Here is a 41,512-nt window from a genome sequence, read left to right as displayed (position 1 = left end):
ATAATAAAAAATAAAAAAAAAAAAATAAAAAATAAAAAATAAAAAATAAAAAATAAAAAATAAAAAATAAAAAATAAAAAATAAAAAATAAAAAATAAAAAATAAAAAATAAAAAATAAAAAATATAAGTATAACTAAGTTTAGGTTATTTTTGAAATATCTATGGTTGATAATAAGATAAATAGCTGGAAGTAAAAAGTAAAATCCCCATTCATACATAAGAGTCCACTGCGCGCCTGCCAAGATTTTAGTAGATTCAAAATTAACTAAATCGGTACCTCTAAAAGTTAACCAATTTATCAGCCATACCAATATTTGAGATATATTTACAGAGGAATTGCTAATATTCCAGATAGTAATCATAAAAACAATAAAAGTTAAGAAATAATACAATGGCACTATTCGTTTAATTCTCGATTTATATAAAGAAATAAAATTTAAATTCTGAGATGAAATAATTTTATTAAAAAACAGATAACCAGTTATCATAAAAAATATTGAAACAGGAATTGCGCCAAGATTATTTAATAATTCACTTTCGGGTTTAACCCAAAGACCAGTATTTTTCCAGCTATAAGTAATATAAAAATGATGAGCTACTACTAAGCTCGCTAGAATTCCTCTTAAGGCATCTAAGTTTGAATTTCTACTAATAATTTCAGAAGGAAGGGTGCAATATTTGGTAGAAATGACTGAAATCAAATAAATACATATAATTATTAATGAAGTATAAGAAATGAGAAACATACATCAATCACAGAAAAAAATATGGCTAATCCTACAGACTTGATAAAAAAATTCTATGTTTTTTAGACAAATCTAATAGAATTTATATCATCTAATGATAGTAATAACTTTCCATGCCCGCTATCGTCCGTCACATCCTTGTCAAAACCCGCGAACAGGCCGAACAGCTAAAAGCGCAACTGGCCAATGGCGCAGACTTTGCCAAACTCGCCAAACAGCATTCCACCTGCAATTCGGCCAAAAAAGGCGGTGAACTGGGTGAAGTGAAAAAAGGCCAACTGGTGAAGCCAATAGATAGTGTGGTATTTAGCAAAGCCGAAAAAGTCGTGCATGGCCCGATTAAAAGCCAGTTTGGTTTTCATCTGGTGGAAATCAAGTTTCGCTTCTAAAACCAATGCCGCTTATTTTATTTTTAATGGATAAAAACAAAAAAGCATGAGAACAATCCCATGCTTAGTCATTTTGATTACAACGAACTATCGACGTGATTGCTGATAATTGTTGTGGTTGGTTTGACCACCCTCTGGGCCAAGACCGGAATTGCGGTTCTGGCGGGTACTCTGGTTGCGGTTGTCCTGACTGTTGCCGCCGCTATCCTGCACCAACTGGCCATCGACCTGTTTAACATTGTGTCCACCGGCAGGCTGGTTTTGTTTGTGAGACATCGTGTACCTCCATGCGCTGAGTTAATCATTTTACCCTAAAGCAAACTGCTGCTGCTGGGTGTTAAGAAATGCTGTGTTTTTAATGTTTATGTAATTGCAGGCTGCATGCTAACGAAAACCCGCTACACTTTGGACAATACTTTTTCAGCCTTACATTCAGGGCTGTTATCCATGGCTATCTTGAGGAGTGCTCATGTCGGTTTTGTCATCCTGCAACTATTCGATTCTGGATCTGGCGCCCGTTCGCGATGACAGCGATGTAGCCACTGCCCTTAAAAATTCACTGGCACTGGCGCAGCATGCTGAACAGCTGGGCTATACCCGCTTTTGGGTGGCGGAACATCACAACATGGATGGTATTGCCAGTTCGGCAACTGCTGTGTTAATTGGCTATCTGGCGGCAAACACCCAGTCCATTCGCGTGGGTTCCGGTGGGGTGATGCTACCCAATCATTCGCCGCTGGTGGTGGCCGAGCAATTTGGTACGCTGGCGACCCTATACCCTAACCGGATTGATCTGGGACTGGGGCGTGCGCCCGGTGCCGATCAGCATACCGCTCGTGCCTTGCGCCGCAATCATTTAGAGTCGGCCGAAGAGTTTCCGGAAGATGTGAGCATGATCCAAACCCTGCTGGGCGATATCCAGTCTGACCAGCGTATCAAGGCCGTGCCGGGGCAGGGCACGCATGTTCCCATCTGGTTGCTGGGTTCCAGTCTGTTTAGTGCGCAACTGGCCGCAGCACGGGGCTTACCGTATGCCTTTGCCTCACATTTTGCCCCGCGTTTTATGATGGATGCCATTCAGCTGTACCGGGAAAATTTCAAGCCGTCTGCTGTGCTGGACAAGCCGTATGTGATGCTGGGTGTACCGCTGATTGCAGCCGATACCGATGAACAAGCCGATTACTTGGCCACTAGTTTGTACCAGCGTATCTTAAACCTGATGCAGGGCAAGAGCATTAAAAGCCAGCCACCAACCCGGCAGATGCGTGAATTAAATCCGCATGAGCAAGCCAGCCTGAACAGCTTTTTGGGCATGGCTGCCATTGGCGGGCCAGAAAAAATTAAACAGCGCCTCACTGATATCGTGCAGCAAACCCAAGCGGATGAGCTGATCTTTACTGGCGATTTATATGAGTTTAAAGATCGGTTAAGAAGCTTTGAAATCGTGGCTGAATTGTTCAAGCCATAAAACTTGATGCCTATAAAAAAGCCACGCTTGGGTTAAAAGCGTGGCTTTTTTATTTCTATAATCCAGCAATTTTTAAGGCAAAGGTTAAATTACCTTTTTAAAGATTTTGGAATTACGCTGGTAGTTGTATAGCGCTTGCCGGGCATTCGGCAATGCTTCAACGGGTGCAGGTTCAAAGCCCTGTTCAATAAACCAGTGCGCGGTGCGGGTGGTTAGCACAAACAAATCATGAATGCCCTTGCTGCGTGCCTTGGCTTCCAGATAATCCAGTAACTCGGCACCGCGGTTGCCGCTACGGTAATTGGGATGCACGGCCACACAGGCAATTTCAGCCGCGTGAACTTCTGCACCTGTGGTCGGAATCGGGTACATCGCCGCACAGCCGACAATCATGCCATCGCGTTCAATCACTGCAAACTTGTCAATTTCGGTTTCCAGCCGTTCCCGTGAGCGATACACCAGAATGCCTTCTTCTTCTAGCGGGCGCAGCAGTTCAATCAGCCCAACCACGTCGTCAATATCAGCGGTACGGATTTCTTCATACGGATCATGGCTGATGAGCGTGCCAGAACCATCACGGGTAAATAGCTCTTGCAACAGTGCGCCATCCCGCGCGTAGGAAATGATATGCACGCGGCGCACGCCACCGCGGCAGGCATCGGCAGCGCCTTTCATGTGCAGTAGCAGTTCGCTGTCCAGCGGCTTGTTACGCAGGTATTGTTCCACTTCATTGGGGATGAGTTCGCGCAGCAGGCGGTCATCATCATCGCTAATGCCTTCTTTTTCACCTAGAAAAATCAGCTTGTCGGCTTTGAGTGCAATGGCGGTTTTAACAGCCACTTCTTCACCCAGCAGGTTAAACACTTCACCGGTAGTGGAATAACCGGTTGGCCCCAGTACAATGATATTGCGGTTGGCCAGACTTTTTTGCAGGGCATCCACATCCACCGAACGCACTTCACCAGTCAACTGGTAGTCCACGCCGTCACGCACGCCATAGGGACGCGCCGTGACAAAGTTACCGGATACGGCATCAATGCGTGCGCCATACATGGGCGAGTTGGCCAGACCCATCGACAGCAGCGCTTCAATTTCCAGACGAATGGAACCCACGGCATCCAGTACGCAGCGTAAGGCTTCACGGGTAGTAATGCGCAAGTCGTTGTGAAACGGGGTTTCCAGATTATATTCAATCAGGTTTTCATTGATTTGCGGGCGTGCACCATGTACTAGAATCAGGCGAATACCCAGTGAGTGCAGCAGGGCAATATCATGGATAATATTGCGGAAGTTCTCATGGTTGACCGCTTCACCGCCAAACATCAGCACAAAAGTTTTGTCGCGATGGGCATTGATATAAGGCGCAGAATTACGGAACCAGTGAACATATTGTTCGGTCATGGTGTCTGGACACAAAAATTCGTCTGTCATGGCAAGTGTGGTCTACCTGTTAAGTCCGGCAAATTCTCTCGCAAGATTTGCTATAAAAAGGGCTGCATCAGGGCAGCAGTCAAGCCGCATGTGTTTCATTTTTTCCAGTGACGGCACGCGGGTGAGAGAACATCACCCACATGGCAAGTTCACACAAAAAAGGGATAACACGTTATATAACGAACCTGGCAGATTTTAAAGCCGGGCATGTCCCTGAACGCAATAGTAATGAATCAACTGGTTTAATAATAACAGCATGGGTGAAATATTTTTAATCTCAAGGTATTCATCCGGTTGGTGCGCCTGTTCAATATTGCCCGGCCCCAGAATCACGGTGTCCATGTTTTGTGCCCGAAAATAGGGGGCTTCAGTGCCAAATGACACTGCACCTGCCGTTTCACCCAGCAGGCCTTCAATTTTTTGCACAAACGGCGAATCTGCCGGGGTTTCGGCAGCCCCGGAACCTGCCGTGGCCGGTTCATACAGCATGCTCACACCAAATTGCTGTTCAATACCGTTCAGCAACTGGCGGATATCGGCCCGGATACTTTCAATGTCCATACCCGGCAATGGCCGCACGTCAAACTGCAATTCACACAGGCCGCAAATGCGGTTGGGGTTGTCCCCGCCATGAATGCAACCCAGATTTAAAGTGGGGTAAGGCACTGGAAATAAGGGTTGCTGGATTTTTTTTAAGCTGGTGCGAAATTGCTGCAAGCGGCTAACCACTTCATGCATGGCATCAATGGCATTACGGCCCAGCTCAGGGTCACTGGAATGCCCTGATTTGCCGGTAATCACGACACGTTCCAGCATCACGCCCTTGTGCAGGCGTGCGGGTTTCAGGTTGGTTGGTTCACCAATCAGCACAAAACGCCCCTGTCCCTTGGACTGTTCCATTAGGGCACGGGCACCTGCCATTGAGGTTTCTTCATCGCAGGTGGCAATCACAATCAGCGGTGCACGAAATGGCGTTTTGGCATAATTGGCCACCGCATCCAGAATTAAGGCAAAAAAGCCTTTCATGTCGGCCATGCCAAGCCCGTACAGCTTGCCATCACGCTCAGTCATTTTAAACGGGTCGTTATGCCACAGGTTCTGATCAAACGGCACCGTGTCGGAATGGCCAGCCAGTACCAGTCCGCCGCGTGCTTGTGGGTCAGTCCCGGCACGCACAGCAATCAGGTTGGCCTTGCCGGGTGCAACTGGCATGATTTCACAGGCAAAACCGGCAGTTTCAAACCAGTTAGCCAGCGTGTCAATAACAGGCACATTGGACATGTCCTGTTCCGCCATGGTACAGGAAATACTGGGAAGGGCGGTTAGTTCGGCCAGTTGCTGGCGCAAACGCGGTTTGATCATACGGGCTGGATATCCTTGCAATTACGGGTCATGAACACTTTGGTCATTCACAGATTAACGCTTAAAAAAATAGCTGGTCATGGATTAGCCACTAATCAGTACTGATCAGTCTGCGTTAATCCATCACAAGGCTAAAGTTTTAACATGTTTTGCCTGCATTGTGAAAAAAACACCCTACAAAACCCTAAATGGGTGGCCATGGCTGCTGGCTTAAAATGCTATTCAGGGCTGCTGGGCATCCATTGATTCTCCGGTAATACCATGGCTATCCGGCCCCATCAGGTACAGGTAAGCCGGCATGATATTGTCCGGGGTGGCCAGTGTTTGCGGGTTTTCATTCGGATAAGCATCGGCCCGCATGCTGGTACGGGTAGCACCGGGATTAATACAGTTAAAGCGGATTGCCCCGCTATTGGCAAACTCTGCTGCAAAAATCTTGCTTAGGGCTTCTACACCAAATTTGGACACGCTATAGGCACCCCACTGGGCACGCGCAGTGCGGCCTACACCACTGGTGGTAAATATCACGCTGGCATCCTGAGACTGTTTAAGCAAAGGCAACAGAAACTGGGTCAGTAAAAACGGGGCACGCAGGTTAACATTCATCACCTCATCCCAGGTTTGTACGTCGTACTGTTCCAGTGCAACGCGATGCCCCAGAATCCCGGCATTGTGCAAAATGCCATCCAGACGGCCAAACTGGTTTTGTAAGGTCGTAAAAAGCTGCGAGTATTCCAGCTCTGAAGCACTGGACAAATGCAGTGGTAAAATGGCGGGCTTGGCACCGCCAGCCTGTTCAATCTGGTCGTACACTGCTTCCAGCTTGGAAATGGTACGGCCATGCAATACCACGGTAGCACCGTGGCGGGCGTAGGTGAGAGCAGCACTTTTGCCAATGCCATCCCCGGCTCCCGTAACCAGAATAACCCGGTTTTTCAGTAAATCGGTACGGGGCTGGTACTGTTTTAGATCAATCTGTTTTAAGTCAATCATAGCTTCCTCTTATTTATTCATTAATAATTATTGAAAGGGATCAACAGCCTATGCGCTGGCAATACAAGAGCAATGGTTTATTCGCCTTGTGGTTAAATTCTATAATGCAGGTTAGCCCTGCTCTGTGAGCAAATGGTGAGTGCTCTGATGAATTAATTCAATCAATTCATCAACATTGTAGACAATGTGATCGGCATGCCATGCGTCAAGATCATCCCTGTGATCAGGTGGTAAATAGCCATACGCTGCCAACACCGTGGGCATACCCGCTGCACGTCCGGCATCAATGTCACGCGGGTGGTCGCCCACATACACAATCTGCCCGGGGGGCAAGTCCAACTGGCTGGCTGCCAGTAGCATTGGCTCGGGATCAGGCTTGGTGCGGGTTACATCATCAGGGCATACCAGCACCTGACAGCGTTCAGTCAGGTTCAGGGCTGCCAGCAATAATTCACTCAGGCTACGGGGCTTGTTGGTAACAATTCCCCACGGCAGTCCCAGTTCTTCCAGCGTACTCAGCAATGCTTCCATCTGGGGAAACAGGCAGGTGTCCACAGCAATATTCTGGGCATAAATCTCTAAAAACTGCTGGCGCATTTGCAGCAGTTCCGGGCTGTTCATTTCAAGGTCGGGATAAATCAGGTTAACCATGGCCCGCGCGCCTTCAGAAACCTGTGCACGGATCAGGTCATCTGTCGGAACCTGAATTTGAGCCTGCTCACACATCAGGCCAATAATGCGGATAAAATCTGGTGCGGTATCAATTAAAGTGCCATCAAGGTCAAACAGCACGGCACGCAGTGGTTGTTGCAGTGTCATTTAAACAGGCCTCCGCGTATGTACCATATAGTTGACATCCACATTGGGGGCCAGCCAGTAGTACTTGGTTAGCGGGTTGTAGTGCAGGCCAATGATGTGGTCGTAGCTCAAGCCTGCCTGACGGATATAGGACGCCAGTTCGGACGGGCGAATAAACTTTTTAAAGTCATGCGTGCCACGTGGCAGCAGGCGCAGTACATATTCAGCGCCAATAATGGCAAACAGATAAGCCTTGGGATTGCGGTTAATGGTGGAAAAAAACACATGGCCACCCGGCTTGACCAGATCAAAACAGGCTTGCACCACCGCCGCTGGATCGGGCACATGCTCCAGCATTTCCATGCAGGTCACAATGTCGTATTGCCCGGCTTGCTCGGCGGCCAGTTGCTCTACCGGCACACGGCGATAATTGATATTGGTGACATTGTCCTGCTCGGCATGCAGCTTGGCTACGGCCAGCGGTGCTTCAGCCATGTCAATGCCCAGCACCTCGGCACCGCGGCGTGCCATGGATTCGGCCAGAATGCCGCCACCACAGCCGACATCGACAATCTTCTTGCCACTGATGCCACCACTGTGGTCGCTAATCCAGTTCAGGCGCAGCGGATTAATCTGGTGCAGTGGATAAAACTCGGAGTTGGGCGTGGTATCCCACCATTTGGCAGCCAGTGCATCAAATTTGGCAATTTCCTGAGTATCTACATTGGCAGATGGCCCGTGTGTAGAGGACCCGTGTGTAGAAGACATGGTCGCAACATCCCAAAAAGTTGATTTAAAGTGTTTTTGCAGGGCACCTGAGCATGAACCAGAAGTTTTTGGCACTCGATTGCCTGACCTGATTGTAAACCAGCATAATGTTTAACATTGAATAAAAACAGTGACTTTGTGCAAAACTTCACAGAATCCACATATACTATCCCACAAGATGTTTTACCATTGACTAAAATTTTTATACAGGCACAGGAAGTATTATCAAGATGAAACATTTGGTTTTAAGTGCAATGACCGCATCTGTAATGGCCATGTCTGGTTTGGCCATGGCGTCTGAACCGTTTGTGGCTGGCAAGGATTATACCGTGATTGCCAATCCGGGCAAGGTTGACAAACCGGGTATGATTGAAGTGCGTGAGTTCTTCTGGTACGGCTGCCCGCATTGCTACATTCTGGAACCTCATGTTGCATCCTGGCTTGCCAAAAAACCAGCCAATGTAAACTTTGTGCGCTCGCCGGCAGCCATGAACCCGGTGTGGGAACAAAATGCCCGTGGCTATTATGCGGTTGACCTGATGGGAATGACCAATAAAGTCCACAAGCCATTGTTTGATGCCATTCACCAGAAAAACCAGCGCCTGTTTGACCAGAAATCGCTGGCTAATTTCTATAAAGGCTATGGCGTCGACAGCAACAAGTTTAATGCCATGTTCAACTCATTTGCCGTGTCTGGCAAGGTAGCCCAGTCCAAGCAACTGGCACAGGCTTATCAGCTGGACGGTGTACCCGCCATGGTGGTTAACGGCAAGTATGTGGTAAAAGGCGAAAACCAGAAAGTCATTCAGGTGGTTAATTACCTGATTAACAAAGAGCGTGCGCTGGTGAAAAAACCGGCCCCTGCCAAAAAATAAAATGTGTTGTATAAAAAAAGCCTCAATTGTTTGAGGCTTTTTTTATGCACGGCTGTCTTGGCGCATAAGCTACAGGCCACATTCAGGATTGATCGCCTGCCTCACTATTCCAGTTGGAAATGCCGCGAAACATCAGTTGGGCCTGCTTGGTGGTATTTTGAATTAATTGCTCGCGCTGCTGTTCTAACGTGGCTGAATTATTTTTATCCGGCAGATTTAGCCAGGTCATTGCCCAGGAAAAAGACATGTTAATCAAGATCGATGACATGATTTGCAAGTCCTGCGTGGTACTCACATGTTCAAAAGCCGGCAGTTTTTTTAAATCTTCCGCCAGATCATCAATAAAAAAATGAATTTCACGGGCAATGGCATCGCGGATTACCGAGGAGCCGCCCCAGCGCTCACCAATTAAAAACAGCCAGTGGCGGGACGAGTGGTCAACCGCTGTAAAAAAGCGCTCTATGCTAAGCCGGGTTTTGGAACCTGCTTTAAGGCTGTAGCCTTCACGCAGGCTGCGTAGCAAATGATGCAGGCTAATGGACACCTGATCTACCAGATCATTGCCCAGCTCATCCATATCCTGAAAATGCCGGTAAAACGCAGTCGGCACCAGACCTGCTTCACGTGCCACTTCACGCAGGCTGATGGTGCTAAAGGAACGTCCAGAGGTGCTTAACGTCAGGGCCGCATCCAGCAGGGCTTGACGGCTTTGTTGCTTGCGTTCATCTCTGATCGACATTCATACAGACCAAAAAAACTGATAGGCAACAAGTTTAACAAAAAAATTAAACTTCTTTATAAAAATTCAGTGAACAGATGTTGACTGAAACGAAAAAAACGCTATATTAGTGTACATGTGTTCACAATACTAACAAGTGTTCACTGATTAGCAAACTGCCAAATATGTGAATACATCCAGAATACAAGCATGCAAGAGGGCCGCATCATGTTACAGACCAGCAATTATAAGCCACACTGGGTTCGCGAAGATTTCGTTGATTTTGTACTGGCCAAAGTAAATCCGATGTGGACCCTGCGTCGTACCATGGCCCGCATTGACAACATCGAGCCGATTGCCGATGGCATGATCAAGCTGACCTTAGCCACTAACAATAAATTTAGCCAGTACCAACCGGGCCAGTTTGTCATGGTAACTGTGCGTGTTGATGGCGTACAACACCAGCGTGCCTATAGTCTGGTGAGTTTTCCGGGCGATTCCAGCATTGTATTGGGCATTAAAAAACAGGGCCGTGTTTCTAACTATCTGGCCAACGATGCACGCGTGGGTGATGTCATTGAAATTACCCCGGCCATGGGCGAATTTACCTTAAAAAAACATGATCATCCGGTGTTACTGATTGCTGCCGGTAGCGGCATTACCCCCATGATTCCATTGGCCAAACAAGCCCTTGAACGCTCTAAGCTGCCGGTTACCCTGATTTATTATTCACGTAATCCGGCCTTCCGTGCCGAGCTGGAAGCACTGGCGGCCAAGCATGCGCATTTCAACCTGAACATTATTGTAGACAGTAATGAAAAACCGGCCTTTTTTGATGAAGAAACGCTGGATCAGTTGTGCGTTGATGCCAAGTACCGTGAAACGTATGTGTGTGCTGCACCCGGCTTGATGAAAGCCACCCGGCAGATCTGGCAAAAACGCGGCTGGAGTGCGCAACTCACGCAGGAAAGTTTTTTGCCAGTTACCGTGAGTGATGACGCTCAGGCCGTACCCGTAAATTTCCGCCGCAGCATGCAGGAATTTGAAGGCCGCGGTAACCTGCTGGCCAGCGCAGAAGCAGCGGGTTTAAAACCATCGTTTGGCTGCCGCATGGGCATTTGCAATACCTGCGTGTGTACCAAGGTGAGTGGTGCAGTGCGTAACCAGCTCACTGGCGAAATTAATGACCAGAACAATGTCCAGATTAAATTGTGTGTCAGCGAAGCGGTCAGTCCGGTTGAAATTGACCTGTAAGCCAGCCCTTCAATACATTAACAAATAGAGTAGAAGATTATGAATAGCATTAATTATGACGCTGTAAAAGCCGCAAAAAGCAAAAGCCGTGCATTGAGCTTTGACGAAATCCAGGAATTTGGCCGCAAGATTGAAGCCATCCGTCAGGACACCATGGCCAAGATTGGCAAAGAAGATTCTGACTATATTTACAAAGTACGTAATTTTGTGCGTTACACCGAAATTGCCTCACGCGGCATGCTGATGTTCGGTGGCTGGATTCCACCGGTGTGGTTGCTGGGTACTGCCATGCTGGGTGTATCCAAGATTGTTGAAAACATGGAACTGGGCCACAACGTGATGCATGGCCAGTTTGACTGGTTAAACGACCCCAGCTTAAATGGTGCCAACTACGACTGGGATACCATTTGTACCGGTGAAGACTGGAAATATACCCATAACTACATTCACCACACCTACACCAACGTGCTGGGCAAGGATCATGACATTGGTTACGGCGTGATGCGCATGACTCGTGGCCAGAAATGGGAACCGCGTTTCCTGTTTAATGTGCCAGTGGCTTTTGTCCTGTCCACAGGGTTTGAATGGTTGCTCAGCTTGCAGCGCATGGAATTTGAAAAAGTGCTGAGCGGTGAAAAAACCCTGAAGGACGTTTACCTGCAATCTGGCAACTGGCGTAAAAAAGCCCTGCGCCAGTTTGCCAAGGATTATGTGTTTTTCCCGGTGATTGCTGGCCCAATGTTCCTGCCAGTCATCGCGGGTAACTTCTTTGCCAATATTATTCGTAATTACTGGTCATCTGCGGTGATTTATTGCGGTCACTTCACCGAAGATGCCGAGATGATGGAAGACAACACAGCCAATGAAACCAAGGCCGAGTGGTACTTGCGCCAGATTCGTGGCTCAAGCAACTTTACGGGCGGCAAGATTATTCACTTCATGAGTGGTAACCTGAGCCACCAGATTGAACATCATTTGTTCCCGGATGTGCCAGCCAACCGCTATCAGGAAATGGCACCCAAAGTACGTGCAGTGTGCGAAGAATATGGCCAGAACTACAATTCAGCCAGCTTTGCCAAGCAGTTTGCCAGTGTGTGGGCGCGTTTGGCCGAGCACTCCCTGCCAGACCAGATGGTTGATAAGATCAAGGCCACCCGTAGCAAGCTGTCCTTAAAAAACCTGTTTGCCCGCGCTGCCTAAGCTACTGTAACAGTCGCGCTAATCCTGCAAAAAACCCTGCCGCCAGCTACTGGTTGCAGGTTTTTTTTATGACCGTGATGGTGTGCGTTAACGCTTACTAAGAGTGGCGCCGGTCATGTTCTGGCATAGGCTAAGGCTGCTATGAGATGCTGCTATGATCGGGGCATTGGGCTGTATCATTTTCTGTACAGGGTTATCTTCTTTTGATGTGCTGTTATAATGCGTCTCAAAATTCTCTGAGCAGCCAAGGAACTCCACATGCGCTTTGACCAACGCAGTAACGACCAATTAAGACCCGTGACGTTTACCCGTCAATACACCCGTTATGCTGAAGGCGCTGTACTGGTAGAGTTTGGCAATACCAAGGTGTTGTGTACTGCCAGCGTTGAAACCAGTGTGCCCCGCTTTTTAAAGGGTACCGGACAGGGCTGGATTACGGCTGAATACGGCATGCTGCCGCGTGCAACCCATACCCGTAATGACCGTGAAGCAGCACGTGGCAAGCAGTCTGGCCGCACCCAGGAAATCCAGCGCCTGATTGGCCGCAGCCTGCGTGCCATGGTTGACCTCAAAAAACTGGGTGAAAATACCATTACCATCGACTGTGATGTGTTGCAGGCCGATGGCGGTACCCGTACAGCGGCCATTACTGGCGGCGCTGTGGCACTGGTTGATGCGCTGGCGGCCCTGCAAGCGCAGAAAAAACTAAAGCACGATCCGCTCAAAGGACTGGTGGCGGCTATTTCTGTGGGCATGTATCAGGGTGAGGCCTTGCTGGACTTATGCTATGAAGAAGATTCCAAATGTGAAACTGACCTGAACGTGGTGATGACCCAGTCCGGTGAGTTTATTGAATTGCAGGGCACCGCAGAAACCAAGCCATTTAACCGTGCCCAGTGCAACCAGATGCTGGAACTGGCTGAAAAAGGCATTGCCGAGCTGATTCTGGCGCAGCAAAAAGCTTTAGGCTGGTAACTGCTGTCTTGATAAGTACTGTTTTTATCAGCGTTGTGTCAGGTTAAGTCTTAACCGGATATTAAAAAAGGCGAGAAATTTCTCGTCTTTTTTTATGCCGTAAAACTTTCAGGGCAGACCGTCACAAAATTCATGCACAGTGGTGGAAAAACTGTTTTATGGTCACTACATGAGATGTTGGTCTTAAATTTTTAATCTGAAGTAACCCTATAAAAACGGGTAGGCTGACCATATGGCGTTAAGCCACCTGACGGAGAAACCCATGCTCAATATGCTCAAGCAAATGACCTTAACCGGATTAATGGCTGGCCTGCTGACTGGTCTGACTGCCTGTAATAATTCTTCCAATAGTTCCGCTGCCCAACCTGCACCCGTAGCAGATGGTAAAACCACATTTAGCAGCCAGAAAGTGGCCCGGTTTAATGAACCATGGGCTATGACCTTTTTACCGGATGGTCGCTTGCTGATCACTGAAAAAAAAGGTCAGCTAAAGCTTTATGATATTAAAGCCGGAAAAAATGGCAGTATTGCTGGTGTACCAGAAGTGGCTTATGGCGGACAAGGTGGATTGGGCGATATTGTGCTACACCCGGATTTTGCCACTAACGGACTGGTGTATTTAAGCTATGCTGAAAGTGGCACAGGCGGTAAAGGGGCAGCGGTAGCACGCGCTAAGCTAGTGCTGGACAGCAATGGTGGCGGCCAGTTATCCAATGTACAGGTAATTTGGCGGCAAGTACCCAAAGTATCGGGAGATGGCCATTTTGGCCACCGCATTGCTTTTGATCAACAGGGCATGCTGTGGATTTCCTCTGGCGAGCGGCAAAAATTTGATCCGGCACAGGATATGAATAGCAATCTGGGCAAAATTATCCGGCTGAAGGATGATGGCAGTATCCCAGCCGATAATCCTTTTGCGAGCCAAGGCGGTGTGGCGGCGCAGGTATGGAGTCTGGGCCACCGTAATCCATTGGGGCTGGCCTTCAATGCCAAAGGTGAACTGTGGACAATTGAAATGGGGCCCAAGGGTGGGGATGAACTCAACCTCATTGAAAAAGCCCAGAACTATGGCTATCCACTGGTATCCAATGGCGATCATTATGATGGCAAGCCCATTCCTGACCATAATACCCGGCCAGAATTTAAGGCACCTGCCGTAAGCTGGTCACCGGTTATTTCACCCTCCGGCCTGATGTTTTATAGTGGCAGCCGGTTTCCGGCGTGGAAAAACAATGCCTTTACGGGTGGGTTATCCTCAGAAGCCTTAATCCGGATAGAGTTTAATGGCAACAGTGCCCGCGAGGCGGAACGCTTTGATATGGGTGCGCGTATCCGTGAAGTGGAGCAGGGGCCGGACGGTTCAATCTGGCTGCTGGAAGATGGGCCAAATGCCAATTTGCTACAGCTCATTCCCAAAAAATAGATAAATTGGCCACCTTGCCCAATAAGTATTCCTAAAACAGTATTGTTAAGCAGAATGGTTTAAAAGCACGTTGAAGCTGGCTTAAACAGCAGCTTCAATATGTTGCAAGAACTGCTGGGTTGGGGTTTGAAAATAAATATCAAAACTGGCACTAACCGTGGGGTCTGCCTGACTGAATTTATTGAAAATCATGGTAAGCGGCATTACATAATGATTAATCCACTTGCTCATAGAGCCACATTGCTGCGGACTGCATAAGTTTTGCTGCAACTGAATCAACTGCTGATAAATCGGATTGATATCTTCATTAAATACGAATAATTCTATGGTCATCGGGTCTACTGTATTAGCCGTAATACCTTCTGCAAACCTGCCTACCGTCTTTAAGCGGATACCCGAACTCGTAGTTTGAGAATAGAGCAGCCGGGTTTTTTTAAGTTGAGGATGCTCACCAATTTCCAGTTGCCTTAAATGACAGGCTTCACGCAATAATACAGGTAATTGCTCAGGATGATTAGTTTGTTGAAAAGACTTAAAAACTCGTTCAAGTACAAGGCTTTCGCCCGTCCCGGTCATTATGCTTTGCTGCCAGAAACGGATTTTTTGTAATGTATCAGCATGGCGTCTTTCATTAGCGTTGTTTTCAATGGTCATGCGATTGTCGGCAGCAATCACTACACTATCTTCAAGCTGGATTGCAACAATAAAAGTCATTTGGTAAAAATTCAAAGTTTGGTTAGAATGCGAATTAATTTGAATAATGCATCATAATTAAAGCAAAGGCCAATAAGATGAATCAGCAGTCAGCCTTGAGTAGTGTTGAGATTGCTACGCCGGTATTTAGTGCAGGCGGCTCACAAATCAGAATCAGTGCCCAAGGTATTGAAGTCATTACCAGTGGCAAATTTGAAGCCAAAGCTGGGCAACATCAGTTTTTGGGTGGTGAGAAGGCTGATATTAGCATACCTGTGCTACCGAAGTTTCAGAATAAAAACTGGATTGCTCTGGAGCATTTAGATGCGGATAATCAGTCTTTTGCCAATTTGAGTTATAAAATATTTTTTGAAAATAATCAGACCATAGAAGGCAAACTTGATCAGCAAGGCAAGGCTTATCATGAAAATGTGCCTGATGAAGCCATAAAAGTAGAATATGAGGAAAATACTACAATAAAAGATGAGCCTTGGGATACTTATGATTCTGTACTGGCTCAACTGAGTAATTTTGAAAAATAATACGAATAATGAAGTGATTACAAAATGACGGATTTTTTACCCTCAAAAAAAGACTTATTGAATGCATTGGCCTCTATTGCCGCACCTGTTAATAAAGCAATTCAAAAAGGTCAGGAAACCCTTGAAGATATTGCTGAATGGCTATGGGTAGTTATTCAGGGAGATTTTGCTGAGGAACAAAGCACTGCACAAATCGTCACAGGGACAGTTATTTCAATGATTCCCTTTGTGGATCAGATTTGTGATGTGCGGGATCTTTGTGCCAATTGCATGAAAATTAAGGAGGATGTGAACAATCCTTGGGTATGGGTTGGTTTAATCCTTACCTTAATTGGTTTATTTCCCGTTTTGGGTTCATTGTTTAAAGGCATTTTTAAAGTCATTTTGGCACCTGTGCGCCGTTTTATGCTGCGGCCTGCTACCAAAGCGCTTCAGTTTACAGGGGGCAATATTTATAAAATGGCTGAACCCGCCATTGAAAGCGGAATTACAGAGCTAAATAAATTTCTAGCCCGTCCAGCTGTTAAAAAAGCTATTAAAAGTAAAGGCATTACGAATATTTATAAATCCATTGCAACTAAAATTCGTGAAGTAAAAGCAGTTATTTCTACAAAAGAGTTGCTAAGTGTTTTTGACAAATTACTGGGTTATCTTAAGGAAACCGTTAATTTTATAGATAAATATGCCAGTCGCGGGGTGGGGATTAAAGCAAAAAACATGCTGAAAGACGTGGTTGAGATAAGAAATCTAGCCAATCAAAAGCTGGGTACATTTTTAAAACCAATACAAGATTTTTTGGAAAAGCTGGCAATCAGAATAGATAGGGAAAGTGATCAGGCTTTTAAAGCAACGACGAACGTGAGGAATTTGACGCAACTTAGAAGAGTTTCTGATGATGAAGAGTTAGAAGCTGTTCGTAAACAAAAGCCTGATTGGGTTCATAAGAAAGTTAAAAATCGCAAACTTCCTTTTGAGCAAGAAACAGTAGATCCCAAAACAGCTAATACACCATTACATCCTAGCTTAGGAAAGGTACAGTTCGCCTTGAGTAATGGACGTGCACATCCATTAACCGATGCATATAAAACTTTTGCTAAAGGAACTATTAAAGCTCAGGTATTTCATGAGAGGGAAGTCTTAGTCCGTGTTTTGGCACCAGGTAGTTTTGATAACAGTATTTGCTGGATGCGAAAGTCCGAGTTTTTAAAATTAAAAAGTCGTAAAGAATGGCGCGATAAATTTGCGGTTTGGTCAAGTTGGAATGCCAATGGGGAGTATCTGGAATATACAGTGCCTAGAGGAAAAAAGCTTTATGCATGGGAAGGACCGGCAGCCTCACAAGAGCGTGGAGAGTTTTATTTGGAAGGAGGTGGTACCCAAATTGTACTAGATCCTAATAATTTAATTTCATCCGGATTAAGCAAACGTAAGTTGACAGGTTGGGGACACGGTACAGATACAACGATTGGAGATTTTTCAGTGGTGGGTATTCCAGTTTTAAAAACTCAGTTGGGCAATTTTTCCTTAGCACCACGATTAGAGCATAAGTAAAGGTGAGAAAATGAATTATAGCATTAACCCAAAAGAAGCATATTTATTAGAACAATTTAGCTCCTTAACTTTTTTTGAAACCATGCGAAATAACCATCGCCTATTTTTAGATAGTTTAGAAGAGTTATTTGAAATTTACATGCATAACCTGCCCTATAACCTAAGAGATTTGCCCTTACCAGAACAGGCAGATATTCAATGGGGTGGAACTGTATTACCTAATTTTAGAAGAACAATGGACTATATAGATCAGTGTTATGCAAAAATAAAAGCAGGTGATTTTACTTATTTGGATTGCGTGGGTGATGTTAATTCTGATAGCAAAGGTTATAAAGAGTTTTCCCCTCATTGGATGGATAATCTACCTTATGACAAAGTAAAACAATGCTGGAAATATCATGAGTTAGCAGAAGATTATGCGTTTATTATTGGCAATACCTATCCTACATATTGGGATAAAGGCTTTTTGGATAAAGAATTTCCACATCTAGAACTATTTCATAATATTAATATTAAATTACCTGAGTCTTACCCAATTTATCGCGCTAATTCTGATATAAGGATTAAATCAGGAGAAAAAGTATTTAAAACTGGAATTTATGTCTGTAATGAAAATAATATAGGATTGGCTTTTATTGCTTCCAGTAGAGAGGTGGAAGATGCGGTAGCTCCTGAATATACTCGCCAGAATCCTGAGACGGGAGAAAATATGTATTTTGAAACTACTTGGATCCTTGTGGAAAGAATTGCCGATGAAGGTGGCTCTGCTGAAACATTTCAGATTGAAAATCTAAAAGGTTTTGGCGGAGAGATTTGTCCACACTCAGGCCATTGGTGGAGTCCTGCCAATCAATCCGAAAAACGTTATTTTGAGCAAGGCGAGGTTTTCCCTGAAATCTCCAATAATGCTTGGGGTAAAACTATTTGGTATCTCGAAGTGACCAATCAGATTAAAGATTAAGTAATTAGAAAATAATAAAAGGGCTAACTAGTTACCAATATCGCATTTTTTGATTTTGATGGCACTATCACGCAGAGCGATACATTTACACCGTTTATTTATACAGTGGTCGATCCCAAGCGACTCAGATGGGGCAAGCTAGTATTATTGCCTTATATCTTGGGATACAAACTGGGACTTTTATCAGGTTCAGTGATCAGGTCAAAAATCTTTAAAGTTGGATTTCAGGGAGCTGATGCTGCGCTGTTACGCAAAGCCGGCCTTGAGTAAAGGCATGGCATGCGTTGCATGGCATAGAATTAATTTGCAGCGAAACAGAAGAAAATAATGATGTGTTGACAGGGTTCTATAAGTTTAAAGACTATAGCGGCATCATCAAGAAATACAGAATACTTGGAAACAATGATCTCTCTGATTTTGAAGACGTCTATGTCTATGGTGATACCATTGAGGACAGGAAAATGCTGTCACTAGGCACCAAACAATTTTATCAATGGCGAGAAATAGGCAACAAATTTTTTGCCTAAAATACCCCGTAAACACAAGCTGGGCATTGCACCCAGCATGCTTATATTAAACTTACTTTACCAGACGCATGGATAAATCAATGGCTTTAACATCCTTGGTTAAAGCACCCATGGAAATATAATCCACACCAGTGGTCGCCACTTCACGCAGATTATGCTTGCCAATATTGCCTGAAGCTTCCAGTTTGCAGCGGCCAGCCACGTGTTTGACGGCATCCGTCATTTGCTGGTTGCTAAAGTTATCCAGCATTACAATATCAGCGCCAGCCATGAGTGCCTGATTCAATTCCTCAAAGGTTTCCACTTCCACTTCCACTGGCTTGCCGGGCGCAATCTGGTGCGCGGCTGCCACGGCCTGCACAATACCACCAGCGGCCATAATGTGGTTTTCCTTAATTAAAAACGCATCAAACAGGCCAATGCGATGATTTTGCCCGCCACCAACGGCTACGGCATATTTTTGTGCAATCCGCAGGCCAGGCAGGGTTTTGCGGGTATCCAGCAACTTGGTATGCAGGCCTTCAAGCAGCACCACATACTCAGCCACCTTGGTTGCCACAGCAGATAAAGTCTGGATAAAATTCAATGCCGGACGCTCGCCAGTCAGCAGGCTGCGCGCATTGCCTTCTAGCTCCAGAAAAGCATCATTGGCTTTAATATGGCTACCTTCGGCGTGCAGCCAGTTAAGCTTAACCGTTGGATCAAGTTGCTTAAATAAAGCGTTTACCCACGGCTGACCGGCCAGTACCATGTCTTCACGGGTAATGACGATAGCCCGCGCTTGTTCATGTTCGGGAATCAGGCAGGCGGTAATATCACCGGTGCCGATATCTTCATTTAAGGCCTGATTAATATTATGTGAAATCGCGCATGCAAGCAGCTCGGAAGAGATCATATCGCCAACCAGAATTTTGAGTAAACTAAGATAAAACAACAAATATTCATGTAAAATCGTGATCGATTATACATAATTCAACTGTTAAAAAACTCGCCAAGAATTGCCAAACAAGTATATAGTAAGCGTTCAAGGATCGATAACTGTATTAGTGTGTATGGCCATGAGTAGTCAAAATCAGATACCGAGCGGATCTGCAATATTGCTGCGCTTTAGTGACATATTGCGCCCTCAAGTGCTTGCATATTTTCAAACCAAATTTCAGTCTTTTCTTAATGAACTGCCTTCCTACCTGATGACAGCGTGTGAAGGAATCCCTGATGGCCAGCAGCAGGCCTATCTGGACATCATTGTATTATTGCGCCATCGCCGTGATGACATCAATGCCCGGGTTACAGGTTTGTTCAACGAAAAATGGCAGAATTTCCAGCAACTGGCGCATCCGCCCCAGGAGCAGGGCACGCCTGTGTCCGCGCTTTCAATGGATTCTATTGGGCTGGTTGGTTCTGACGAGCTGGAACTCAATGTGGTGATTGAAACCGTATCTACCCGTTTGCTGCATCAGGCGGATCAGGTCATTACCGATGCCTTTAATCGTTTAAGCGCGCTACTGCCAGCCCTCAAATACGCTGATCAATTGCCTTTTCATCCCAAGGTGTTATTGCATCTGGTGCCAGAGTGCTTTGGTGACAATAACCTGAGCACCCTGCAAAAAACGGTGTTGCTCAAGCAATTTTCAACCCTGCTGGACATGCGTGAAGTAGTAAGCATGGTGGGTCATGCACTGGAGCAGGCGGAAGTGCCCGTGCCAGTAGTGGCTGCCCGAGTGAGTGAAGACAGCAGCTTTGTTGAGGAAGAAGAACCTGATCTGGTGGATGTGCTGCGTGATATCCGCGACCTGAACCAGAAAAATGCCGGAGGTGGTTCGGCAGATGGCAAGGGGGGGAGTAATAGCAGCGGGCAAGTTACCGAATTAAATACCGATCCAAATTCCCCGCTATTGCAAACCACTACCACAGGCGGAATTGTGGTAGACCCGGCGCGTCTGGTGCAACAGGCTGCGCACTTTGCCCAGATTAGCCAGAGTGTGGCCAGTGTGCCGCTGATGCCGCAGAATATTTTTCCGCTAGCACAGGAACAACTGATTGCCACCACCGAGCTAATGACCCGCCTAAGCAAGTTGCAGGATATCCAGCCGCTTACGCCAGTAGCCGTAAATGCCGATATTCCATCAGTGGCTGAAGTCCGTGAACATATACGCGGCCAGTTGCAAAATGATGAAGATACGGTAGAAATGATTGGCCAGAAAGACACCGATATTATCAATCTGGTGTCGGCCATGTTTGACTATATTCTGGATGATCAGGACTTGCCCACCGCCATGAAGGCGCTGATTGGCCGCTTGCAGATTCCCATGCTGAAGGTGGCCTTGCTGGATGACCAGTTTTTCAAGACTGAAAAACATCCTGCTCGCCTGTTGCTGAACAGTCTGGCCAAGGCCGGGGTAGGCTGGGATGAAAAAGCGCAGGCTTCGGATATCCTGTACAAGAAAATTGAAGAAACCGTTTTTAAAATCCTTACCGATTTTAGCAGCGACATGGCCCTGTTTGTGCAGTTGCTGGCAGATTTTAACAAGTTTTATGAAGAACAGCAGGTACGTATTGCGCTGATAGACCAGCGTACCCGCGAGGCTGAGGAGCGCCGTGCCAAGGCAGAACTGGCGCGTAGTGAGGTGCAACTGGTACTCAACCAGAAGCTGACTGGACGCCGTTTGCCGATGGCAGTGATCCGCCTGTTACAGGAAGGCTGGCGTCATGTGCTGTATTTGTCTTTCCTGAAAGATGGCAAGGAAGCCGAATCATGGCGGCAGGCAGTGAAAGTGGTTGATGCGCTGATCTGGTCGATGATGCCGGTTAAGGAAGATGCCGCATGGCTGGAGCGTTTGAAAAGTGTGGCGCCCAAGCTCAGCAATAGTCTAAAAAAAGGACTGGTATCGGTTAATTTTGATCCGATCAAGTCTGAAAGCCTGCTGCGCGAAATTGAACGCGTGCATCAGGAAACTATTGATGGACTTGAAACTCCGGTGGTTGAAATCCTGACCGAAGATCAGGACGTTCGGGCTGACGGGGTAGACCGGATTTCAGTGGATCAGGCTGTTTCTGGTGCAGACAGCAATGTTAGAAGTGTGGTGTTGCCCAAGTCGGAACTGGTGGATTTGTATCAGGGCGAAACCCTGCCAGCCAGTGACAAATATGTGCAAATGGTCAAGCATCTCAAGGTTGGGGCATGGATTGAGTTTAGTGCCACCGACCAGCTGGAACGCCACAAGCTGGTGGCGCGCATCCGCAGTATGGAAAAACTGATTTTTGCCAACCGGCGTGGCATTAAAGTGGCTGAAATGTCACAAATGCATCTGGCTGTTGAGTTTAGTCAGGGTCGTGCCCGTCTGGTTGATGACCAGCCACAAATTATTGACCGTGCCCTGCAATCCGTGGTGGGCGGTCTTAACCAGCTAACCGCCTGATACCGGATGCAGTCCTTGATGCAGGGTGCTGCATGGTTCCAGTAATATTTGGCAATCATTTTATCGTTTCATTTTCACTGTTATTTTAATGATTGGGGTATTGCATCAATGGACACTAGCGCTGACCATGACGCATCTTTCTTTGCTACAGCAACCCCAATGATGATAAATACGGATGGTTGGCTACCACAGACCAGTCCTGACAGTAACCATGTCATTCCAGTGCGGCATATTGCCTCACCCAACGTTAACCCGCGACCAGAACAAACCCCGGTACGACTCATCGTGCTGCACAATATCAGCCTGCCGCCTGCCCAGTTTGGTGGGGGCTATATCGAGCAGTTTTTTCAGAATAAGCTGGATGCCAATGCTCACCCGTATTTCCAGACCATTCATGAACTGAAAGTTTCTGCGCATCTGCTGATTTTGCGTACCGGTGAAATGATCCAGTTTGTGTCGTTTAATGACCGTGCCTGGCATGCGGGCCGTTCCAGTTATCTGGGCGTGCCGGAATGCAATGATTATTCGGTAGGGATTGAACTGGAAGGCACTGATGACCAGCCATTTACCGAGGCGCAATATACGGCTGTCATAGCAGCCATCCTGAGCATTCAGCAGGCTTACCCGCACACCCGGCGGCATCTGGCTGGGCATTCGGATATTGCCCCGGGCCGCAAAACTGATCCGGGACCTTATCTGGACTGGCAACGGATTCGCCGTGCACTGGCTGATTACTATGCAGGTGCATAACGATGCAGGCCAATAACAGGTGCAGCCGCAGCTAAGCCTGAAAATTAAACCCTGAAAGTTTAAAACCAGAAATACAACAGGTTCAAAGAGTAAGCTACACCAAGGGCTTAAATTGGATTCAGGATTTAAAGTGGTGTTGTGCTTACGGGTGCCTAGAAGGAATCCATTATATGAACTATGCATGCCAGCGATTGCCAGTACCCGGTTTGGCTCCGGAAGATGTTGCCATATTGCCCAGTGGTGAACTGGTGACCGGTCTTGCCGATGGCCGCATTATCAGGGTGAATGCTCAAACAGGTGGCAGTGAATTGGTGACAACACTGCAAGGGCGTCCGCTGGGTATTGAGGTGCAGGATGAAAGCCATCTCATTGTATGTGACGGACAACTGGGCCAGTTATTACGGGTTAATATCCAGACTGGTGCAGTACGGGTACTGGTTGAGCACATTAATGGCAAGCGGGTGCGGCTGTGCAACAATGCTACGATTGCGCGTGATGGCCGGATTTTTTTTAGCACCTCATCGCAACATCATGCGGTAGACCAGTGGCAAATGGACCTGATCCAGCATTCCATGAGCGGGGCACTGCATTGCCTGCACCCGGATGGCCATGTGGAAACTTTGCTGTCTGAACTGGCCTTTGCCAATGGGGTGGCCCTGTCGCCAGATGAATCCATGGTTTTGGTGGCAGAAACCGGCAGTAATCAGGTCATGCAGGTCAACATTGTGTCAAAGCATGCCAGCCTGTTTAGTACCTTACCCGGCGTACCCGACAATATGTCCACTGGCCCATCTGGCATTCTGTGGGTTGCTATTCCCAGTGCTGCCGACTGGCGCCTGAACTGGCTTAAAAAACTGCCGTATGGTGTGCGTACCGGTCTTGCCCATAGCGTAGGCCGCCTTAAAATGCCGGTCAAACGGCATGCGCAGGTGCTGGGTTATAACTGTTATGGCAGGCTGTTGCATAACATTGAAATCAATCCCGCTGACTATCACATGATTACCGGGGTGCGTGAACATGGCGGCAAACTGTTTTTAGGTAGCCTGCATGAAGATGCCATTGGTGTGGTGCAGTTGCCATCCGGATAATGCAGTGACAAAGCCCATCTATTAAAACACGGCAAGCGCAGCGATATTACAACGGCTGCTGCCAAATTCATCTACAATAGCGCATTTTCATTCAGCACTTGCTTGGGGAGATGGCTTTGTGGCGCTCAACTTTTATTTTTAGTGCAATGACCATGTTGTCACGTATTCTGGGTCTGATCCGGGATATGGTATTGCTTAATGTATTTGGCGCGGGCGGAGTTTTTGACACCTTTGTGGTGGCCTTTCGCATTCCCAATTTTTTCCGCCGCCTGTTTGCTGAAGGGGCGTTTTCGCAAGCGTTTATTCCGGTGCTAACCGAATATAAAACCACGCGTGCGCATGCCGAAGTCCAACTGCTGATCAGTAGTGTGTCTGGCACGCTGCTAACCATTTTAACGCCACTTACGCTGATTGCGCTGTTTGCGGCACCGGCCATTATGTATGTGTATGCACCGGGTTTTCATGATAATCCGGAAAAATTTGCCATTGCAGTTGAACTGTTCCGGCTGACCTTTCCGTATTTGCTGTTTATGTCGTTAACCGCTTTTTCCAGCAGTATCCTCAACAGTTATGGCTCATTTGCCAGCACGGCCTTTGCACCGGTGCTATTAAATATTACCCAGATTGCGGCGGCCTGGTGGTTTGTTGATTTTTTTGAAGGCAAACAGCAAATCATGGTGCTGGGCTGGGCAGTGCTGGTGGCCGGTATGCTGCAACTGGCCCTGCAAATTCCGGAGTTATGGCGCAAAAAGCTGCTGGTGCCACCCAAAGTGGACTTTAAGCATGAAGGCGTAGAGCGCATTTTGCGTTTGATGCTACCGGCACTGTTTGGTGTGTCGGTGACGCAAATTAACCTGCTGCTTAATACCATCTGGGCGTCGTTCATGCAGGATGGTTCGGTGTCGTGGCTGTATACTGCCGAGCGTATGACTGAACTGCCGCTGGGCCTGATTGGTATTGCCATTGCCAGCGTAATTTTACCGTCGCTGTCAGCCCAGCATGCCGAAAAGAACCATGAAAAATTCCGTAATATGATTGACTGGGCAGCGCGGGTCATCATGCTGGTGGGCATTCCATCCAGCTTGGCCATGATTGTGCTGGCCGAACCAATGATTCAGGCCTTGTTTCAACATGGCGCATTTAGTGCGCGCGATGTGGAAATGACCGCATGGGCGTTGCGGGGTATGGCAGGCGGTATTCTGGCCTTTATGCTGATCAAGATTTTTGCACCCGGCTTTTATGCGCGGCAGGATACCAAGACACCAGTTAAAATCGGCCTGATTTCGGTGTTTGCCAATATGCTGCTTAACGTAGTACTGATTCTGACTTTTAAAATGATGCAATGGGACGCAGTCCATATTGCCTTGGCGATTTCCTCCACGGGTTCGGCGTTTGTCAATGCAGGCCTGCTGTACTGGTATTTGCACAAGCAACAGGTTTATCAGTTTGGTAGCCACTGGAAAAAGATCTTTTTGCAGTATGGCATTGCCAATGTGGTCATGGTGGCTGCCCTGTTATGGACGATACAATTTTACAATGGCGATGTGTCGCAATGGTTGCGCATTATCGAGCTGCTGGCCTTGTGTGCGCTGGGCGCGGTGGTGTATGGCATTGTTCTGCTACTGACTGGCTTTAGGCCACGTCACTTACGCCATGACTAGATTCACAACTCACTTTTGCCAAACTTTATTTTTAACAGGATGAGGTAGCCATGACCTTACAAACCGAACTTGAGCAACGCCTGCAGGCTTTATCTCCTACGGAACTGCTGATTGAAAATGAGTCGCACGGGCATGGTGGCTATTATCCCGGCAAGGAATCACACTTTAAGGTAGTGGTAGTCAGCAGCCAGTTTGATGGCCTGCGACTGGTACAACGGCACCAGAAAGTGTATGGCGCGGTGGGTGACCTGATTGCACCCAGTCGCATACATGCGCTGGCCATTCATGCCTATGCACCGGATGAATGGACGGGTGCTGCACCCGATAGCCCGGACTGCGCGCACCAGCCCAAGCCTTAATTTCTAAATAGTCACATCATTGATCACCATACAATCAATAAGAGGATACCGGGTGGATTCACATTTGATTTTAAAAATTATACACATGACGTTTGGCAGTCTGGCACTGATTGCCTTTTTGATTCGTGCCGTCATGCTGTTCTGGGACCCGCAAAACCAGCCGGGAAAAGTTACGCGGATTGTGCTGGTCGCCATGCAGCATTTGTCTTTTACGGTATTGATTATTACCGGCATTGTATTGCTCTATCAAAACCAGTTTGTGGTGCAGCCGTGGTTTTATGGCAAGATCATTTTATTTGTGGTGATTTTATCAGCCACCATCAAGGCGTTTGGCAAGCGGGACATGAGCCTGTCTCAGCGTAAGGCCGGTGTTTTTGTGGCGGGTATTGCTTTTGCCGGGTTGCTCACACTGGTGATCTGGAAACCGGATTTTTCAGCAAACCAGACCCAGCAGCAGGGCATTCAGCAGCCCAATACGAGCCAGCAAAACCAGCTCAGCAGTATGGCGGTTAGACCGTCGGCAACCACTCAGCCTGCCCAATAATCTAATCTCAAACAGGCCAGCTTTAATTTAAGGGGAAAACAAATGCGTCGTGTGGTATTTAATCAAAAAGGCGGTGTCGGTAAATCCAGTATTACCGTTAATCTGGCAGCCATCAGTGCAGCCCGTGGCAAGCGCACACTGGTGATTGATCTGGATTCTCAAAGTAACTCCAGCCAGTACCTGCTGGGTGAAAAAGCCACTTATAGCCAGAATAATCCAGTGCTGGAACCCAACATAGAAACCTTTTTTGATGAAGTGCTGAATGCCTCGCAAGGCAAGGGCCTGATTGGCTCGGCACTGGGTTCAATCCTGAAAAACAAGGAACGCGGTCTGGATGCGGTGATTCACAGCACCCCGTTTGACAACCTGTTTGTCATTCCTTCCAGCCCCAACTTGGGAGCGCTGGAACATCCGCTGCAAAGCAAGCACAAAATTTTTAAGCTGCGCGATGCCTTGAATGAGCTGGCTGGCCAGTATGATGAAATCTTTATTGATACGCCGCCTGCCTTTAACTTTTTTACCCTGTCAGCACTGATTGCTGCCGACAAGGTGATTATTCCATTTGACTGTGATGTGTTTTCACGTCGTGCCCTGCAAACCTTGCTGGAAAATGTGGTGGAAACCCGCAGTGACCATAATCCGGCGCTGGAAGTGGAAGGCATTGTGGTCAACCAGTTCCAGAGCCAGGCCAAGCTGCCGCAGCAGGTGGTAAAAGAGCTAAAGGATGAAGGCTTGCCAGTGTTTGACACCATGCTGCCGACATCGGTGGTGATGAAGGAATCACACCAGAAAAACCAGCCGCTGATTCATTTAAATGCCGACCATAAGCTGACGCAGGCTTATGTGAACCTGTTTGATGAAATTAGCAAGACCTAAGCTTTAGCAATTTAAGCTAAGCGGTTTGAAGTAAAATGACTTTTAATTAACCCAAGGAGTTGCCAGCATGCTTTCACTACATCAGGTGTTACAAGGCCGCATATCAGGTTTGACGGTGCTGGCGGGCAGTGTGCTGGTAATGGCCGGTTGTGCCTCGAGCGTGAAGCCGATGTATGTGTCACCCACCCAGTATCAGGCGCTGAACTGTGCGCAACTGCATGCCGAATATGGCCGCATTGCGCAATATATCCAGCGTGGGGTCAGCACTCCACGCACTACGGGTGTTGGAGTTGGGCTGGGCGTAGGTGGCATTTTTGGCCGGGGTGGTGGCTGGGGCATTGGCCCCAGTGTGTCAGTCAATGTCGGGCAGTCACAGCGCACCCAAAACTCTGAGCTGGCGCGCGTACTGGGCGAACAGGATGCCATTGCACAGGCCGCGCAGTTTAAGGGTTGCCCGATTATGGCGGCGAGTAAGAAGTCATAGGGTAATAAGTGATAGGTGTAAAAGCCGGCAAAATGTCCGGTTTTTTCAACCCTGTCCCAGACACAGCCTGTCGCGCTAAATTTTACCAGCCTGTAAACCCTGCTTTAAATCTTGCTAAGCTAAAAATTATTATCATTGCCTAGCCAGAACTCCCATCATGTCTGAACGCATCCGCGAAAAACTGCAAATTCTGGCCGATGCTGCCAAATATGATGTGTCCTGTTCATCCAGCGGCAGCAACCGTAAAAATACTAAAAAAGGCATTGGTGATACCGGCTCCGGCATTTGCCACACCTATACCGAAGATGGCCGCTGTGTGTCGCTGCTGAAAATCCTGTTTACCAACGTGTGCATTTTTGACTGCGCCTATTGCGTGTCACGCCGTAGCAATGACATTAAGCGCGCCTCATTTACGGTGGATGAAGTGGTGCAGCTCACCATGAATTTTTACCGCCGCAACTATATTGAAGGGCTGTTTTTAAGCTCGGGTATTTTTAAAAACGCCGATTACACTATGGAACGCATGCTACAAGTGGTCAAAAAACTGCGTTTGCAGGAAAATTATAACGGTTATATTCATTTAAAAACCATTCCCGGTGCCAGTGAGGCTCTAATTCAGGAAGCCGGACTGTATGCCGACCGCATGAGTATTAATCTGGAAATGCCTACCGAAGCTGGCCTTAAGCTGCTGGCTCCGGAAAAATCACATGCCGAGGTCAGGCATGATTTAGGAATCGTGCATCAATCCATTGTGAAGTTTAAGGATGAACGCAAAACCATCCGCAGTACGCCCAAATTTGTACCCGCAGGCCAAAGCACGCAAATGGTGGTGGGTGCAACCGCTGATACCGACAAAGATGTGCTGTATCTGGCCAACCAATACTACAAAAACTTTCAGCTTCGGCGCGTGTATTACTCGGGCTATATTCCCATCAGCCACGACCAGCGCATGCCGGCCATAGGTACACCACCGCCCTTAATCCGGGAAAACCGCCTGTATCAGACCGACTGGCTGCTGCGTTTTTATGGCTTTGGCGTTGAGGAGATTGTCAATGAGCAGCATCCAAACCTTGAACTGGAAATTGATCCCAAGCTGGCGTGGGCCTTACGCAATCCGGCACTGTTTCCACTGGACATTAACCGAGCCGATTACCAGATGATTCTGCGTGTACCGGGCATTGGCGTGAAGTCAGCGCGCAAAATTGTGCAGGCGCGGCGCTTTGGCAAACTGCACAGCGACCAGTTGCAGCGCATGGGCGTGGCGTATAACCGGGCACGGCATTTTATCCGTTGTGCTGATACGCCATTGAGCCTACGTAATCCCACACCTGAGCAAATTCGGCGCAGCATTCTGGCGGTGGCCAGTTCCAAATATGCCAGCACGTTGTCACCGCAATTGCAGCTTGGCTTTTAAGGTATGTGTTTAGCCTGAGCATGATTAGCTATATTTTTGATGGCAGCTTTGCCGGATTACTGTGCTGTGTGTTTCGCGCCTATGAGTTTAAGGACAAGCAGGTGCGGATCTATGCCGAACAGCACTTTCAGCCGGAACTGTTTGCACCAAGCTGGCTGGCCGAAGAAATTAATATTACCAGTGATGAAGCCAAAGCCCAGCGGGTATGGACAGCCTTGCGCCAGAAAATTGGTGGTGGTTTTAGCCGGCACTTTTATTTTAGCTACTTGTCCGAGCAGGCAACTGCCTTTCAGCAACTATTTGATTTTGCTTGTTATGTATTTGATCATGTTAACGCTGTGGCTAATAATTATGGTCATCCCGCGGTGTTGGCTATGGCACAAATTTCCAAAAGTGTCAGTCGGGAAAAACACCGTATGGAGGCGTTTGTACGTTTTAAAAAAACCACCGAGGGTATTTTTTTTGCGGTCATTAGTCCGGATTTTAATGTATTGCCACTCATTAGCCCGCATTTTAAAAACCGCTACGCTGACCAGCACTGGCTGATTTATGATGAAAAGCGCCACTATGGTTTGTTTTATGATTTAAATCAGTTGCATGAGGTGCAACTCTCCAGTGAAGGCAATAAATCCATGATTGAACAGGCCAGACTGACTGCCAGCAGCATTACGCTGGATGCACAGGAAGCCCTGTATGACCAGCTGTGGAAAGATTATTTTAAAAGTACCAATATTGTTGAGCGACGCAATATGAAGCTACATATTCAGCAAGTGCCGCGGCGCTACTGGAAATACCTGAGTGAGAAAAATCAGTAAATAGCTAAAAATATTTAAAAGGCTTACATCATCCCATTAATGGAACGAATCGTCGGTGTTTTTGCAGTAGGAAGGCAGGGCTTAGTTTTATACAGTGTGTGCACCAAGCATAAATTCCCTAAAACTGAACATTAAACCGATTACTGGAGCACCGCATGTTTAATCCCAATATCCTGCTGGGCAATATTATTCATCAACCTGCACTGGCAGCCATTATTCAACTACTGGCCCGGATTGCACTGGCGGCCATTTTTGTGAGCTCTGGCTGGAGCAAGCTTAGCGATTACGCCGGCACTGTGGCCTATATGCAGGCCATGCAGGTGGATGGCAGCCTGTTGCCGCTGGTGATTGTTGCTGAATTGGGCGGTGGCCTTGCCATTTTACTGGGTTTTCAGACACGCGTGGCCGCACTGGGTCTGGCGGTATTTAGTGTACTCACCGCCTTACTGTTTCATGTGGGAGGGAGTGATGCCACCCAGCAATACAATAACGGCATCCATTTTATGAAAAACATTGGACTGGCGGGTGGATTTTTGGCCCTGATGCTGCTGGGCGCAGGTCGCTTGAGTATTGATCATTGGCTGGAAAGAAAATAAATAGTGTGACAGCCAGTGCTGTTTGTTGCAGGATAAATTTAACCGTACAGGGAGTAAGTTTGGAACCTTGGCCCTAAGGTTTAGCCGGCGTGGATTTAACGCCCAGTAACCCAATCTGATAGCCGGCCAGCCGCAGCACACGTGCAGATTTTATAATTAAATAAAGCAAAATCAGCAAGTTGAATAGAGGGATAAACTGGGCAAGTACACTAACAAAGGTGGTGAGGCTGTTAAAACGCAAACCGCGTGCCATTAAAAAAATCGCAAAAATAGCCAGCACAAAGGCAAAGCAGTATAAATACAGCACTACATTCTGCGGTACAGGCAAGCCCGCTCTGGCTAGTAAAAGTACAAGCTGAAGCAGAATGCTATAAATCGCCAGTTTCTGGCCGCTGCCCACATACTGAAGCATAGCCAGCTGATGTTGAGCACGGGCATTTGCAGCACTGACCAATGCAGAATCTTCAAGGGACATGACCTACTTCTGCTCCTGTGTGGCCGGACAATGCTGCGGATTAAAGGCTTCGGACAGCACCACAAACTGATTGCGGTTTTGCAGGATCAGCCGGAATGAAATGTATTTTTGCACAAAAACCTGACGGATTTCCTGAGGATAGCTAGTGCAAACAATATCCTGAAAATGACGCGACACATAATTGGCCGTGTTATTGCCATTGTCATACTGGAAAGCTGCCAGCTGGCTGTCGGTATAGGTAAAGCTAATCTGGTTATAGCCATGCTTGGCAATGTCCGGCAGGTTCAGGTTTTTGGCATCAGTCATTTTGGCCAGTGCTTTGTGCTGGTTTAAATACGCCAGTATGTCTTCAAAAGAATTTGGCAAGGCAGATGCGGGCGGTGCGCCATTGGAATTGCTGGGGATGACCTTTGATGCAGTGGCGCTGTCCAGAGGCTCTACAGTGACAGGAGGCACAGCTTGTCTGTGAGATGGACCAGCCACTGGCCAGAACGCCTTGAGCAGTGCAAAGGGAATCAAGGCGACTATTGCTGCCACCAGCACATAGCGTCGAACATCCATGTTCTTAACGGTTTGCAGCATAAGCAGGCTGCCCTGTAGAAAGATGGCTTAACATGACAAAATTAAAGCACGCCGTCCAGTAGGCCGGCTTTAATTTTTTAATCTACTGATTACACGTTACTTTTTTAAACCTGTGCCACCCTGCCAGCGGCTGTCTTGCAAGCGCGCGGTTTCCTGCTCACGCGCATTTTGTGCCGGGCTATAAAAACGCTTGCCCTGCAATTCAGGCGGCAAATAGGTTTGCGGCACAAAATGGTTGGGAAAGTCATGCGCATATTTATAGCCAGCGCCATAACCCTGTTGCTTCATCATTTTGGTGGGGGCATTACGCAAATGTAGCGGTACAGGCAAATGCGCGGTTTTTTCAGCTGCTGCCAGCGCTGCATCAATGGCCAGATAAGTACTGTTACTTTTGGCACTGGTAGCCAGATACACCGCCGTTTGCCCCAGAATAATCCGGCATTCGGGATAGCCAATCGCCTGTACCGCTCCGAAGCATTCACCCGCCAGCAGCAAGGCATTGGGGTTGGCATTGCCAATATCTTCACTGGCCAGAATCAGCATGCGACGGGCAATAAATACCGGGTCTTCGCCACCCTTGATCATGCGTGCCATCCAGTACAGCGCTGCATCGGGGTCACTACCACGCATGGACTTGATAAAAGCCGACACGATGTCATAGTGCTGCTCGCCACTTTTGTCATAGCGGGCAATATTTTGCTGGGCGCTGTTAATCACCAGATCATTGTCAATGATAATTGGTTCAACCGCCTGCGTGCTGATCACCAGTTCCAGTAAATTCAGTAGCTTGCGTGCATCACCTGCGGCCAGTTGCAGCAAGGCATCGGTTTGTTTCAGCTCAATAATCTTTTCTTTTAAAAATACGTCCTGCGTGAGGGCACGCTGGATCACCTGCAATTGTTCTTCAACCGTCAGCGATTTCAGCACATACACCTGACAGCGCGACAGCAATGCACTGTTCACTTCAAACGACGGATTTTCAGTGGTGGCGCCAATTAAGGTAATTTTGCCTTTTTCCACTGCCGCCAGCAGCGCATCCTGCTGTGACTTGTTAAAGCGATGGATTTCATCAATAAACACGACTGGTGTGCTGAGTTCACCGCCCTGGCCGATCAGCTCACGCAACTCCTTCACGCCGGTACTAATGGCCGACAGGCTAATGAAGGGGCGGTCTACGGCTTCTGCCAGCAGCAGGGCCAGCGTGGTTTTGCCCACACCCGGTGGCCCCCAGAAAATCATGGATGGCAGGTTGCCCTGATCAATCATCTTGCGTAGCGGCGCCTGTTCACTCAGCAGGTGTTGCTGGCCAATTACTTCAGACAGCTGGCGGGGACGGATGCGTTCGGGTAGGGGAATGGCTGGATTCATTATTAATATTCATGGATAAATTTAATGAATCATAACCAATTTTAGCCATGGGTGAATTGATGCAGGCTTAAAATAATGTTGAGTTGGGTAGGGTTTAAGTAGCAGGGCTTAAACAATTCAAGCCAATTAAGCCGTGCTAGGGATGCTGAATCCGGTACAGCTTAAGCACAATCAAGGTCAGTGCCAGCCAGAAAACATAGGAAATGGCAAAATTGATGAAAACAAACTCATCTAGATGAATAAACAAGATATCAAAAGGATTAATGGAAAGCGTGCCTACGGGTGAAATAACACCATCTACTAAAAATGGCATTGGAAACCCGGCGGCAACCACTGGACAGCCTTGCTCACAGCCCATAATTTCAGGGCGGCTAACTTGTGTTTGTGCCGGAACCAGTAAGGACAGATAGGTCAGTAGCAGTGCAATCAGCATCCACTTGATGAATTTAAATTTTTTCATGCTAGGCTCTTGATAAGACGGCTAAAGCTGACCCTAACTATTAAAGCTTCAGCTCACGAGATCAAGCAGAGAAATATATTTAATCGTGAATCTAACGCACCCAGCGCACCACGTATTCCTCAATGTCATCGGGGTCAATGTCCTTTTCGGAAATACAGCGCCCGGCGGCGGACTTTTTGGCAGGAATGTCTGATTGTGGCTTGCCGGTAATTAACGGATGCCAGTCCGGCAAATCCAGCCCCAGTTCTACGCGCTTATAACCACAGCTTGCCGGCAACCAGTGTAACTGCGGAACCAGTTTGGGCGTGAGTTGCAGGCAATCTGGTACAAACTGTTTGCGGTTGGCATAGTCACTGCACTGCGCGGTTTGCGTATCCAGTAGCTGACAGGCCACTTTGGTATACACCACTTGGCCGCTGTCTTCATCTTCCAGCTTGACCAGACAACACAGCCCACAGCCGTCACACAGCGCTTCCCACTCCGCAGCATTTAACTGCTCAAGCGGGTAATGTTTCCAGAATTTTTCACGCAAACCGGAGTTGTGCAAGAGAACGGCGCTAGGCGCTGAGCGGTAGTCGGTCACAGGCATTTAAGTTGTAAAAAAAGAGCTGTCAGCATAACAAATTTTTCTCACCCGCGATTCAATTGTGCAAAAATATCCGGTCAGAAAGTTGCCTGTGTATTGAGCAAATTGTGGATTTTTAAATCATAAAATAATGGGGTAAAAGCTCAATTAGTTGTTTTTAGGTCAAAAAATGCATGACCTTGCCTTCATTTTATGCACATAATTCACTGCGCGAAAAATTTCTTTTCGTTGCAATGTAAAAATGCACTGTTATGGCGTGTTACGCCGCTTGATCAGTAACGCAGGATTTTAAAATTGACGGAGTCATACAATGAATCATATTTTTAAAAAAGTATGGAATGCATCACTAGGGCAAATGGTGGTGGCTTCTGAGCTGGCAAAAAGTGGCATGAGTAGCGGCTCTGGTCGTAAGACAAATGCGCAAGGCGTGGTTGCTGCGCCAGTGATGCGTCTTTTTAAATATTCTGCTTTGGTGGCCGCTTTAAGTGGTGTGATGGGTAGTGCCTGGGCAGGGACGGTGTGTGATGTTGATGGCAGTGGAGGGGATGGTGGCAGTACAGCAGTAGGGTTAAAAAACGCATTTGCATGTGGCAGCAATAATGCTGCCTCAGGTAGTGGTAGTACTGCTATAGGAAATAACAATACAGCAGAGAATGCTACAAGTATTGCAATAGGTGTTGGCAATCAAGCCACAAAAATAGATTCAATTGCATTTGGCCGTGCTAATAAATCACTGGCTACTGCTGCCAGTGCAGTAGGGTATATAAATACTGCATCGGGTGAGTGGAGTAATGCAGTTGGTGTTTCTAATACGGCATCAAATGAAGGGGCTAATGCAATAGGTGCTTATAATATTGCATCAGGCAAATACGGTAGTGCAATTGGTTATGGCAATGTTGTATCGGGTAACTCTAGTAGTGCTTTTGGTTTTGAGAGTAAAGCAACCCATAATAACGCAACTGCTATCGGATATCACGCCGAAACAGATCGAGCCAATAGTATTTCCGTAGGTAAAGCAGGTGCAGAAAACCAGATTACTTCTGTGGCAGCTGGAACTCAAGCAACCGATGCAGTCAATAAAGGTCAGTTAGACCTAGTTGATACCAAGGTAAACAAGGGTCTAAAAGTCAAAGCCAATAATGGGGCAGTTGATACTTTAGTACTGGGCGATACCTTAACTCTGGCTGATGGTACCAATACAACAGTAACGTATGATGCAGCTTCTAATACTTATAAAACCAATATTGCCGCTGCACCAGTATTTGCAGGGCAGGTAACAGCAGCCAGTTTTAAAGCAGGGAATGTTATTGTTGCGAATAATAAAATTACAGGATTAACCGCGGGGACGGCCAATACCGATGCAGTGAATGTGTCCCAGCTTTATCCTTTGGCCACTGCCTTAGGTGGCGGTGCAAATTTTTCAGGCGGGGTATTTACAGCGCCCACTTATAGCATTCAAAGCAAAAATTATAGCAATGTGGGTGCTGCGCTGGGCGCGGTAAATCTCAAATTGGATAACCTGCAAACCCAAATAGATGGCTTGCCGGCTGGTGTAGGCGCAGATGGTAAAAGTGCGTATGAAATTGCAAAAGGTCTGGATGCAAGCGTTGGTACAGAATCAGAATGGATTGCATCATTAAAAGGTGACAAAGGTGATACTGGTCTAACAGGCGCTAAGGGCGACACAGGCGCACAGGGACTCAAGGGCGATCAAGGTGAGCAGGGTTTAAAGGGCGACACAGGCGCACAAGGCATTCAAGGTGACAAAGGTGACAAAGGTGACAAAGGCTTAAAGGGTGATATCGGTCTGACTGGCGCTAAAGGTGATAAGGGTGATACCGGAGCAGCAGGCAAAGATGGCCTAAACGGTAAGGATGGTTTAAATGGCCTTGACGGTCAGGATGGAAAAGCTGGCGCGAAAGGCGACAAAGGTGATATCGGTTTAACTGGTGCTAAGGGCGATAAAGGAGACACTGGTGCTACTGGTGCTACTGGTGCTACTGGTGCTACTGGTGCTACTGGTGCTACTGGTGCTACTGGTGCTACTGGTGCTACAGGTGCTACAGGTGCTACAGGTGCTACAGGTGCTACAGGTGCTACAGGTGCTACAGGTGCGCAGGGTATTCAGGGTGCAAAAGGCGACAAAGGGGATCAGGGCATTGCTGGTCTTGATGGTAAAAATGGCCTCGATGGTGTTAATGGTAAGGACGGCAAAGATGCCTTTGGTCTTGCGGTTGAAAAAGGCTTTAAAGGCAATGAACAGGATTGGCTGGACTCACTTAAAGCAGCTGGTTTAAGTGAAGATGCTGTCCGCTCTATTGCAGATACAGGTGACCAGCACGTTATCAATGAAACCAAAACCTATATTGATCAAAAAGTGGCTGATATGGACAACCCCTATTTTGATGCACAGGGGGAAGCCGATATTGATGACAGCCAGCGTGCCAAAGCCGGCGGTAAATCTTCCATTGCCATTGGTCAGGGCGCACAGGCCAATGGCAATCAATCCATTAGTATTGGCACGGGTAATCAGGTATCAGGCGATCATTCTGGTGCCATAGGTGATCCAAGTATCGTGACCGGTAACAGTAGCTATAGCGTGGGTAATGACAACACGATCAGTGGCGACAACACCTTTGTACTGGGTAATAACGTCACTACCACGGCTAAAAATGCAGTTGTTTTAGGCAATGATTCTACCTCTGATCGGGACAATAGCGTTTCGGTGGGTGCGACAGGCAAAGAACGCCAGATTATCAATGTCAGGGCAGGAACAGCCGATACCGATGCCGTCAATTTAAAACAAATGAAAGATGGCAACGCAGCGACATTAACATCTGCTAACGCCCATGCTGATGCTGGCGATGCGACGACACTGGTACAGGCCAGAGAACATGCAATGCAGATGGGTGCCGAAACGCTGGCCTCTGCGCAAAAATATACCGATAGCAAGGTTGCAGATTTGGAAAAAAGCTTTTCTCGTCTGGATAAATCAGCCAATGCTGGGGTTGCCAGCGCCTTGGCAATTGGTAATTTGCCGCAACCAACGGGTGTGGGCAAAAATATGCTGTCCATTGGTACAGCCACGCACAATGGGGAACAAGCCATTGCCGTGGGAGTGTCTGGCATCACCTCAGACAATAAATATGTCTTAAAAGGTGGTTTTTCGACCAATACCGATAATGATGTGAGTACCGCAGTTTCTGTGGGCTTTCAGTGGTAAGTAACTACACCATCCACATTTTTCATCCGTTCATTTGGCCAATTTTTCAGGCTGGATGAGCGGTTGTGTACAGAGTTTGATTTAGTCCCGCAGTACTTGCCCGCTCACAATATCCATGATTTTGCTGGGCGCGCTACTTTGTCCCAGCGGTCCATCTAGCACAGCCAGTTGCTCGCCAAAATAATGTCGAATCTCTACACTGCTTTTGGCGGGTTGCAACCCTGCCGGATTGGCACTGGTGGACACAATGGCCCCGCCAAAGCCAGTACATAACTGGCGTACCAGTGGATGGGTCGTTACCCGTATCGCCACCCGGTCATGCTGGCCGCTAATCCATGCGGGCACCGCTTTAGTTAACGGTACCAGCCATGTGGTTGCGCGTTGTTGTTCAGTAATATTCCATGATTGCTGCATCTGGGCAACTTGTTCAGTACTTAAACCTTGCAGAAAAGGTTCAATCTGCTCAAGGCTGGCCGCAATTAAAATAACGCCTTTTTCGATAGGGCGGTTTTTCAGGTTTAAAATCTGCTCAAAGGCTTGCTGATTATAAGGGTCACAGCCCAGCCCCCACACTGCTTCAGTAGGGTAGGCCAATACCTGCCCCTTGTGAAGTGTTTGAATGGCCTGTGGAAGATCAAGCAGCATGTGAAATACCTTGCTTATTTAAATACGAGTAGCTACAGGAGAGGGTATCCGGCGTGCAGAATTTTAACCTTTTAAGGGCACAAAGTTTTGTAGAACATTCTACTAAAATGTAAGACATCAAGCCAAAATTTATTGGCGGCAACGCTGGTACAAGCCACCTTGTTGCACTGCAAAGCCCAGCAGCTCCATTTCCATCAAGTGGCTGGTGAGCGTGGCCACATCAATGCCAGTAATATCGACCAGCGTATCCAGGCTCATGCCAACCCAGTCCAGTGCCTGATAAACGGGTTGTAAATGCGCTGGAATTTCTAGCGCGGCAGGCAGTGTAGAATCCACAGGCTGGGCACCAATAGCAGTAACCGGTTCAATGGCACTGTTTGGAAATAGTGTTTGAGAGTCATCCTGCATAGGATTGTTGCCTGTAGCAGCAATTTGTTCCTGACCCTGTTCCAGATAATGCCAGCGACGTGGCAAATCCAGTTCATCCACAATTTGCTGCGGATCATCCACCAGCAGTGCGCCATCACGAATAAGCTGGTGGCAGCCCCGGCTTTGTTCATTATAAATATGGCCGGGAATGGCAAATACCTGCCGGTTTTGTTCCAGTGCAGTTTGCGCGGTAATGAGAGAACCACTTTTCAGCGCGGCCTCAACCACCAGCACGCCCAGCGATAGCCCACTGACAATACGGTTGCGACGGGGAAAATGATACTCGCGCGCTGGGGTGTTGGGCATAAATTCTGATATCACAGCGCCGCCAGCAGCAATAATCTGCTGGTACAAAGCCTGATTGGCACTGGGATAGCACAAATTTGTACCAGTGCCCATTACGGCAATGGTCTGGCCGTTGCCTGCCTGTAAGGCCCCCTGATGAACGCTGGCATCAATACCATGGGCAAGGCCACTGGTCAGCACAAAACCCTGCTGTGCCAGCGCATGCGCAAACTGAGCCGCAATCTGGTGGCCAGTCTGGCTGGGCTTGCGGCTACCCACAATAGCAATTTGCGGCTGGCTTAAAGCATGCAGGTTGCCACGCACAAACAAAAAAGGTGGCGGATCGGCAATTTGTTTGAGTGGTCTGGGATAGTGAAGGTCATCCAGCGCCAGTACATGATCCTGCACATGGTTTAAGCTACGGATAGCCTGTTCAAACTGGGCCGCCAGTGCCGGATTTTGCTGCCATTCCTGTAGTTTTTTGGGGTGGGCATGATGCAGCCTTAAGGATTGCCACGTGGTGGTAGAGGCACGCAAGGCTTTATCGGCACTGCCAAAATGCACCATGAGCGCCGAAAAGGCGCTCACTGAATGCTGAACCACAAACCATAGGGCCAGCTCATCTACCAGTCGTTGCGACCAGTGGATTGCCATGATTTTGCCCTGTGCTAAAGCTGGTCGCTAATATCGCCCAATGGAGAACGGATTTCATCATCCGCCTTAATGGGCAGCTCGCTTTCCAGCACAATGGCATAGCTAACCCGGTTAAAGGCACGGAAAATCATGGCCAGACCTGTCCGCTCACTAGGCAACTGGATTTTTTCACCGGTTTTGGGATCAGTGGTAATTTCACCCTGTTTATATACGGCAAATACCTGACCCGGCGCAGCACCATCTACTGTACCCCGGTCAAACACAATAACGCTATTTTTGGCGGCGGAGCTAATGGAATCCAGAACGCGGATGACACGGCCACCACTGGCCACCTGATCCGGTTGAATCGGATAAAATATATTGGGCAATGGTGTGGTGTCTTCAAGCATCACGCGGTCGCCCTTGCGTACCTCACCATCAAAGCTGCGGGTGAGTTCAATGGTGGCAATATCACCATTAAGGGCAGTAATCGTACCGGAAGCCACCTGACTGAGTTCACGCCCCAGATTTTCAACCACTTTATTTTTGCGGGTGACGACATAATCGGTGCCTTCGCGATAGACGCCATATTGCTGGCCAATTACCAGACCCTGTCCGCGCACATACACGGACTGACCAACAGCAGCAACAACGCGGTTATCACGGTTACCCAGAATATATGGGGTTCCCTCAATCTCTTCTACGCTTACTACACGGCTGTGCTTGAGCCAGTGCTGAATGCTGGACAGGGAAATAATCGGAATGGCCAGATCCAGTGATTGCACGCGAATCTGTGGCTCCAGCTTGACCACCGGCAGGCCATTGTCGCTCATGCGGCGCTCAATACCGGCACAGCCATCACCTTCATCACGGCCTACCACGGTACGGCCATTGATCAGGCAGATCAGCAGGCGATCACCCGGATAAATCCAGTGCGGATTTTTAACGTGGCGGTTTACTGCCCAGATTTCCGGCCAGCGCCATGGCTTGCTTAAGTAACGGCCAGAAATATCCCACAGGGTATCGCCTTTTTTGACAATATACACGCTGGGTGCATCGACGCGCAGGCTGGGCGGTGTGCGATTGGGTGAATCGGCAAAAGCAAAATTCGGAATTGCAAAGGCAACGCCAACGGCTAAGGAAAGCGCCAGTAATCTACTTGTGATTTTGCCAGTAGTCTTACTAATTTTATGCTGGGTTGCAGCAGGTTGTTGTGATGTTTTCATGTGCTTGTTAGAGGCCATATTCATGAACAATACTGTTCTCATTATGATAATCCCTAATACTGAGCGATGTACTTTGCGCTATACTATAATACTGCAAGCATAGCCCAATTAAGCGCTCCCCCCGTGACTGGTTTACAATAAGCGTTTATTGAAGCGAAGTCCAGCCGCTTTAACCTGAGAATGAGTACTGCATGGCACTTTTACCAATTTTAAATTTTCCGGATCCGCGTTTACGCACCAAGGCCAAGCCGGTTGAAGTGGTTGACGATCAAATCCGCACACTGGCTGCCGACATGCTGGAAACCATGTATGCAGCGCCGGGTATTGGACTGGCTGCATCCCAGGTGGACCGGCATATCCAGTTGATTGTGATCGACCTGTCGGAAGAAAAAAACCAGCCATTGGTATTTATCAATCCCAAAATTACGCCACTGACCCAGGACACCCAGCCCTATGAAGAAGGCTGTCTGTCTGTGCCACAGGTGTTTGACAAGGTTGAACGTTCGGCGCAGGTAAAAATTGAGGCACTGGATCTGGATGGCAAGCCATTTGAACTGGAAGCTGATGGCCTGCTGGCAGTGTGCATTCAGCATGAAATGGATCATCTGGACGGCAAGCTGTTTGTGGATTACCTGTCGCCCTTAAAACGCCAGCGTATCCGCGAAAAAATTGCCAAGGCTGAGCGGATCCGCGAAAAGGAAAAAGTAAAGGTTCGCCGCTAAAACCCGCTTATAGAACACGATTTAAAAGTGCGCTGCTTTACCGTGTGGTAGGCAGCGTTTTTTAATTCCTGAACTGTGATTTCATCAATAGAATAAAACCACTTCTAACTTATTCTGAGTGTATCAAGACATAAAACAATAATTATTAAATCAATTGATTAAGCATTAGCTAAGACTGGGCGTACAGCCGTTAGCTG

Annotated in this window: 41 protein-coding genes and 1 pseudogene; 24 read left to right on the top strand and 18 right to left on the bottom strand. The window is 47.6% G+C overall.

Annotated elements, in window-relative coordinates; translation table 11 throughout:
- The coding region (locus tag BKE30_RS15730; RefSeq protein WP_143253662.1) for an acyltransferase family protein at positions 1–747 on the bottom strand (747 nt) is incomplete at its 3' end.
- A gap of 113 nt (positions 748–860) precedes the next feature.
- Between BKE30_RS15730 and BKE30_RS06030 the strand changes: the two genes are divergently transcribed.
- The gene (locus BKE30_RS06030; protein WP_076877694.1) at positions 861–1,136 is read left to right on the top strand and encodes a peptidylprolyl isomerase; all 276 of its coding nucleotides are present in this window, start codon (positions 861–863) and stop codon (positions 1,134–1,136) included.
- An 87-nt stretch (positions 1,137–1,223) separates the two neighbouring features.
- Here the strand turns inward: BKE30_RS06030 and BKE30_RS06025 are convergent, their stop codons facing one another.
- On the bottom strand, positions 1,224–1,412 hold the full coding sequence (locus BKE30_RS06025; RefSeq protein WP_076877693.1) for a hypothetical protein: 189 nt from the start codon (positions 1,410–1,412) through the stop codon (positions 1,224–1,226).
- A 193-nt stretch (positions 1,413–1,605) separates the two neighbouring features.
- On the opposite strand from BKE30_RS06025, the gene BKE30_RS06020 reads away from it, so the two are divergent.
- The gene (locus tag BKE30_RS06020) at positions 1,606–2,604 is read left to right on the top strand and encodes an LLM class flavin-dependent oxidoreductase (RefSeq protein ID WP_076877692.1); all 999 of its coding nucleotides are present in this window, start codon (positions 1,606–1,608) and stop codon (positions 2,602–2,604) included.
- A gap of 84 nt (positions 2,605–2,688) precedes the next feature.
- Here the strand turns inward: BKE30_RS06020 and argA are convergent, their stop codons facing one another.
- From argA to ubiG, 5 genes are all read right to left on the bottom strand, one after another.
- Positions 2,689–4,035 (bottom strand): amino-acid N-acetyltransferase, encoded by a 1,347-nt coding sequence (argA, locus tag BKE30_RS06015; protein WP_076877691.1) that lies wholly within the window; start codon positions 4,033–4,035, stop codon positions 2,689–2,691.
- Positions 4,036–4,230: 195 nt separating this feature from the next.
- Complete coding sequence (gene argE / locus BKE30_RS06005; RefSeq protein ID WP_076877689.1) at positions 4,231–5,397, bottom strand: acetylornithine deacetylase; 1,167 nt, start codon at positions 5,395–5,397, stop codon at positions 4,231–4,233.
- A 222-nt stretch (positions 5,398–5,619) separates the two neighbouring features.
- The gene (locus BKE30_RS06000) at positions 5,620–6,390 is read right to left on the bottom strand and encodes a YciK family oxidoreductase (protein WP_076877688.1); all 771 of its coding nucleotides are present in this window, start codon (positions 6,388–6,390) and stop codon (positions 5,620–5,622) included.
- Positions 6,391–6,501: 111 nt separating this feature from the next.
- Positions 6,502–7,191, bottom strand: coding sequence for an HAD family hydrolase (locus tag BKE30_RS05995; protein WP_076877709.1), 690 nt, complete (start codon positions 7,189–7,191; stop codon positions 6,502–6,504).
- 18 nt (positions 7,192–7,209) lie between these two features.
- Positions 7,210–7,956 (bottom strand): bifunctional 2-polyprenyl-6-hydroxyphenol methylase/3-demethylubiquinol 3-O-methyltransferase UbiG, encoded by a 747-nt coding sequence (gene ubiG, locus BKE30_RS05990; RefSeq protein WP_076877708.1) that lies wholly within the window; start codon positions 7,954–7,956, stop codon positions 7,210–7,212.
- Positions 7,957–8,186: 230 nt separating this feature from the next.
- Here ubiG and BKE30_RS05985 point away from each other — a divergent pair, with 230 nt between their 5' ends.
- Positions 8,187–8,831 carry a thiol:disulfide interchange protein DsbA/DsbL gene (locus tag BKE30_RS05985; RefSeq protein WP_076877687.1) on the top strand — a complete coding sequence of 215 codons (645 nt, stop codon included), beginning with the start codon at positions 8,187–8,189 and terminating at the stop codon, positions 8,829–8,831.
- An 82-nt stretch (positions 8,832–8,913) separates the two neighbouring features.
- On the opposite strand, the gene BKE30_RS05980 is transcribed toward BKE30_RS05985, so the two are convergent.
- Positions 8,914–9,570, bottom strand: coding sequence for a TetR family transcriptional regulator (locus BKE30_RS05980; protein WP_076877686.1), 657 nt, complete (start codon positions 9,568–9,570; stop codon positions 8,914–8,916).
- A gap of 189 nt (positions 9,571–9,759) precedes the next feature.
- Here BKE30_RS05980 and BKE30_RS05975 point away from each other — a divergent pair, with 189 nt between their 5' ends.
- From BKE30_RS05975 to BKE30_RS05960, 4 genes are all read left to right on the top strand, one after another.
- Positions 9,760–10,803, top strand: coding sequence for a ferredoxin reductase (locus BKE30_RS05975; RefSeq protein WP_227518355.1), 1,044 nt, complete (start codon positions 9,760–9,762; stop codon positions 10,801–10,803).
- Positions 10,804–10,842: 39 nt separating this feature from the next.
- Positions 10,843–12,003, top strand: coding sequence for a fatty acid desaturase family protein (locus BKE30_RS05970; protein WP_076877685.1), 1,161 nt, complete (start codon positions 10,843–10,845; stop codon positions 12,001–12,003).
- Between the two features lie 258 nt (positions 12,004–12,261).
- Complete coding sequence (gene rph, locus BKE30_RS05965) at positions 12,262–12,978, top strand: ribonuclease PH (RefSeq protein ID WP_076877684.1); 717 nt, start codon at positions 12,262–12,264, stop codon at positions 12,976–12,978.
- Between the two features lie 271 nt (positions 12,979–13,249).
- A complete protein-coding gene (locus BKE30_RS05960) occupies positions 13,250–14,401 on the top strand; it encodes a PQQ-dependent sugar dehydrogenase (RefSeq protein ID WP_198938047.1) in 1,152 nt (383 codons plus the stop codon).
- Between the two features lie 81 nt (positions 14,402–14,482).
- On the opposite strand, the gene BKE30_RS05955 is transcribed toward BKE30_RS05960, so the two are convergent.
- Positions 14,483–15,115, bottom strand: coding sequence for a hypothetical protein (locus tag BKE30_RS05955; protein ID WP_076877683.1), 633 nt, complete (start codon positions 15,113–15,115; stop codon positions 14,483–14,485).
- A 77-nt stretch (positions 15,116–15,192) separates the two neighbouring features.
- Here BKE30_RS05955 and BKE30_RS05950 point away from each other — a divergent pair, with 77 nt between their 5' ends.
- The 4 genes from BKE30_RS05950 to BKE30_RS16590 are packed head-to-tail and all read left to right on the top strand — an operon-like array spanning position 15,193 to position 18,418.
- Positions 15,193–15,636 (top strand): DUF2345 domain-containing protein, encoded by a 444-nt coding sequence (locus tag BKE30_RS05950; RefSeq protein ID WP_076877682.1) that lies wholly within the window; start codon positions 15,193–15,195, stop codon positions 15,634–15,636.
- Positions 15,637–15,660: 24 nt separating this feature from the next.
- A complete protein-coding gene (locus BKE30_RS05945) occupies positions 15,661–17,187 on the top strand; it encodes a hypothetical protein (RefSeq protein ID WP_076877681.1) in 1,527 nt (508 codons plus the stop codon).
- Positions 17,188–17,197: 10 nt separating this feature from the next.
- Positions 17,198–18,148: a hypothetical protein gene (locus BKE30_RS05940; RefSeq protein WP_076877680.1), complete on the top strand. Its 951-nt coding sequence runs from the start codon at positions 17,198–17,200 to the stop codon at positions 18,146–18,148.
- A gap of 39 nt (positions 18,149–18,187) precedes the next feature.
- Positions 18,188–18,418, top strand: coding sequence for a haloacid dehalogenase-like hydrolase (locus tag BKE30_RS16590; RefSeq protein ID WP_406564670.1), 231 nt, complete (start codon positions 18,188–18,190; stop codon positions 18,416–18,418).
- Between the two features lie 309 nt (positions 18,419–18,727).
- On the opposite strand, the gene nadC is transcribed toward BKE30_RS16590, so the two are convergent.
- A complete protein-coding gene (gene nadC / locus BKE30_RS05930; protein ID WP_076877679.1) occupies positions 18,728–19,570 on the bottom strand; it encodes a carboxylating nicotinate-nucleotide diphosphorylase in 843 nt (280 codons plus the stop codon).
- Positions 19,571–19,727: 157 nt separating this feature from the next.
- Between nadC and BKE30_RS05925 the strand changes: the two genes are divergently transcribed.
- The 11 genes and pseudogenes from BKE30_RS05925 (at position 19,728) to BKE30_RS05875 (ending at position 30,681) form a co-directional block, all read left to right on the top strand.
- Positions 19,728–22,094, top strand: coding sequence for a DUF1631 family protein (locus tag BKE30_RS05925; protein WP_083698452.1), 2,367 nt, complete (start codon positions 19,728–19,730; stop codon positions 22,092–22,094).
- Positions 22,095–22,253: 159 nt separating this feature from the next.
- Positions 22,254–22,844 (top strand): 1,6-anhydro-N-acetylmuramyl-L-alanine amidase AmpD, encoded by a 591-nt coding sequence (ampD, locus tag BKE30_RS05920; RefSeq protein ID WP_227518352.1) that lies wholly within the window; start codon positions 22,254–22,256, stop codon positions 22,842–22,844.
- A gap of 170 nt (positions 22,845–23,014) precedes the next feature.
- Positions 23,015–23,932 carry an SMP-30/gluconolactonase/LRE family protein gene (locus tag BKE30_RS05915; RefSeq protein WP_076877677.1) on the top strand — a complete coding sequence of 306 codons (918 nt, stop codon included), beginning with the start codon at positions 23,015–23,017 and terminating at the stop codon, positions 23,930–23,932.
- A 110-nt stretch (positions 23,933–24,042) separates the two neighbouring features.
- Positions 24,043–25,593 carry a murein biosynthesis integral membrane protein MurJ gene (gene murJ, locus BKE30_RS05910; RefSeq protein ID WP_076877676.1) on the top strand — a complete coding sequence of 517 codons (1,551 nt, stop codon included), beginning with the start codon at positions 24,043–24,045 and terminating at the stop codon, positions 25,591–25,593.
- Between the two features lie 50 nt (positions 25,594–25,643).
- On the top strand, positions 25,644–25,952 hold the full coding sequence (locus BKE30_RS05905; RefSeq protein ID WP_076877675.1) for a BolA family protein: 309 nt from the start codon (positions 25,644–25,646) through the stop codon (positions 25,950–25,952).
- Positions 25,953–26,004: 52 nt separating this feature from the next.
- A pseudogene (locus tag BKE30_RS05900) lies at positions 26,005–26,388 on the top strand (SirB2 family protein); the annotation flags it as partial.
- 150 nt (positions 26,389–26,538) lie between these two features.
- Positions 26,539–27,372, top strand: a complete 834-nt coding sequence (locus BKE30_RS05895) for a ParA family protein (RefSeq protein ID WP_076877673.1) — start codon at positions 26,539–26,541, stop codon at positions 27,370–27,372.
- A gap of 67 nt (positions 27,373–27,439) precedes the next feature.
- Positions 27,440–27,856: a hypothetical protein gene (locus tag BKE30_RS05890; protein ID WP_076877672.1), complete on the top strand. Its 417-nt coding sequence runs from the start codon at positions 27,440–27,442 to the stop codon at positions 27,854–27,856.
- Positions 27,857–28,013: 157 nt separating this feature from the next.
- Positions 28,014–29,270: a putative DNA modification/repair radical SAM protein gene (locus BKE30_RS05885; RefSeq protein WP_076877671.1), complete on the top strand. Its 1,257-nt coding sequence runs from the start codon at positions 28,014–28,016 to the stop codon at positions 29,268–29,270.
- 5 nt (positions 29,271–29,275) lie between these two features.
- A complete protein-coding gene (locus tag BKE30_RS05880) occupies positions 29,276–30,085 on the top strand; it encodes a TIGR03915 family putative DNA repair protein (protein ID WP_198938045.1) in 810 nt (269 codons plus the stop codon).
- Positions 30,086–30,240: 155 nt separating this feature from the next.
- The gene (locus BKE30_RS05875; RefSeq protein ID WP_076877669.1) at positions 30,241–30,681 is read left to right on the top strand and encodes a DoxX family protein; all 441 of its coding nucleotides are present in this window, start codon (positions 30,241–30,243) and stop codon (positions 30,679–30,681) included.
- Between the two features lie 73 nt (positions 30,682–30,754).
- Here BKE30_RS05875 and BKE30_RS05870 read toward each other — a convergent pair whose 3' ends face one another.
- The 5 genes from BKE30_RS05870 to BKE30_RS05850 all read right to left on the bottom strand — a co-directional run bounded on the left by BKE30_RS05870 (position 30,755) and on the right by BKE30_RS05850 (position 34,155).
- Positions 30,755–31,156 (bottom strand): hypothetical protein, encoded by a 402-nt coding sequence (locus BKE30_RS05870; RefSeq protein ID WP_076877668.1) that lies wholly within the window; start codon positions 31,154–31,156, stop codon positions 30,755–30,757.
- A 3-nt stretch (positions 31,157–31,159) separates the two neighbouring features.
- Positions 31,160–31,738: a hypothetical protein gene (locus tag BKE30_RS05865; protein WP_076877667.1), complete on the bottom strand. Its 579-nt coding sequence runs from the start codon at positions 31,736–31,738 to the stop codon at positions 31,160–31,162.
- Between the two features lie 96 nt (positions 31,739–31,834).
- The gene (locus BKE30_RS05860) at positions 31,835–33,109 is read right to left on the bottom strand and encodes a replication-associated recombination protein A (protein ID WP_076877666.1); all 1,275 of its coding nucleotides are present in this window, start codon (positions 33,107–33,109) and stop codon (positions 31,835–31,837) included.
- Between the two features lie 133 nt (positions 33,110–33,242).
- On the bottom strand, positions 33,243–33,566 hold the full coding sequence (locus BKE30_RS05855; RefSeq protein ID WP_076877665.1) for a hypothetical protein: 324 nt from the start codon (positions 33,564–33,566) through the stop codon (positions 33,243–33,245).
- 91 nt (positions 33,567–33,657) lie between these two features.
- A complete protein-coding gene (locus BKE30_RS05850; RefSeq protein WP_076877664.1) occupies positions 33,658–34,155 on the bottom strand; it encodes a YcgN family cysteine cluster protein in 498 nt (165 codons plus the stop codon).
- 307 nt (positions 34,156–34,462) lie between these two features.
- Between BKE30_RS05850 and BKE30_RS16490 the strand changes: the two genes are divergently transcribed.
- Positions 34,463–37,375 carry a YadA-like family protein gene (locus BKE30_RS16490; RefSeq protein ID WP_076877663.1) on the top strand — a complete coding sequence of 971 codons (2,913 nt, stop codon included), beginning with the start codon at positions 34,463–34,465 and terminating at the stop codon, positions 37,373–37,375.
- Between the two features lie 81 nt (positions 37,376–37,456).
- Here the strand turns inward: BKE30_RS16490 and BKE30_RS05840 are convergent, their stop codons facing one another.
- From BKE30_RS05840 to BKE30_RS05830, 3 genes are all read right to left on the bottom strand, one after another.
- Entirely contained in the window at positions 37,457–38,020 is a 564-nt protein-coding gene (locus tag BKE30_RS05840) for an L-threonylcarbamoyladenylate synthase (protein ID WP_076877662.1), read from the bottom strand.
- A gap of 129 nt (positions 38,021–38,149) precedes the next feature.
- Entirely contained in the window at positions 38,150–39,388 is a 1,239-nt protein-coding gene (dprA, locus tag BKE30_RS05835; RefSeq protein WP_076877661.1) for a DNA-processing protein DprA, read from the bottom strand.
- Between the two features lie 14 nt (positions 39,389–39,402).
- The gene (locus tag BKE30_RS05830) at positions 39,403–40,593 is read right to left on the bottom strand and encodes a LysM peptidoglycan-binding domain-containing protein (RefSeq protein WP_083698451.1); all 1,191 of its coding nucleotides are present in this window, start codon (positions 40,591–40,593) and stop codon (positions 39,403–39,405) included.
- A gap of 191 nt (positions 40,594–40,784) precedes the next feature.
- Here BKE30_RS05830 and def point away from each other — a divergent pair, with 191 nt between their 5' ends.
- Entirely contained in the window at positions 40,785–41,315 is a 531-nt protein-coding gene (gene def, locus BKE30_RS05825; protein ID WP_076877660.1) for a peptide deformylase, read from the top strand.
- Positions 41,316–41,512 lie beyond the last annotated feature (197 nt).

Origin of the sequence: Alkanindiges hydrocarboniclasticus, assembly GCF_001982605.1 — a bacterium.
Lineage (GTDB): Bacteria > Pseudomonadota > Gammaproteobacteria > Pseudomonadales > Moraxellaceae > Alkanindiges > Alkanindiges hydrocarboniclasticus.
The sequence above is the reverse complement of the archived record's forward strand: the minus strand, read 5'-3'. Positions and strand labels throughout refer to the sequence as shown.

What these genes read in the sequence shown, in the direction of transcription:
- BKE30_RS06030 (WP_076877694.1), top strand. Translation starts at nt 861, where the DNA reads ATGCCCGCTATCGTCCGTCACATCCTTGTCAAAACCCGCGAACAGGCC.
- BKE30_RS06025 (WP_076877693.1), bottom strand. Translation starts at nt 1,412, where the DNA reads ATGTCTCACAAACAAAACCAGCCTGCCGGTGGACACAATGTTAAACAG.
- BKE30_RS06020 (WP_076877692.1), top strand. Translation starts at nt 1,606, where the DNA reads ATGTCGGTTTTGTCATCCTGCAACTATTCGATTCTGGATCTGGCGCCC.
- argA (WP_076877691.1), bottom strand. Translation starts at nt 4,035, where the DNA reads ATGACAGACGAATTTTTGTGTCCAGACACCATGACCGAACAATATGTT.
- argE (WP_076877689.1), bottom strand. Translation starts at nt 5,397, where the DNA reads ATGATCAAACCGCGTTTGCGCCAGCAACTGGCCGAACTAACCGCCCTT.
- BKE30_RS06000 (WP_076877688.1), bottom strand. Translation starts at nt 6,390, where the DNA reads ATGATTGACTTAAAACAGATTGATCTAAAACAGTACCAGCCCCGTACC.
- ubiG (WP_076877708.1), bottom strand. Translation starts at nt 7,956, where the DNA reads ATGTCTTCTACACACGGGTCCTCTACACACGGGCCATCTGCCAATGTA.
- BKE30_RS05985 (WP_076877687.1), top strand. Translation starts at nt 8,187, where the DNA reads ATGAAACATTTGGTTTTAAGTGCAATGACCGCATCTGTAATGGCCATG.
- BKE30_RS05980 (WP_076877686.1), bottom strand. Translation starts at nt 9,570, where the DNA reads ATGTCGATCAGAGATGAACGCAAGCAACAAAGCCGTCAAGCCCTGCTG.
- BKE30_RS05975 (WP_227518355.1), top strand. Translation starts at nt 9,760, where the DNA reads ATGCAAGAGGGCCGCATCATGTTACAGACCAGCAATTATAAGCCACAC.
- BKE30_RS05970 (WP_076877685.1), top strand. Translation starts at nt 10,843, where the DNA reads ATGAATAGCATTAATTATGACGCTGTAAAAGCCGCAAAAAGCAAAAGC.
- rph (WP_076877684.1), top strand. Translation starts at nt 12,262, where the DNA reads ATGCGCTTTGACCAACGCAGTAACGACCAATTAAGACCCGTGACGTTT.
- BKE30_RS05960 (WP_198938047.1), top strand. Translation starts at nt 13,250, where the DNA reads ATGCTCAAGCAAATGACCTTAACCGGATTAATGGCTGGCCTGCTGACT.
- BKE30_RS05955 (WP_076877683.1), bottom strand. Translation starts at nt 15,115, where the DNA reads ATGACTTTTATTGTTGCAATCCAGCTTGAAGATAGTGTAGTGATTGCT.
- BKE30_RS05950 (WP_076877682.1), top strand. Translation starts at nt 15,193, where the DNA reads ATGAATCAGCAGTCAGCCTTGAGTAGTGTTGAGATTGCTACGCCGGTA.
- BKE30_RS05945 (WP_076877681.1), top strand. Translation starts at nt 15,661, where the DNA reads ATGACGGATTTTTTACCCTCAAAAAAAGACTTATTGAATGCATTGGCC.
- BKE30_RS05940 (WP_076877680.1), top strand. Translation starts at nt 17,198, where the DNA reads ATGAATTATAGCATTAACCCAAAAGAAGCATATTTATTAGAACAATTT.
- nadC (WP_076877679.1), bottom strand. Translation starts at nt 19,570, where the DNA reads ATGATCTCTTCCGAGCTGCTTGCATGCGCGATTTCACATAATATTAAT.
- BKE30_RS05925 (WP_083698452.1), top strand. Translation starts at nt 19,728, where the DNA reads ATGGCCATGAGTAGTCAAAATCAGATACCGAGCGGATCTGCAATATTG.
- ampD (WP_227518352.1), top strand. Translation starts at nt 22,254, where the DNA reads ATGATGATAAATACGGATGGTTGGCTACCACAGACCAGTCCTGACAGT.
- BKE30_RS05915 (WP_076877677.1), top strand. Translation starts at nt 23,015, where the DNA reads ATGAACTATGCATGCCAGCGATTGCCAGTACCCGGTTTGGCTCCGGAA.
- murJ (WP_076877676.1), top strand. Translation starts at nt 24,043, where the DNA reads ATGGCTTTGTGGCGCTCAACTTTTATTTTTAGTGCAATGACCATGTTG.
- BKE30_RS05905 (WP_076877675.1), top strand. Translation starts at nt 25,644, where the DNA reads ATGACCTTACAAACCGAACTTGAGCAACGCCTGCAGGCTTTATCTCCT.
- BKE30_RS05895 (WP_076877673.1), top strand. Translation starts at nt 26,539, where the DNA reads ATGCGTCGTGTGGTATTTAATCAAAAAGGCGGTGTCGGTAAATCCAGT.
- BKE30_RS05890 (WP_076877672.1), top strand. Translation starts at nt 27,440, where the DNA reads ATGCTTTCACTACATCAGGTGTTACAAGGCCGCATATCAGGTTTGACG.
- BKE30_RS05885 (WP_076877671.1), top strand. Translation starts at nt 28,014, where the DNA reads ATGTCTGAACGCATCCGCGAAAAACTGCAAATTCTGGCCGATGCTGCC.
- BKE30_RS05875 (WP_076877669.1), top strand. Translation starts at nt 30,241, where the DNA reads ATGTTTAATCCCAATATCCTGCTGGGCAATATTATTCATCAACCTGCA.
- BKE30_RS05870 (WP_076877668.1), bottom strand. Translation starts at nt 31,156, where the DNA reads ATGTCCCTTGAAGATTCTGCATTGGTCAGTGCTGCAAATGCCCGTGCT.
- BKE30_RS05865 (WP_076877667.1), bottom strand. Translation starts at nt 31,738, where the DNA reads ATGCTGCAAACCGTTAAGAACATGGATGTTCGACGCTATGTGCTGGTG.
- BKE30_RS05855 (WP_076877665.1), bottom strand. Translation starts at nt 33,566, where the DNA reads ATGAAAAAATTTAAATTCATCAAGTGGATGCTGATTGCACTGCTACTG.
- BKE30_RS05850 (WP_076877664.1), bottom strand. Translation starts at nt 34,155, where the DNA reads ATGCCTGTGACCGACTACCGCTCAGCGCCTAGCGCCGTTCTCTTGCAC.
- BKE30_RS16490 (WP_076877663.1), top strand. Translation starts at nt 34,463, where the DNA reads ATGAATCATATTTTTAAAAAAGTATGGAATGCATCACTAGGGCAAATG.
- BKE30_RS05840 (WP_076877662.1), bottom strand. Translation starts at nt 38,020, where the DNA reads ATGCTGCTTGATCTTCCACAGGCCATTCAAACACTTCACAAGGGGCAG.
- dprA (WP_076877661.1), bottom strand. Translation starts at nt 39,388, where the DNA reads ATGGCAATCCACTGGTCGCAACGACTGGTAGATGAGCTGGCCCTATGG.
- BKE30_RS05830 (WP_083698451.1), bottom strand. Translation starts at nt 40,593, where the DNA reads ATGAAAACATCACAACAACCTGCTGCAACCCAGCATAAAATTAGTAAG.
- def (WP_076877660.1), top strand. Translation starts at nt 40,785, where the DNA reads ATGGCACTTTTACCAATTTTAAATTTTCCGGATCCGCGTTTACGCACC.